The sequence below is a fragment of the Methylococcus capsulatus str. Texas = ATCC 19069 genome (genome assembly GCF_000424685.1).
Lineage (GTDB): Bacteria > Pseudomonadota > Gammaproteobacteria > Methylococcales > Methylococcaceae > Methylococcus > Methylococcus capsulatus.
In genome coordinates this window covers 7,501-62,623 of sequence record NZ_AUKJ01000022.1, presented here as the reverse complement: position 1 = coordinate 62,623, position 55,123 = coordinate 7,501, and the positions used below count along the sequence as shown (strand labels likewise).

Genomic DNA, 55,123 nt, shown 5'->3' with positions numbered 1-55,123 from the left:
TGCGCTCGCGATTCCGCTGGCCGAAGGGGAGGGGGTGTTGCTGGCCAGCTTGTCGCCGGACATCCTGCTCGATGCCATGCGTTTGGTTCCGATGCCCTTCGGTGCCGCGTTGGAGCTCAGGCAGGGCGAGCTTCCCCTGGTTTTCACGGGGGACCGCGCCCGGCGGGCCGGACCGCCAGACGGAGAGGCATCGGTGCTGGGCAGCCGCGGCTGGCGGATCGCTTACTGGCGTCCGCCGCCAGACCAGTCTCCGTTGTGGTGGGCCTTCGCGGCCGCTGGACCGGCGCTGTTGCTGATTCTGGCGGTGCTGCTCCGGGCGGTTTCCGTGCTGGGGAAGGCGATGCAGCACGATATGGAGCTGGTGTCGGCTCGACTTGAAGGGGGGGCGTCGGCAAGCCGACTCACCGGCCGTGCGCGGCTGCGGGAAATGCAGGACCTGCTCGAGCGACTGAGGGTGCCGGGTAGGCCGCCGGAAATCGGGGTGCGGGCGGATGCGCCAGAAGCTGTTCCTTTGCGCTGTCCGGCGCTCACCGATGATCACAACGAGGAGAAGAGTCCCATGGAAATTCAGCCGGTTCCATCCATCGCCCCCACCCTGTTCCGGGCCTACGACATTCGCGGCATCGTCGGCGACACCTTGACGGAGGCTGCGGCCCGAGCGATCGGCCGGGCCGTCGGCAGCGAAGCGCTCGACCGCGGCGAACGGCAGGTCGTCGTTGCCCGCGACGGGCGGTTGAGCAGCCCCGCGCTTGGCGCCGCGCTGGCGGAGGGGCTGCGGATGGCCGGCTGCCAGGTCACCGATCTGGGGCTGGCGCCCACGCCGGTTCTCTATTTCGGCACCCATGTGCTGGCGGGGCGTTCCGGTGTGATGGTGACCGGCAGCCACAATCCCGCGAATTACAATGGCTTCAAGATCGTGCTGGCAGGACAGACGCTGGCCGGCGAGGATATTCAGAGACTGAGGCAGCGCATCGACACGGGGGACTTCCGGACCGGGGAGGGGGAGATCGAGCGTCGGGATCTGCTGTCCGATTACCAACGGCGTATCGTGGACGACGTACAGCTCGGCCGGCCGTTCAAAGTCGTGGTCGATTGCGGCAACGGCGTGGCGGCGGTGGTGGCGCCACAGGTCCTCCGGGCCCTGGATTGCGAAGTGGTCGAATTGTTCTGCACCGTCGACGGCAATTTTCCCCATCACCATCCCGATCCGAGCAAGCCGGAGAACCTGATGGCGCTGATCGAAACGGTCAAGCGGGAAGGCGCGGATCTGGGCGTGGCCTTCGACGGCGACGGCGACCGGCTCGGCGTGGTCGACTCGGCCGGCAACGTCATCTGGCCGGACCGGCAGATGATGCTGTTCGCCGCCGACGTGCTGTCCCGCGAGCCGGGCGCGGACATCATCTACGACGTCAAATGCACCCGTCATCTGGCGGGCTACATCCTGCGTCACGGGGGCCGCCCGCTGATGTGGAAGACCGGCCATTCCCTGATCAAGGCCAAGATGAAGGAAACCGGCGCTCTGCTGGCGGGGGAGATGAGCGGCCACTTCTTCTTCAGGGAGCGCTGGTACGGCTTCGACGACGGCATCTACGCCTGCGCCCGGATGGTGGAAATCCTGTCTGCCGATTCTCGCGCCACCGCGGAAGTGTTCGCGGAACTGCCGGACAGCGTCAACACGCCTGAACTCGGTGTGCGGTTGCAGGAGGGCGAGAACCTCGCCTTCGTCGAAAGAATGCGTGCCCTGGCCGATTTCGATGATGGTCGCATCACGGACATCGACGGCCTGCGGGTCGATTTCGCCGACGGTTGGGGGCTGGTACGCGCCTCCAATACCACGCCTTCCCTGGTGATCCGCTTCGAAGCCGATACCGCCGAAGGGCTGGCCCGCATCCAGCAGCGCTTCCGGGCGCTTCTGCTGAAGGTGCGGCCCGGTCTTGAGCTGCCTTTCTAGACACATCGACGCCTTGGTTCGACCCATGAAACAACAGGAACCCTTGGAAATCTCCTTCGCCAATCGGATCGCCCATGTCCTGACGGAAGCGCTGCCTTACATCCGGCGCTTCAAGGGCAGGACCATCGTCGTCAAATACGGCGGCAATGCCATGATCGACGATCACCTGAAGAACAGCTTCGCCCGCGACGTCGTGTTGTTGAAACTGGTCGGGATCAACCCGGTGGTCGTGCACGGCGGCGGGCCGCAGATCGGCAATCTGCTGCAGCGTCTGGGGAAAACCAGCGAATTCGTGCAGGGCATGCGGGTCACCGACGCCGAAACCATGGACGTGGTGGAGATGGTGCTGGGCGGCTTGGTCAACAAGGAAATCGTCAACCTCATCAACCGTCAGGGCGGCGCCGCCGTGGGTTTGAGCGGGAAGGACGGTGATCTGATCCGGGCGCGCAAGATCCGCATGTCCCAGCCCCTGTCCGACGCCCCGGAAATCATCGATCTCGGCCATGTCGGTGAAGTCGCTAGCATCGATCCGGCGGTGGTGGACATGCTGGTCAACGGTGACTTCATCCCGGTGATCGCCCCGATCGGCGTCGGTGAGGACGGCTGCTCCTACAACATCAATGCCGATCTGGTCGCCGGCAAGATGGCCGAAGTGCTCAAGGCCGAGAAGCTGATCCTGCTGACCAACACCCAGGGTATCCTGGGCCGGGACGGTGCGCTTCTGACCGGCTTGTCGCTCAAGGAGGTCGATGCCCTCATCGAGGACGGCACCATCAGCGGCGGCATGATCCCCAAGGTACGCTGCGCGATGGATGCGCTGCGCGGCGGTGTCAACAGCGCCCACATCATCGACGGCCGCATCGACCACGCCGTGCTGCTGGAGCTGTTCACCGACCAGGGCATCGGCACCCTGCTGCTGCGGCGCTGAGCATCCGGGCGCCTTTCGTCCGCGCAGAAGGAGTTCCGGCGGAATCACGCCGGGCGTTTTATGTGACCTTTGACTCAAGGAGTCGTCTCATGACAATCGGCCGTTCGCGCCACGACAAGTCCTCTCTCGGCCTCATGCTGTTCGCCGGGGCACTGGCGGTGTCTCATGCTCCAACATCCTTTGCAGCTGCCGACCCGGCCCAGGCAAGGACGGCGCTGCATCAGATGGGCGTGGAGTATTCCGAACAGCAGTTCGCCAAATCCGCCGGCGTCGGCGACAAGACGGCCGTCGAGCTCTTCCTCGACGCGGGCATGGATGTGAACGCCGGGGGCGGTGCGGCGATCGGTCTGGCGGCGGGCCGGGGACAGCTCGAAATGGTCAAGCTGTTGCTTGCAAGAGGCGCCAAGCCGACATCCAACGCCTTGCAGTTCGCACGCACGCGGGGCCACACCGAGATCGCAAAGCTCCTGAGCGACGCCGGCGCCAAGGAATGACTCCGTGCGCGAATACGCCAGCGGTTTCGGTGCGCCGCTCGCCGGCGCTCATCCGTGGCTGGCCGACTTCGACCACAGCGTGCAGACCAGGACGCCGGCGATGATGAGTCCCATGCCGGCGATGGCGGGGCGGTCCAGCGCCTGGCCGTGGAGAATCCAGGCGATGAGCGAGACCAGCACGATGCCCAGTGCCGACCAGATCGCATAGGAGATACCCACCGGAATCTTGTCGACGGTGAGCGAGAGGAAATAGAAGGCGACCGCATACGCCGCGATGACGGTCACCGAAGGCCAGAACCGGCTGAAGCCTTCCGTGGACTTCAGCGCCGAGGTGCCCACGACCTCCCCGATTATCGCAATCATCAGATGGATCCAGGGCATGGCTGTTTGCACGGCAGGTGAGAAAGGCGGCAATGATACCGCGCTTGCCGTGGTGGGTCAGTGGATTCCCATAGTGCCGCCATAGTCTACGTAGATCTACTTAGGTAGCAGTTCGTATTGGCGTCTCGATGGTGTCGGGATTAGAAGACTCGAAGAGGACGGACGGCTGACCCCGCCGTTCGTGGGACCCGTGGTTCGTCCCCCGGCAGACATACAGGAGAATCCGAAGATGAACGGTTTGGCGATCGATCGGGTTCTGAGGGGCGAGGCCCTCGCCGGCGAAGGCAACGAACTGGCGCACATCGATATCATCATGGAACGCCGCGGGAGTGATGCGGAGCGGGCATTCCGTATCCCCCTCACCCATCGGAAGCGCGGCGACAACGCCCTGCGGGCGCTGGTTGCGCCCGACCTCATGGCGAAGCCGGCCACGGTGATGTTCAACGAGGTGGAAATCGAGAGCGAAAAGCAGGCGACCCGGTTTCGAGCCGGCGGAGCGCGATGTCGCCAAGGCGGTGGAAGGCAAGCCGGGCGTCGAGGAGGTCATGGCGCAGGAAGAGGTCGTTCACCAACCCCCCGTACCCCATGACCGACGAGAGTGACGATGAAGCGCATCTATTTCCTGGTCCCTTCCATCGAGCTGGCCCATGCGATCGTCGACGAACTGCTGCTGGCGCGGGTCGAGGAGCGGCACATTCATATCCTGGCCAAGGTGGGAACGCCATTGGGCGATCTTCCCGAGGCGTCCCTGTTTCAAAAGAGCGATTTCATTCCGGCGATGGAGCGCGGTCTGGCCATCGGAGGCATCACCGGCACCATGGCGGGTCTGGTGGCGGTCGCTCTGCCGACCGGCATGGTACTCGGAGGTGGTGCGGTGCTGGCCATCGCCTTGGCGGGAGCCGGCATCGGCTCCTGGCTGGCCGGCATGATAGGGCTGGACGTGGAGAATTCCCGGCTCAAGAATTATCAAAGCGCGGTCGAAAAAGGCGAACTCCTGCTGATGGTGGACGTGCCGCGCGAGCGGGTGGAAGAGATTCATCAACGGGTGCAAAAACATCATCCGGAAGCCGAATTTGAGGGCACCGAGCCGACGATTCCGGCATTTCCCTGACGGAGCCGGCCGGCTGTCCGGCGGCAAGGAGGACATATGAAGAAAGCGACATCGGTCGGGCCTGTCGGGCTGGTGGCGTTCGTGTGGCTGCTGGTGGGCTCCACCGCCCAGGCGGCACCCCGTTCCGGCGGCTGCTGGGTGGACATTTACAGGGGGCCGGACTATACGGGGACCAAAGTCCGGGTGTTCGGACCAGTGGAGATGGCGAGCCTGAAGAACCTTGAGGGTGCAGACTGGAACGATGCGATCGAAAGTCTGGAAGTCGGCCCGGGGGCGGAGGTGAGTGTGTACGGGAGCGAAAACTTCGCTGTTCCCTCCGGCCCGGTTTACCATGAACAGGAAATCCGGAGCTGGGGAGGCAAGGACGAGAATTATCGCAGCCAGGTTGCGACTTTCACCGCCGGACACAGGGTGCATCACCTCGGTGAATACGGTTTGCACGACCAGGTCAGCGCCCTGAAGGTCCGCTGCGTGGATTGACGTCTCTGGGCGGTCGATGAAATGAACACCCGGCATGTCGCTCCTGCCGATTGGGTCGGATTCTGCGAGGAACTCAGCCGTCGGCACAGGGGGGTGACGACCAGCCCCGGAGACAAGCCGCCGGCGGCGGATCACGATGTGGCCGCCTGTCGCGGAGGAAGGGGGCGTCGTACGCGAGGTGCGGTTGCGACGCCTGTCGTTCGAGCCGAAGGAAGGCAGTGCGTCGGTATCGCTGGGGGAGGGATCGCGGCACATCACCCGATCGATCGCAGACGTGGCAGCGGTCGGCGTGCGGGAGGCGGAGCGGGACGTTCATGCGGGCCGCCGCATCGATAGCGCAGGTCATGGGGCCAGGATACCGAGGCTCCGTGCGCCGGCTTCGCCCGGTCGTCTGGACGGACTTTTTGCACCGTGGCTCTGACTTTTTTTCGACTGTGGAGTGAGGAGAGCGATCGTGCACAGTTGCAAGTACCTGGTCATCGGCGGCGGCATGACGGCGGATGCAGCGATCCGGGGTATTCGCGAGATCGACGCGCAGGGCTCGATCGGCCTCATCGGCTCGGAACCGCACCTTCCCTATAAGCGCCCGCTCCTGTCCAAGGGGCTCTGGCTGGGCAAATCCTTCGACCAGATATGGTACGGCACGGAGACCTGCGGGATCAGCGCTTTCCTGGGGCGGACCGTGACCCGTCTCGACTTGGCTGAAAAATCCGTCACCGATGACGAAGGCACGAACTACCGGTTCGAGAAGCTGCTGCTGGCCACGGGCGGACGGCCGCGTCGTTTTCCGTTTGGCGGCGACGACATCCTGTACTTCCGTACCGTCGACGATTACTTCCGGCTGCGGACGCTGACCGAGACGCGACGGAAGTTCGCCGTCATCGGCGGTGGCTTCATCGGGTCGGAGATCGCCGCCGCCCTGGCCTCGATCGGCAAGGACGTCGTGATGATCTTTCCGGAGGCATGCATCGGTGCCCGGGTATTTCCGGGAAACCTGTGCCGGTTTCTCGATGGCTATTACCGGGACCAGGGCGTCGAACTGCTGAGCGGCCGCACGGTCACTGGCCTGGTTCGGGAGGGCGACGGACTCCGGCTCGCGCTCGGCGAGACCGGTGAAGAAGTCCTCGTGGTAGACGGCGTCGTCGCCGGCATCGGTATCGAGCCGGAGACTCGGCTTGCCGAAGCGGCCGGGTTGCCGGTAGAGGGGGGCATCGTCGTCAATGACTTTCTGCAGGCCGGGCATCCCGACGTGTACGCCGCTGGCGATGCCGCGTCTTTTTTCAGCCCGGTGCTTGGGCGCCGGATGCACGTGGAGCACGAGGACAATGCCCGTACCATGGGGCGGCTGGCCGGGCGCAACATGGCCGGGGAGGCAAGCCCCTACCGGCATCTTCCCTACTTTTATTCCGATTTGTTCGATCTGGGTTACGAAGCGGTAGGGGAACTGGATTCGAGGTTGGAGACCGTGGAAGATTGGTCCGAGCCCTATCACAAAGGGGTGGTCTACTACCTGGATCAGGGGCGTGTGCGCGGCGTACTACTGTGGAACGTCTGGGATCGGGTGGAAGCCGCTCGTGCGCTGATCGGGGAGCCGGGCCCCTGGGGGGCCGGAGATCTGGCCGGAAGGCTGTGACAAGGAGGAAACGAGGAGGAAATTTTTTTCTGATCCGATGAAGAGGTGAGACACCATGGCAGCAACCGTATTGTCGCGACCCATCAAACCCGTTTCCTGCGACGAGCCGGAGATCGCGCCTCTGCCGCCCGATCCCGACATGCTGCATGCGCTGATCGCGGAAGCGGCGTATTTGCGTGCCGAAAAGCGCGGTTTCGTCGGAGGCAGTGCACTGGAAGACTGGTTGGAGGCGGAGAAGGAGGTGTTGGCGATGCAGGAGAGGTTATCGATCCCCACACCCGATTGAGGCTCAGTCGGTTTCGAGCAGAAGGGCGATTCGCACCAAGTCCGCCAGGGTCTCAGCCTGCATTTTCCGCATCACGTTGGCACGGTAGATTTCGACGGTCCGGTGGCTGATGGCGAGAGATTTCGCCGTGTCCTTGGATGAATAACCCTTGACGGTGCAGTGCAGCACCTGCTTCTCCCGCTTGCTGAGTCGGGCGTACTGCGCTGCGGCTTCCGCCTGTCGGCGCCGGTGTTCCCGGCTCTTCAAGTCCAGGGCGATGGCTTCCCGCAGCCGGCTCATGAAGTTCGCATTTTCGAAGGGTTTTTCGATGAAATCGAAGGCCCCGCTGCGGAAGGCTTCCACCAGCGCCGGCACATCACCCTCGCCCGTGATGAAAATGATTGGAGTTCGTATCCCTTTGTTACTCAGCGTCTTCTGCAGTTCCAGGCCAGAGATTTCCGGGAGTCGCAGGTCCAGCAGAATGCATCCATGGGTATCGGGCGTGCAGTAATCCAGAAAGTCCTTCCCTGTGGCGAAGCAGCGTGCCGGCAGGCCCTCGGATTCGACCAGGACTTTCAGCGCATCGCGCACCGCCGGCTGACCATCGACGATATGGACCAGGGGTTCCGTCCTGCCATGCAAGGAGCTGTTGCGGATGTTCTGGCGGGTGGGCATAAACGGCTCTCCATGGCGGCCGGCAAAGATCGACCGGCCTGCCGCAAAGGCAAAAATACTCCGCCTTCCGGCAATTTTCCAGCATGGCTCACGGGGAAGCGGACCCACGGCCGGGGAAGTGGTAGATGCCCGCTTCGGTAACCGCGGTATCGAGCGGGACGTCCCAGGGTCGGGCCTCCAGCCGTTCGACCTTCTGGCCTTCGAAAGCGAGGCCGATCAGGCGAGGGGAGGCACGCGCAGGTTCTGCGAGCCGGAATGCGAAGGTTCGGTCATAGTAACCGCCGCCCATGCCGAGGCGATGACCCCGCGGGTCGAATGCCACCAGGGGCACGAACACGAGATCGAGCTCCCTGGCGTCGGTGATCATCCGGCCGTCGATGGCGGGTTCCGGGATGCCATAGCGATTGGGACGCAATGCCGCCGGGCCAACGTAGGGACCGAACCAGAGCGTGTGTTTCCGCAGAAGGGGGATGAACGCGGTGCGGCCGCGCTCGCGGAGGTATTCGAACAGCGCCGTCGTATCGACCTCGCCGTCATTGGGTAAATAGGCTGCTATGCGGGCAGCGCCATCGAGCCAGCCCGCATCGATGCAACGGCCGGCTATCAAGAGGCTGGTGCGGCGGACATGGGCAGGAGACTGGGCACGTCGCCACTCACGGATGCGGGTCCGGATATCGGCAAGCGTGTTCATGGAAGGCGGGTGGCAAAGAGTATTCCCCGTTTGCGCCGTAGCATGCTTTCGCCCTTGAACCAAACGGTTCAGGTGGGACCAGAGGATGCCGAATCAGGCTTTCCGCTCGGAGCGGACTTGCGCACATCGAACACCCGGAAGTCCCGGGGTTTTAGATTAGGCTCAAAGAGTAACCCAGCATGCTTCGAGCGTTACAGGGAATACTGGCGGTCATTGTACCCGAACCAATGGCGCACGTGAGAGACTTGACACGTTAGAAAAACCATGTTCCCGGGGTCAGCCGTTCCAGCCGCCGCCCGATCCGAGTGAACCCATGGCATGCTGACTGGCGAGGCTCTGGTTCAGCAGCCGGATTTCTTGCTGAGCCTGGACCAGTTCGTGGGCAATATTCAAGGCCGCCATGATGGCGATGCGTTCGGTGCCGATCACCCGGCCGGTCTCTCGGATTTTGCGCATTCTCTCGTCGAGGAAACGGGCGGCGATCAGCAGATCGTGCTGCTCATCTTCGGCGCAGCCGATGGGATATTCCTTGCCGAGAAGCTGCACTTTGATGGGGCGATGTTCGCTCATGGCGCGTATTTCCTGGAGCTGGGGAGAAATCTTGAAGGTTGCGGGATGGCCGTCCGGGCTTGGGTACCGACTTTGTCCCAAGGGGTGGTAGCATAATGAAACATCCGCAAGTTCGACAAGTCATCTCCATGCACGAGAGTCCTTCCTATGAGGAAATCCAGGCGATATTCCTCAATCATCACGTTCCTGCCAGTGCCGCCGAAGCCCACGGCACGCTGGCGGGCCTTTTGTGCGTCGACGGCCGGCTCGATTGCGGGCAGTGGCTGAACGCCGTGTTCGGTGAAGACAAGGCGGGACTGGCTCCGGACGAGCGGGCGTCTTGCGAAACCCTCTGCAAGCGGACGCGCGAGCAACTGGATGCTTTCGACTTCAGCTTCGAACTGTACCTGCCGGACGATGACCATCCGATGACCGACCGCGCCCGCGCATTGGGGGAATGGTGCCAGGGATTCCTGTACGGTCTGGGCTATAAGCTCGGCGGCAGCGACTGGCCCGGCGAGTGCCGCGAGGTGCTCGACGACATCCTCCAGCTTTCCCGTCTCGACGCCGAACACGCGGATGAAACCGACGAGGAGGCCTATGCGGAGCTGACCGAATTCGTCCGCGCGGGGGTTCAACTCGTCCGCAGCGAGTTCGAGCAGAATGCCTCTCCCCAACTCCACTGAACAGCCCGTGTTGCCTCTGTCCGAATTCCAGCAGCGGCGCCAGCGTCTGCTCGATCGCATGAAGAAGCGGAGCGTCGCCCTGATCGCCGGCGCGCCCGCCGTGGTGCGCAACCGTGACGTGGAGTTTCCCTACCGTCAGGACAGCGACTTCGCTTACCTCACCGGCTTCGCCGAGCCCGAATCGCTGGCGGTGTTCATTCCCGGCCGGAAAGAGGGCGAGTTCGTGCTGTTCTGCCGTGAATTCGACGCCAAGACGGCCGTCTGGGTGGGGCGCAGCGCCGGGCTGGAGGGTGCCCGCGCGGTGTTCGGGGCGGATGAGGCCTATCCGATCACCGAGCTCGATGCGCTGCTGCCCGGCCTTTTGGAAAACCACGAAACCGTGTATTACCCCATCGGGCGTCAGTCCGAATTCGACGCCCAGGTGATGCGGGCGATCAACAACATCCGCAGCCGGGCGCGCAGCGGCGTCGGCGTGCCGGAACGGTTCGTCTCCCTCGACAAGCTCCTGCACGAGCAGCGGCTGTTCAAGTCTGAGCATGAGATTGCCCTGATGCGGCGGGCCGCCGAAGTGTCCGCCGAGGCACACAAACGGGCCATGCGGGTTTGCCGCCCCGGCATGTACGAATACGAGATCGAGGCGGAAATCCTGCACGAATTCACCCGCCACGGCATGCGCTCACCCGCCTATCCCTGCATCGTCGCCGGCGGCAACAATGCCTGCACGCTGCACTACACCGCCAACGACGCGGTGCTGCGCGATGGCGATCTGCTGCTGATCGACGCCGGCGCCGAGCACGACCATTACGCCGCCGACATCACCCGCACCTTCCCGGTCAACGGTCACTTCAGCGAAGCCCAGCGCGCCCTGTACCAACTGGTGCTGGAAGCGCAGCTGGCGGCGATAGCAGAAGTCAGGCCAGGCAGGCGCTGGAACGATCCCCACGATGCCGCGGTGCGAGTGTTGACGAAAGGGCTCGTCGACCTGGGGTTGCTCGAAGGCAAGCCGGCCAGGCTCATCAAGAGCGAGGCCTACAAAAAGTTCTACATGCACCGCACCGGCCACTGGCTGGGAATGGACGTCCACGACGTGGGCGACTACAAGGCCGGCGGCCACTGGCGCAGGCTGGAGCCAGGGATGGTGCTCACCGTCGAGCCGGGGCTCTATGTGCCGGAGGATTGCAAGGAGGCTGATCCGCGGTTCCGGGGCATCGGCATCCGCATCGAGGACGATGTCCTGGTGACCGAAGCGGGTTGTGAGATACTGACTTCCGGCGTGCCCAAGACGGTCGCCGAGATCGAAGCGCTGATGCGGTCATGACGAATTTCGATTACGACGTCCTCATCATCGGCGGCGGACTGGCCGGTGGCTGCCTCGCTTTGGCTTTGGCCGGTTCACCGCTCAAGGTGGCCGTGGTGGAGAGCAGTACGGAGGCCGAGCGCCAGGCGGCTCCCGCCGGCGCGCGCGCGCTGGCACTGGCCCGTGGCACCGCCCGTATCCTGGAGACGCTGGGCGTTTGGGCCGCGGTCGAGCCGAAAGCCACACCGATCCGCCACATCCATGTCTCGGACCGAGGCCATTTCGGCAAGACCCGGCTCAGTGCCGAACGCGAGGGCGTCGCCGCCTTGGGGTATGTGGCCACGGCGCGGGACGTCGAGGATGCCGTCATTGGCGCCCTGCATGCGGGATCGGTCGAGCTGATCCAGCCCGCCCGTCTGATCGGGCTGCGGGCTGGGCCGGACTCGGTCCACGTCAGCCTGAGGCGCGGCGAAGAGGCGCTGACGCTGTCCGCCCGTCTCGTCGTCGGCGCCGACGGCAGCGACTCCACGGTCCGCCGCTTGCTGGAAATTCCCCAGATCGTGCGCGAATACGGACAGACGGCCTTGGTGTTCGAGGTCTCCTGCGAACTCGAACACCGCAACGTCGCTTACGAGCGCTTCACCTCGTCGGGTCCGCTGGCCGTGCTGCCGCTCGGGCGGCGGCGTTGCTCGGTGGTATGGACGCTGGCGCCGTCCGACGCCGAGGAACTGCGCGCCGTGCCCGAAGGAGAATTTCTGGCCCGCCTGCAGGATGCTTTCGGCTACTGGCTGGGGACGCTGGGTCCGGTCGGTCCGCGTCAGAGTTTTCCGCTCAGGCTGATCCGTGGCGGCCGCATGGCCGACGACCGGGTGGTGCTGATCGGCAATGCCATGCATCAGCTCCATCCGGTGGCGGGACAGGGCTTCAACTTGGGCTTGCGCGATGCCGCCCGGCTCGCCGAACGTCTGATCGTGAAACAGGGGTTCGGCGAGGACATCGGCGACCCGGCTTTCCTCCACAGCTATGCCGAGGCTCGTCAGCGTGATCTGGGCAGCACCGTCGCCTTCACCGACAGTCTGATCCGGCTGTTTTCCAGCGATTTCCCGCCGCTCGCGCTCATGCGCAACATCGGATTGCTCACGCTCGATTGCCTGCCGCCGGCCAAGCACCTGCTGGCCCGCCACGCCATGGGGCTGGCCGAGCGTCTGCCCCGCTTCCGCTGATCCTTCCCGTTTTTCTGTCTGGAAAAAGGTTGACCCGGCTCCACTTTGCCGGTATTAAGAGGGCGGGCGCTCGGCGCCCGATTTGCTTTTGTCAATCCAGACTCACGAGATGGGGTGTTTCCTCGGGGTGACGGCGCGCCGCTTGCGGGCGGCTTTCATGCGAGGCCCATCTTCCAACCAGAACAGGGATAAGGAGTGGCTGCATGCGAATTGGAATACCGAAGGAGATATTCCCCGGGGAGCGCCGGGTAGCGACCACACCGGAGGTGGCCGAGAAAATAATGAAGCTTGGATTCGAGGTCGCGGTCGAGTCGGGTGCCGGGGACGCGGCGAATTTCTCCGACGACGCCTTCCGGGAAGCGGGCGTCGCCGTGGTCGAAAACGCCGCCGAGCTCTGGGCGGGGTCCGATATCGTACTCAAGGTACGCGCGCCTTCGTTTGCCGAAATCGAACTGATGCGGGAAGGCGGCTGCCTGATCAGTTTCATCTGGCCGGCCCAGAACCCGGAGCTGATGGACAGGCTGGCCGCCACCGGCGGGACCGTGCTGGCCATGGACAGTGTTCCGCGGATATCCAGGGCGCAGAAACTCGACGCCCTGAGCTCCATGGCGAACATCGCCGGCTACCGTGCAGTGATCGAAGCGGCCCATCATTTCGGCCGTTTTTTTTGCGGCCAGGTGACGGCGGCCGGTAAGGTGCCGCCGGCCAAGGTCTTCGTCATCGGCGCCGGTGTGGCAGGGCTGGCCGCGATCGGGGCCGCCAGCGGTCTGGGCGCCATCGTCCGGGCGAACGACACCCGGCCGGAAGTGAAGGACCAGGTCAAGTCCATGGGCGCCGAGTTCGTGGAAGTGGAATACCAGGAGGAGGGTACCGGCGTCGGCGGTTACGCCAAGGTGATGAGTGAAGGTTATCAGAAGGCCCAGGCCGAGATGATCGCCCGCCAGGCCATGGATGTCGATGTCATCATCACCACCGCTCTCATTCCCGGCAAGCCCGCACCCACGCTGATCACCGCGGGTATGGTCAAGTCGATGAAACCGGGCAGCGTGATCGTCGACATGGCGGCCGAACAGGGGGGCAACTGCGAGCTGACCGTCCCCGGCGAGGTCGTGGTGCGCCACGATGTCACCATCATCGGTTACACCGACCTGCCCAGCCGCTTGGCGCGGCAGTCCAGTACGCTCTACGCCACCAACCTGCAGCGTCTGCTCGAAGAGCTGTGCCCACAGAAGGACGGTACCATCGTGGTGGACATGGACGACGAAGTGATCCGTGGGGCGACGGTGATCAAGGATGGGACCATCACCTGGCCGCCCCCGCCGCCCAAGCTCAGCGCGGCTCCACCTCAGATGGCTACGGCCGCGCCACCCGTCGTGGTGGAAAAGAAGCCGCTACTGCCGGCCTGGGCCAGAACCGGCCTGGGTATCGCCATCGGCGCATCGATCTTCTACCTGATCGGGGCCAATGCCCCTGCCGCCTTCATCGAACATTTCACCGTGTTCGTGCTCGCCTGCTTCGTCGGCTATATGGTGATCTGGAACGTGACGCCGGCATTGCACACCCCCCTGATGAGCGTCACCAACGCCATCTCCAGCATCATCGCGATCGGCGCACTGATCCAGATTTCCTCGCCCGGCACGCTGATCATGACGCTGGCCGGGCTGGCCATCGCTCTGACGGCGGTCAACATGGCGGGTGGATTCTGGGTGACCCAGCGCATGCTACGCATGTTCAGAAGATAGCAAGGACGGGAGAGGATCATGTCTGAAGGTTTGGTTACGGTCGCGTACATCGGCGCGACCATCCTGTTCATCCTCAGTCTGGGCGGGCTGAGCCATCCGGAAACGGCGAGGCGGGGGAATTTCTACGGCATCGCAGGCATGGCCATCGCCATCCTGGCGACCTTGCTGGAGCCGAAAGTCACCAGCTACGTGCCGATCCTGATTGCCATGCTGGTCGGCGGCAGTGTCGGCGTATATGCCGCGATCAAGGTCAAAATGACCGAGATGCCGGAACTGGTCGCGCTCATGCACAGCCTGGTCGGCCTCGCGGCAGCCTTGGTCGGTTTCGCCAACTACTTCGACCCGAGCGCGCACTTCAGCGGCGTTGAGAAGACCATCCACGAAACGGAAATCTACATCGGGATTCTGATCGGCGCCGTGACCTTTTCCGGATCGGTCATCGCCTTCGGCAAGCTGTCCGGCAAGATCACCGGCAGACCCGTCCTGCTGCCGGGACGCCACTGGCTCAACCTGGGGCTGTTGATCGCTGTCATCGTGGTCGGCAAACAGTTTCTCGACGCCGATTCGACTGCGACCGGCATCGTGCCTCTGAGCATCATGACCGGGATCGCGCTGCTGTTCGGCATCCACATGGTCATGGCGATCGGTGGCGCCGACATGCCCGTGGTGGTATCCATGCTCAACAGCTATTCGGGCTGGGCCGCTTCGGCCACGGGTTTCATGCTGTCGAACGATCTCCTGATCGTTACCGGGGCGCTGGTGGGCTCGTCCGGTGCGATTCTGTCCTACATCATGTGCCGCGCCATGAATCGCCACTTCCTCTCGGTCATCGCGGGGGGGTTCGGCACCGAGGGTGGCACCGCCGGCCCAGGTATCCGGCCGGAGGGCGAGGTGCAGCCGATCAGTGCCGAGGAAACCGCGGAGCTGTTGCGCAGCGCCCGCAGTGTGATCCTGGTGCCCGGCTATGGCATGGCGGTGGCGCAGGCCCAGCATACCGTGTATGAAATCACCAAATATCTGCGGGACAAGGGCGTCAATGTGCGTTTCGCCATCCATCCGGTGGCGGGCCGCATGCCCGGACACATGAACGTGCTACTGGCCGAAGCCAAGGTGCCTTACGACATCGTGTTGGAAATGGACGAGATCAACGAGGATTTTCCGGACACCGATGTGGCGATGGTCATTGGCGCCAATGACATCGTCAATCCCGCTGCCCAGGAGGATCCCAACAGCCCCATCGCCGGCATGCCGGTGCTGGAGGTCTGGAAGGCGGGTACTTCCATCGTTATGAAGCGCTCCATGGCATCCGGCTATGCCGGCGTCGACAACCCGCTGTTCTACAAGGAGAACAACCGGATGCTGTTCGGCGATGCCAAGAAGATGCTGGACGAAGTCCTAGCGCACCTGAGGGGATGAGCGGCAATCCGCGGGGCGGTAATTTCCGTCCCGCGCTCCTGACGACGAGGGTCATCGTGTGAACGCCAGTCTCTACGAACGTGATTTTTTCGGCTGGACTCAGCAACAATCCGAACTGCTGAAAGCGGGTCGGTTCTCCGAACTGGATACCGAGCATCTGTGCGAGGAGATCGAGGCCATGGGCCGCAGTGCGCGACTGCAACTGACCCGACGCCTCGAGGTACTGCTGACGCATCTGCTGAAATGGAGGTACCAGCCCGAGTTGCACGGCCAGCGATGGGAGTCGGCCATCCTCGACCAGCGCAGGCGCCTTGCCAAGCTGATCGACGCCAACCCGAGCCTGAAACCCGCTCTCCATGTCTGTTTTCTCGAGACCTATGACAACGCTCGCTTCAGCGCCATGATGGAAACGGGGCTGACCCTGGAAGCCTTCCCGGCTCAGCCGCCTTTCGATCTCGTGGAGGTGCTGGATCCGGATTATCTGCCCGGCTGAGCGCTCGAGGACCATTGCCTCACGGTGTGTTGCGGGTTCCCCCGTCCGGGTCTATAGTCGGGGCGGCCAGAGGTAACCCACACGAGAATTTCCAGTTTCACGCGAAAGGTCGACACCGGCCAAGGGATGCACGAATGCCGGAATCATGAGCCTCAGCCCAGGAGACGCAGCCGTGTTCAAGAAAATCCCGTTCCTCGTCGTTTTCCTTGCACTGTCAGGTTCATTGGCGATGTCTCCGCCGGCCGGCGCCGCCGAGCCGAACGGACTCTACACGCCGCACGGTCCCACGGCCATCAAACTGAACGCTCCGCATGTCGCCAAGGTCTCGCTTACCAGTCCGGACGTCGCCGTTTTGAATGCCTTGCTCAAACTCGGCTTGCCCATGCAGTTCTCCCCGGCGGTCAACGGGCAGGACAACTTCCTGATGACGATCAACAACCCGCTCGACAGCGGTAAGCCCATTCAGCTGCACGGCGTCTGGTCGATGCTGACCTCGTCCAGGTTCCAGGTCGACATCGATTTCCGGGAGCTGATCGCCGCGGTGCAACAGCGCGGCGGCGGCGTGACGGTCACCCGCAATTCATTTGCGGGTAAGGTCCTGGACAACGGCAACCTCAAGGGTGCCTACGATTTGGGCCTGATCATTTCTCTCTCCGGGACCAGCATGAATCTGAGAGCTGCCGGCACCTACGTCGCAACCCCGCTGCTGCTGGCGGCCACGCGGGCGGAAGGGCCGGAGGCGGTCACACAGGATTCCACGGCTTCCGCCAACGCCATCACTCTGGAGCGGTTCGTCCTCAATGTCCTTGAAGAAGGTCCGCAATAGAGCGGCCGTCGAGAAAGCATCCTCCCGCCTATCCCGGCCTGGTCCGCACCATTGGTTTTTTTGATCCGGACCGGGCCTGACTTCCTCGCCTGTTTCGTGCAAGTCCGAACGTGATGAAAATACCGGCCTCGCTTCGGCGGGGGTTGCTGTCGTCCCTGGTCGCATCGGTTGCGGGTTGCACGACGATCGTCGACCGGTTCAGCGGGCGCAGCGAGTCCTGCGAGATTCTGCGCGACGGCAGTCCCGCAACCGCCCGGATCGTCGGCCTCGCGGATACCGGCATCACCATCAACCAGAATCCGGTGGCCGAATTCGTGCTGGAAGTCCAGCCGGACCGAGGTCCGCCGTTCGAGGCGAAAACCGAGGCACTCATCCCCCGCCTGGAGGTACCCTTGATCCAGCCGGGCCGCACGGTTCCGGTCAAATACGATCCGCAGCGGCACGACCGGGTAGCGCTGGATCTGTGGGAGTGCGACTGAACGCGGGAGCTGTGGTGGGTCGAGTCCGGCGGGCGTCATCATCGGCCGGAGGATGCCCGAATTTCTCGGCTTTTTGAAATCTTGAGGAGAGTAAATGGTGCGCCGTATTTCCCTTATGGCTCTGGTTTGTTTGAGTGTAGCGGTCGGCGGTTGCGGAGCGGATCGCAGCCGTAAGCTTCTGGGCGGTGTAGATGTCCGCAACGAACAGCTCGGCGCGGTCAGGCCCGGCGAAGGGCCGAGGACGGTATATGTCGCCGATTTCACGCTGGATGCCGAAAACATCCAGAGCGATCCCGGCGTCAAGGGATTGCTGCCGGGGCAGTCCCAATCCCAGCGCCCGGGCCTGCTGGGCGGGCTCGGCCAGCGCTTGAGGGGTACCTTGGGTGCAGGAAGTCCCGGCGACCGGGCCCGTGAAATCGTCGACGCCATGGCCGCCGCGCTGGTGAAGAGCCTGTCGGACAAGGGCGTTCCGGCGCGACGCATCGCTTCCACGACCGGGGCCTTGCCGCGCGACGGCTGGCTGGTGCAGGGCATGTTCACCGAGGTCGATGAAGGCAGCCGGCTCAAGCGCGCGGTAATCGGTTTCGGAGCCGGGGCGACTTCCATGGACGTGCAGGTCGGCGTGAGCGATCTCGCCGGCAAGGACCCGCGCCAGCCCTTCATCATGTTCGGCACGGTGAAGGACCCGAGCAAGATGCCGGGCGCGGTGGTGACCATGAATCCCTATGTCGCCGCCGCCAAGTTCGTGATGGAGAAGAATGCGACCGGTAAAGACATCGAAAAGACCGCGGAACAGATCGTCGACGAAATCCTGAAATACCGGCAGAAGTTCGAAGACGAGGCGCGGGCCAACCGGACCGCGCCCTAAAAGTCCTTCTCCGCCCGTCAGTCGAGTCCGCAGGCTCCGGCGCCACAGCAGGGCGCGCCGCTCTGGCAGGGAGGCGCTTCCGGGTTCTTGAGGGCACCGGAGCGGACGATGCCGCCGCCGGTGATCAGTTTCCTGACCGGGGTATCGAGCGGGGTATCGCCCACGGCCAGCCCGGCGCGCTCGCACACTTCTCCCCAGGTCGTCAGGCGATCGTTCATCGGATGACTGACTTCCACGACACTGTCGTTCGCTTCACAAAAATAATCGTATCTCGGCACGGCGTTTTCCTTCCTGCATTTCAAGGATGCGGCATTTATAGGGGCGGACGTCGGAAAACTCAATCCGTCCGCTTTCGCTCCGGCGTATCATCTCGTCATCGTGAAGGAGTGGCTGAAATGAACACCAAGACTTACGCCTACCGTCTTTCGCCGGGTGATGCCTTGATCGTGGTCCACGTGCAGAACGACTTTCTGCCGGGCGGCAGTCTTGCCGTCCCCGGTGGGGACGAGGTGATTCCGGTCCTGAATCGGCACATCGCACGCTTCGTCCAGGAAGGGTTGCCCATCATCGCCACGCGCGACTGGCATCCGCCGGACCATTGCTCGTTCCATGCCCAGGGCGGACCCTGGCCGCCGCACTGCGTGGCCGGCAGCGCGGGAGCGGAGTTCGCGCCCGGTCTCGCGCTACCCGAGGACGTTCCCGTCGTGTCCCAGGCGACGTGGCCGGACAGGGAAGCCTACTCCAGTTTCGAAGGCACGGATCTGGCCTACCTTCTGCAGGAAATCGGCGTTCGCCGGTTGTTCATCGGGGGCCTGGCGACCGACTATTGCGTGTTGCGTACCGTGCTCGATGCCCGGCGTCTGGGCTTCGACGTCGTCGTTCTCGAAGACGCGGTGCGCGCCGTCGACGCGGAGCCGGAAGACGGTCGCCGCGCGTTGGCCCGGATGAGGGAGGAAGGTGCGGAATTCGCCGACTGCAAGGATTTCGAATGAGCCTGCCGATCGACAGCGTCCTGCTCACCGACCTCTATCAGTTGACGATGCTGCAGGGCTATCATGCCCAACGCATGAACGGGACTGCGGTGTTCGAATTCTTCGTCCGCAAGCTTCCCGGTGGGGACGAGCCCAAACGCAACTTCCTGGTCGCGGCCGGGCTGGAACAGGCCCTGGATTTCCTGGAAGGCATGCGGTTCCGGCCCGACGAGATCGAGTGGCTGCGCGCCAGCGGACGGTTCACGCCGGATTTCGTCGACGCCTTGGCCGCGCTGCGCTTCAGCGGCGACGTCGATGCCATGCCGGAAGGCACGGTGTTCTTTCCCGGCGAGCCGATATTGCGGGTGACGGCGCCCCTTCCCGAGGCCCAGCTGGCCGAAACCCGGCTCATCAACCTGCTGCATTTCCAGACCCTCATCGCCTCCAAGGCGGCGCGCATGACCTTGGCCGCGCCGGGCAAACTGCTGGTGGATTTCGGTCTGCGCCGCGCCCACGGCGCCGAGGCGGGACTCCTGGCGTCCCGCGCCGCCTGCCTCGCCGGGTTCGCTGGCACTTCCGACGTACTCGCCGGCCGGCTTTGGGACTTCCCGCTGTACGGCACCATGGCCCATTCCTTCATCCAGGCCCACGACGACGAACTCGCCGCCTTCGAGCATTTCGCCCTCGCCCAGCCGGACAACCTGGTGCTGCTGATCGACACCTACGACACCGAAGCCGCGGCGGAAAAGCTCATCCCCCTGGCCGAACGCCTGGCTGCCAAAGGAATCCGCATCCAGGGCGTGCGTCTGGACAGCGGCGACCTGGCCGAGCACGCCCGCCGGGTCCGGCGTATCCTCGACCGCGGCGGTCTCGGCCAGGTCAGCATCTTCGCCAGCGGCAGCCTCGACGAATACCTCCTGGCCGCGCACACCGCGGAAGCCGTGCCGATCGACGGCTACGGCATCGGCACCCGTATGGATACCTCGTCCGACGCACCCTATCTCGACTGCGCCTACAAACTCCAGGAATACGCAGGCATCCCCCGGCGCAAGCGTTCGGAAGGCAAGGCGACCTGGCCTGGCCGGAAACAGGTTTACCGGTATTACGACGCCGAGGGGAAATTGCAGCGGGACAGCCTGACGTTGGTCGACGACGCGCAGCCCGGTGAACCGCTGCTGCGCCCGGTGATGCGCAACGGCCGCCGACTCGCAGCAAGCCCGCCTTTGCAGACCCTTCGATCCCATGCGATGGAACAGCTCGGTCGCCTGCCGGAAGCGTTACGCCGCCTGTCACCGGCGCCGGCTCATCCGGTAGAGATCGCGGGACGATTGAAGTCCCTGGTTCAAGCGATGGATGGCCATAGCTGACGGGGCCGTTGGAAAGCCGGTCATGTCGAGCGGGCAGGGGCCCGAAGCGGAATAATCGAACCCCGTCAAGGCAGACCCGCCCGTATCCCTCCATACACCGCGGCGCCGGGGACGCCGAGGATGTAGGTATCGGAGGTCTGGTTGTTGGTGATGTTTTCGCCGCGGACGTAGAGGGTGAGGCGGGGATCGACGATGTAGTTCAGTGTCATGTTGAAGCACAGGGCGTCGCCCATGCGGATGTTGCGGCCGTGTGCCGCGACTTCGACATGGCGCACGGTTCGAGTCCTTACGCCGCTGCGGCCTTCGGTCCCGAAGGCACGCTCTACGGCACCGCCTGGAACGGCGGCGGCTCCAACATCGGTACGGTGTACCGGATCGACCCGGCCCAGGGGTTCGGCGTGCTGCACGATTTCGGGCAGAGGTCCGGTATTTGTCCCGGCCTCGCCGCGCTTTTCGGGCTGTAGGGCGATGCCGAAGGCGGTCCGCCAGCGGCGTCCGGATGAGGTGCGCGCTTTTTCGGAGAGAAGGAACAGCAGAAAAAGCAGTGTGATGGGTTCCGGTTCGGATCAGGGGCTGGCCGCCAGCCGTGCGTCGTGATCCCGGCTTCCGGCGTGCCCTGCTGCGTTGTCGGACGTCGCTATCCAGATTTTCGCCTGGTCGTCCCATTCGGCCCGAACGAGGATCTTGCGCATGTTTTGCTCCTGTTCGGCAGATCGGCCGCTGGTTCATGCTGGGCCGGGAGTCTCCCCATGGAGTCGATCGCAAGGAAATCGTTTCAACCGGCCCAGATGCTCCGTCTGCGCCAGCAACGCCGGCAGCACGATCATGCTGCACAAGAGCGTGGCGAGGATGCCGATGCTCAGCATGATCCCCATGCTGGCCATGCCGAGATGGGGCGACACCGCGAGGTTGCCGAAGCCGCTGATGTTGGTGAGCGCGCTCAGCACGACGGCCAGGGCGGTGCTGGTGTGCAGGAGGATGCCGTCCTTCGGCGGCGCGGTGCGGAAGCGGTGGACCATGTGGATGCAGTTGTCCACCCCCATGCCGAACACCAGCGGCAGGGCGATGATGTTGGCGAAGTTGAAGGGGATTCTCGCCAGCGCCATGGCCGCTCCCGTCAGCAGGGAGGCCAGCAGCAGCGGGAGCAGGACCAGCGCCACGTCGATCTTTTTCTCCATGGTCAGGAACAGGATCACGGTGATCGCCACGATGGCGTAGGCGAAAGCCTGCAGGAAGGCCGTCACCACGGCGTCGCCGGATTCCAGGAACAGCACCGGCACCCCCGTGGCATGCGGCACCACCTGCCGGACCTGGTCCACGAAACGGCGCATGGCTTGCGGGTCGTGCAGGTCCTCTTTCGGCCGGATTTCGACCCGCCGTATGCCATCCTTGGTGATCCAGCGGGAGCGGAAGTCGTCCGGCAGGTCGCCGATATCGACCCGGCGGGCCTTCAGGGCGTCCGCCAGCCGGTCCAACTGGCCGTCGAGCCCGTCCACCAGGATCTGGGATATCCGCGCCACGGTTTCGGTTCGGGCCTCGCCCTGTGTGGACTGGATGCGTTCGGCCAGCCGGGCCTGTTCCGCCGCGAGGCGGAAGCCGGCCGGCGCGTCGGCGGCGTCGGGGTGGGCCGAGAGGTGAGCCGTGAGGGTCGCCAGGAACCGGCGCACGGCCGCGGCCTCCTCGTCGGGCGCGGGCCGCGGCTTGGTGGCGCCCGATGCCGGCTGCGGCCCCAGGGTCAGCGCCATCTGGTCGATCAGGTCCAGTTTTTGGTCCTGGTCTTCCGGCACGAAATCCTCGAGCGTCAGAACCTTGTCCACCACCGGCAGCCTTTCCAGCCGCTGCTTCATGGCCGCCGCTTCTCCGCCATCCTTGGCCAGCGCCGCCAGGAACCAGGGTGAATTGGAGCCGTCGGCCAGCAGTTCGCGGAAGGTCCGGACCGATTCGGCGGAGGGGTCCTGGAGGTTGAGCGGGTTCTGGTCGAAGCGGGCCGACTTCAGTGGCACGAAGGCGAGGGCGGCGACGATGGCCGCGGCGACCAGAACGCCCCGCGAATGGCGCAGCGGAAAAGTCAGGAGACTCCGCTGCCAGTGCGGCGGTTCCTCATGCCCCGCATGGGGGCCGAGGTAACGTGAAGGGCGTCGGAGGCCGAGGAAAGCCGGGAGGATGGCGAGTGTCACGAACAGGCTGATGAACATGCCGGCGCCGGAAATGATCCCCAGCTCGGCGACCCCCCGGTAGCTGGTGGGTACGAAGCAGAAGAAGCCGACGGCGGTGGTCAGGGTGCCGATTTCCAGCGATCCGCCGACGTGGCGGACGGCGCGTTTCAGGGCGCTGCGATGGTTGTGCGAGCGGCAGGCCAGCTCGCGGTAGCGCAGGCTCAGATAAATGGCGTAATCGGCGCCGATGCCGATGTACATCACGGAGAAGGCGACCGAGATCAGATTGAGCTGGCCGAGCGCCAGGGCGGCGAAGGCAGCGGTGAAGATCAGTCCGAGCACCAGGCCGATCTGCACCGCCAGCACCAGCCACAGCGACCGCAACCCGATCAGCATGACCAGGCTTACCCCCAGGAACGAACCGAGGCTCGCCATCTGGGCGCCGATGCTGGCGCTCTTGAGTTCGTCCACGGACAGGGCGGCGGCACCGGTGAGCCGCATAGCGACGCCGCTTTCTTCCAGGCGCAGTTCCTTGCCGGTCTGGCGGATCGCCGCCATGAGATTTTCGCCGGGCGCCAGCGAGCTGTATTCGATCCGCGGCATGACCTCCAGCAGCACGCGCCTGTCGGCGGGCTTGGCGTCCTCGCCGGCCATCAGTTCGATCCAGGACAGGGGCGTTCCGGAGCCGTCCAGATAGCCGCGGAGCGCCGCGGCGAGGCGGCCGAACACGGCGGCGAAATCGATGTCCTTGTCCTCGCCGGTGCGCAGGGCCCGCTCCAGGAGCGAGAACACCCCGCGGAGGCTCCGGTCGGTGGACACCTCCGCCAGGAATGGCTGTACCCTGGCCAGGTGATCGGACATTTTTTCCAGGTCCGCGGCGTCGTCGAACAGCAGGCCGTTCTCGCGGAAGAACCCGCTTTCCGGTGGATAGAACACCCATTCGAACTGGGCGGAATCCTCGCGCAGCCGGTGATAGAGCCTGGCCGCCGCATCCCGCGCCTGGTCCGGCGTCGGAGCGTCGAGGACGATGACGATGGAATCGCGGAACTGCGGGAAGGCCCTTTCGTAGGCCAGTTTGTCCTGACGCCACGGCAGTTCGTCCGACAGCACATTGCCGGGATAGGTGTTGATGCGGAGGTTGTGGATCGTGTAGTTTACCGCGGCTATGGCGGCGAGGATCGAAAAGGCGATCACCGCCACGGCGTGGCGCATCGAAAAATAGAACCAGACGGACAACAGGCGGTCGATGCGGGTCCGCAGGCGTATTTTTCGCGTGATCAAAACGTGCCTCCTTTTTGAGCTATCCCGTTAGGCCGCGCCGAGCATCGCAGCTTTCGGCGAGGACAGCCCGAAGGGGAGCCGCAAGGAAGCGGCTCGTCCATGGAGGGGCAGGAGCCCCTTCGATGGACCCTCGTCGAAAGCGAGAAGCGCAGGAAGCTTTCGCGGCCTCCGGGCGGTTGTTCTTTGCGTACTTTCTTTTGGCCGTCCAAAAGAAAGTACGTCGGCCGTGGGTCCGAAAACCCACATCTAATAGGCTTCGCGCGCGTTTCATATTCAAATTCTTTTAGCGTGTTTGTTCCGCCGTCGATTGAAATGGTATTCCAGCCGTCAGGAAAGACGGTGCCAGATTCTGCCTTTTCCTCTCATCTTCCGTGCCCCAAACTCTTCCGATACAGCCTGAGCTTCTGATCCGCGGCCTGACCATGGCTTCCCTGGGAGGGCTGCTGCTGGCGGTCGGTCTGCGGCTCGAAGTCGCAGCCGTCATGTCGGCGATTCGAGGCTGCCGTTGGTCCGTCGTACTGCCGCTCAATTTCATCGCGGTTCCCCTCCTGGCTTATGGTCTGGCGCGTGGCTTCGCTCTTCCGCCGGAATATGCGGCCGGGATGCTCTTGCTGGCCGCCGCACCCTTCGCTCCGGTGGTGCCGGTCTTCGTGAAGATGGCGCGGGGCGATCTGGCGCTGGCGGCCGGTTTGACCGCGATTTTTCCCGTGTTCGCCATTGTCCTCACGCCGCTGGCTTTCGATGCCGGTTTCGCGGCCCTGGGCGGTGGCGCCACGCTCAGGTTCAATTATCCGAATCTTCTGGCGGTGCTGTTCTGCACCGTCAGCATGCCGCTCATCGCAGGCATGGCGCTCAGGTTCGGACTGCCTGGGTTGGCCGGCCGCCTGGTCCGGCCTCTGGATATCCTGGCGGAGGCGGCGGGAGCCGTGTCCCTGGCATTCGTGACCTGGATCGAATCCGGGACCCTCCTCGCGACCGGGTGGAAACCCCTGCTGGCCTTCGTTCTGGCGGGAGAACTGTCGTTCTGGCTGGGCTACGCCTTCGGCGGGCCGGACTCACAGGGCAGGCGAGTGATCGCATTCGGCACAGCCAACCGCAACATCGCCCTGGCCATCATCGTCGCCGTCGAGAGCTTCGCCGGCACGCAGGCGGTGGCGGTGGTGGTGGCCGACGGGCTCGCCCTGATCCTCCTGGGGCTCCTGCATGCCGCGTATTACCGCTTGCTGGCCGAACGCCGAGGATCGCCGGTGCCCGCCTGGAACAAGCGTCTGCCCTAGGCTTTCCGTCTGCGGCTTCTGGCTGGAGGTCTTCTCTCCGTCCAGGCCGTGGCTTTCGATCACCGGCCCCAGCTCCTGGCGTATCCACTGTTTCGACAGCCCGAATTCCTCCAGCGAATAGCGATGGGTGCTCTGGAAGGTGCGCTGCCGCTCGGTGAAGTCCTGCAGCACCGCCCGGTAGGATCCGGTCACGTTCCAGCCGAAGTGGCGGTAAAGGGCGGCGACCGTGCGGCCCGGATCGGCCCGGAGATCGCGGTAGTCGATGCAGTAATAATTGGCGGGCTCCACCCGCGCGCGGAACCGGTCCAGATGCCGGTACCATTCGACTGCCAGGGCGGCGTAGGCTTTCGACTCGGCCCCGTCCTTTTCGATTTCCGGCGAATGGGTCTGCCAGACCGGAACGAACAGGCTGACGTGGGACGGGATGGCTTCGTCCGGGTGGCGAACGATGGTGATGAATCGGGCATCCGGAAACTCCTCTGCGATCGACTCGATGGCGCCCGAAGCGTGGGTCGACTTGACCAGCAGGGTGCGCCCGCCGCCGTTGGCGTAGACATGGCGCTGCATGCAGGAGCGGTAATAGGCCATCAGCTTGCGGCGGGATGCCGGCGGAAGGGCATCGGGAAAACCCACTTCCCAAAGCGGCTCCACGAAAGGAAACAGCATGAAGATCGCCTCGGAAGCGAATGCGTAGAGGAACAGCGCCTGGTCTTCCTCCGGCTGGTCCAGGCGCATCCGGTGCATCTCGTCCCAGCCGCCGAACCACTTCCGCTCACAGCCTTGCATCAGGCGCCGGATCACGCCGCCGCACTTGGCGTCGATCCAGGCCAGACCGTTGAAGACGGCCTGAAAACAGATGCTCGGAAAAATGGTCTGGTACATCTTCCAGTGCACGAAGCGCTGCTCGTCCGCGCAGAGCACACGCTGCAGGAAGGAGGTCCCGCTCCGGGGCGGGGCGATCACGAATACCGGCCGTTCGACGCTGGTTTTTCTGAAGCCGGGGAAAAAGACGTGATCCAGCAGGCGGCCGAGTGCCACGAAAGCCACGAAGGCGAGGTACAAGGCGGAAAAAAGCAGCACGTAGAACCAGCGTCTGAGCCGGAAGGGCCGCTGGAACAACGCCAGGCGCAGGGCTTTCAGAAAGCCGCGGTAATTGAAGAACATGGGGCTGCCACTGAGAGGTTTCGGTGGGCGCACGCCTGGCTTCGCGGGCCATCCGGTCCGCGTGATCTATGCCAGTGGGCGTGTCCGCATCCCCTTGGACATGGCCCGGGACCGGCAGTCGCTGGTTTCACTCGGCGCCGCAACGGTCCGGGCGGAAGGGACGAGAAGGGGTGCTGTATGGCGGGTGTTTGAGCGGTTCCATTATTCTTTTCTTTGGTCGGCAGGTTTCATTCCGCGGGCGTTTGACCGGCCCGGTCCGCGATCAGCCATGCGTGGCGAGAGTAATTTACTAGAACTTCGATTGTTTTTCGCTCTCAAATGATCTCGATCCGAACGATGGAGTCGTCGGCTTCGCCGCGCCGGGGTTTTTTTCAGGCCGTCAGGCCGGCGAACAGCATGGGCAGCCGTTCGGGCAGGCGCTGGACGTGGTCCACGACCGTATAGCGGTTGGGGCCGAAAATCCGGGAGACGTAAGCGTCGGCATCCGGGTCCAGCGTCAGGCAGTAGGTCATGATGCCCGAGGAGGCCAGTTCCTCGACTGCCTTCTTGGTGTCGAGGCGGAGATACTGCGGGTCGCGCTCGTCGATGTCGGCCGGTTCGCCGTCGCTGACCAGGAGCAGCAATTTCCTCTGCTGGGGCCGATGTCGCAGATGGTGCGCGGCATGACGCATGGCGGCGCCCATCCGGGTGGACAGCCCGCCCTTCATCCCGGCGATACGGGACTTGGCCTGGTCGTCGAAAGGCTGGTCGAAATCCTTGAAGCGGTAGTACTGCACGTCGTGGCGGCCGTCGGAGGCGAAGCCGTGGATGGCGAAGGGATCGCCGATGCCGTCGATGGCCCAGGCCAGCAGGGTGCAGGCCTCGCGTGCCAGCTGAATGATTGGCCGATCGCTGCCGGGCAAGGTTTCGTTGGTGGATTCCGACAAGTCGAGCAGCAGCAGTACCGCGAGGTCGCGGGTCTTGCGGATCGTGCGGATGTTGATGCGGGGGTCGGGCATCTCGCCCATGCGGATGTCGATCATGGCCCGGATGGCGGCGTTCAGGTCGATCTCGTCGCCGTCTTCCCGCCGCCGTTGGCGGATCACGCCCTGCGGCTGCAGGGCGTCGATGATGTGCTTGAGGCGGCTGGCGACGGGCTTGTATTCGAGCAGGATCCGTTCGACGAGAGCCGGGTCGTCCTTGGCCTGGCGCCGCTCCAGCACGGTGGCCCAGTTGGGGCGGTGCAACTGGACCTGGTAGTCCCATTCCGGATAGTGGTAAGGGTCGCTGACCGGTTCCTTGCCTTCCAGTTCGTTGATGGTGCAGCCTTCCTGATCGAGGTAGAACGGCGTTTCCAGGGTCCAGACTTCCTGGGCGTCGTCCCCGGCCAGTTCGCAATCGATCTCGTCGATCATCTCCATCAAGGATACCTTCCTGCGTACCTGGCGCTGGCTGGCGGCGATGTGGTCGGCCTCGGCCCATTCGGTCTCGCCGAAGGTCCAGAGGAAGCGGTTGTCGTCCCGGTACGGCACGCCGAAGCTTTCCAGGACGCGCAGCGAGGGCAGGCCCCACCGGTCCTTGATGCGGTTGGAGAGGGTGACGCCCAGGTCCCAGCTCAGCCGGTTGTCGGCCGGATCCTTGGCCAGCGCGGCATGGAAGGATTCGCGCAGCTCGGCCACGATCGGATCGTCGGCTCCTATCCGTTCATCGAGCAGAGCGTGAGCCAGCCGCTCCAGCCAGAGTACCATCGGGTCGGCGTTGCGGTCGCTGCCGAGGGCGGCTTCGAACAAAGGCGCCCAGAGCTGTTTGAGCCCGGGGAATTCGCGGATTGCCAGCGCCTCGACGCGGGCGTCCTCGAACAGACCGATCAGGAACATCTGCACCGGCGTCAGTTGCTCCGCGGACAGCGGGCGGATGGTGTAAGCCAGGTGGGCGGCGGCATGGGCGGCGGTTGCCCGGTAGAGTTCCTTGCCCGATACCGGGCCGAAGTCGTCGTACGCATCGGGCACGAAGATCACCCCGTGTTCGATGTACGGTTTGTAGCCTTCGCGCGTCTCGAAATCGCCAGAGGTGGGGCGCAGGTAGAAATCCCTGCCCCACAGCGCGCGCAGGTAGAAGTTGAGCTTGCGCTGGGTGTCGACGAACAGGGTGCCGCGCCGCTCCTGCTGCAGCACCGCCAGGCTGTCGGCAGTCTCCAGGGCGAAGTATTTTGCCAGGGTCTCGAAGTCGCGGGCATGGGCCTGAGCGCCCCACAATGCCCAGCGCCGCAGTCCCCCCAGGGTCAGTTTGTCGAACAGCGGGTCGAGGTGGTCCAGCATCGGTCGCAGGCCCCGCGGTGCCTTGGCGGAAAGCTGGTGGATCAGGCCGAGGTACTGCCGCAAAAGCTCGCCGTCGCCCAGCCGCCGGGCTGCGGTGGGAAGGCTGTCGAACAGCCGCTCGATCACCGCCCCGCTGACCATGGACGCCAGTTTCATCACGCCGCTGACGACGTCCGCGATCACCTCGTCGCCGACCTCCTTGCACACCAGCGGCATCTGCTGGACATAGGCCAGCACCAGCTCTGCGCCGCGCCCGAGTTCCGACAAGGCCCGGGCGCCCTCGATGTAGTTCTTGAGGGCGCCCGGCGACATGACCCGTGCGGCTTCGTGGAAGCTCGCCTCCAGCGTGTCCTTGACGCGAGGATCGAGTCGTTCGAGATGTTCTTGGTAGTCGCTCAAGTTCAAGCTCATGGGGGCCTCACTGGTCTCGGATACCATTGTCAGGCAGCTTACTGGAAAGGGCGAGGACAGCAAAGGCTCCAAGGGGCGTCGTCGCCTCGTATTTCCGTGCCGCGCGTGCCTTCAATGACATCGCTCTTCTTGATGGGGCCATGGGAGAGCAGCGAGATCACGCCAACCGCTCTCGGCGAGCGGCCCACTCCCGATGCTCCAGGGCCCTGCTCGAAACGGCTCAGTGGCATCCGAGCAGGCGGTTGACCGAATCCAGGGCATCCGGGTTGTATTCGGTATTCAGTTTGGCCAGATGGCAGGCATCGAGGATGATGTTGGAGCCGGCCGGAAACTGCACCGCTGCCGCCGGTTCTTCCTTGCGCAAAAGGGACTGGGCCAGGGTGGCCGCCTGGCGGCCTATGGTGGGAATGTCCGGGGCCGCCACCAGGCTGGCGCCGAAGCCGATGAATACCTCGCTGTAGGCGTAGACCGGCTTGCCGGCTTCGTCCGCTGCCTGGAAGATGCCTTCCACCCTGTCCCGGTCCGTCAAGATGCCGGGATCGGAAACGAGCCAGAGGATGTCGATCTGCGGCAGGAGCTCCAGCAAGGCGTCGTCCACCTCGTCGTTGACCGGGTTGTCGATGGACTTCTCCACCAGCGTCAATCCCACATCCTTGGAATAGGCCTTGGCTTCGGCGATCCGTTCGCGGTTGAATTTCGGGTCGAACAGGACGCCGACCCGGACCGCCTTCGGCAACAGATAGCGCAGCAGCGACAGTTCCTGGGACAGCGACAGCTCGTTGGCGATGCCGTAAACGCCGGCCCGCTGCGGGAACCGTTGCCAGTTGATGACGGATGAGAACAGTTGCGGCGCGCCGCCCGCGGCGGCGCCGGCCAGGTGGAAGGCCTGGGAGCCGATGCTGTAAACCAAGTCGGGGTGTTCGCGCGCTATCAGGTCGTTCAGGCCCGCCGCATCGAGATCCGACTCCTCCAGGTTGACGTCGATGATGGTCTGCCCTCCCATCTGCCGGCGGAACTCCTCCTCGGTCAGACGGTAGCGGTCGACCGAACGGGCCGTGTTGAGCACGACGATCTTGCCGGCGGGCTCCTGCCCTGTTACGGCGGCAGGCGTCAGCAGAGCCCCCAGCAGCAAACCCCATTTCGTTAGCGGGTGTCGTCGGCACATGGCGGTCACGGCGCGCGCAATTGGGTGGAATAAGGCGCTTCCAGCGTTTCGACGCGCTTCCAGCCGTCCAGTCCGAGGAGCTTGAGGTTGGTGACGCCCTCGGGCTTTTTGTCCATGTCTTCCAATATCTCGACCAGGGGCGCGCCTTCCTGCCGGAACGAGCGGGGAACCGTGGCGATCAGCAGGAAGGCCTTCTCGCTCTGTGCCAAGGGTTTCAGCTGGCTGTGCTGCTTGGGATTGATCGCGGCCAGCTTCTGCAGGCTGGCTTCGGAGGAAATCGCGGCCTGTGCCATGCCGAAGCTCACGGCCATGAGCGCGTCGATGTCCTTGGGCACGCTCAGTACCTTGAAGCTGTCGACCAGGGCGTGACGCTCCGGCCCCAGCGTCTGCTTCAGCAGGGTTCGCAGGTAGTCCTCGCTGCCGGTCCCGGCGACGGTCACGCCTTTAAGGGCAGACACGTCGGCCACGTCCTTGGCGGAAAGAATCTTGCGCTGCAGGAACGCGCCCTTGGAGACCCCGACCAGCACGGCGTCCAGGGATTGGCGGCCCTTGATCTCGCCGTAATGCCAGCCGGAGAGCATGTAGACGCCGCGCGAATTCTGCGCCAATGCCTGCTCGAAAGTCGCCCGGACGTTGAAGGGCTGGAATACGTAGGGGCCGAGCGGGGCGAGGTAGGTGTCGAACGCGGTCTTGAGCGTGGCATAGCTGTCGATGCTGCTCTCGGGATTGAAAAAAAACACCGCGTCTTCGGCCGGCGCGGTCGCCGCGGCACAGCACAATGCAGCCGCCGTCCACGCGCGCCGCCGGAGCCATCGGGTACGGTGCTTGGATTCGGCCGCCATGACTAGAACCGCAGACTCATGTGGCCGTAAAAGGTCCGGCCCGGCACCGAGAAGTCGCCGGGATCGGCGTATTGCTTGCCGAGCAGGTTGTAGACGGTCAGGCCCATGTCCAGGCCGTTGACGAGCTGGCCCTGGTTGAGGACGCTGAGGTTGAGCAGCGCGTAGCTGCCGAGATCCGGCGAAGCCGGAGACACCGAGGAATCGCCCGCGACCGCGCCGTTGTAAAGCAGGTTGGCGAAGCCGTTCCAGTGGCGGTCGAAGCGCCAGTTGGCGATGAGGTTCACCCGGCTGTGCGGCACGTCCGGCGCAGTCTGCCCGTTCAGCAGCGGGTTCTGGTAGGTGTAATTGGCCAGCAGATAGCTGCCGTGATCGGCTCCCTGGAAATCGTAGCGCCCCTCCCATTCCACCCCGTCGGTGACGAGCGTGCCCTGGTTTTCGTACCGCTTGAAGTTGGGGAAGACCTCGCTCTTGGGACAGGCGCCGGGCGCCGGACAGTACCGTACCGCGTCGATCATGTCGGCGATGCGGCTGTGGAAATACACCGCCTGGGTGGTGAGCCCGCGCAAGGGGTGCGCCACGAGGCCGGTTTCGAAGGTTTGCTCCCGTTCCGGGTCCAGGTTGGGATTGCCGATGGCCAGAACGTTGGTGTAGGGGTCCATTTCTCCCAGCACCGGCGCGCGGTAGGCGGTGCCGTAGGAGAACTTCAGGGAGTAATCGCGGACGAACTCCCAGTTGAAGCCCATGCGCGGGTTGAAGGTGCCGCCGAAGTCGCTGTAGTGATCGTAGCGCGCGCCCAGACTCAGGTGCAGGCTGTGCCAGACCTCCCACATGTCCTGCAGATAGACGCTCCAGCGCGTGCGCGACACGTCGGAACTGGTGGCCTTGATATTGAAATCGGGATTGTAGGGTACCGTTTGGCGATAGGACGGATTGTCGTACGCTTCCCGAGCCAGCGCGACGCCGCCGATCAGGCTGTTGTTGCGGGAAACCCGGTAATTGGCCTGCACCTCGCCCCCGGTGCGGGAATCGTTCGAGCCGCCGCCCCAGGAAGCGATCAGCGGATTGAGACGCGAGCCGGCACCGGCGGTGCCCGTGTAGCTGCTGTCGAAGGAATCGTAATAGAGCTGGGTGCTGAGGCTCAAGTCCTCGCGCACGGTCCAGTCCCGGCTGAGGCGTAGAAAGTAGTTGTCGTACTGGCTGTTCTGGGTGACCGCGTTCAGATCGAACGGGCTGACGTAAGGGTCGAGCCGTTTGCCGATATAGCGGCCGTCCAGCTTGAAACCCTCATACCCCAGCTGCCATTCCAGGTCGTAGCGTTTTTCCGGCCCTGTCACCGCCCGTTGGGTTCCTCCCGCGTTGCGCGGCAGGCCGTTGGTACCCCGGTAGTTGAAGTGCACCACGGCCTCGCCGTTGTCGAACCGCTGGCCGGCCGAAAGGCGGTACTGCTGGGTGTCGTAGTTGCCGTAACCCGCCGAGGCACGGACGCCGTGGGTGTCCTTGGCGTCCTGGGTGATGATGTTGATGACCGCCATCATGGCGTTGGCGCCGTAGAGGGCGGAAGCCGAACCGCGCACTACCTCGATGCGCTTGATGGTGTCGACGGCCAGGTCGTCATAGACCCAGGTGCTGCCGGGATTGGCCATGTCCTGGTCCAGGGGATGGCCGTTCAGCAGCATCAGCACCTTGTCGGAAAAGGAGGTACGCACCCCGCGCACGTCGATGGCGCCGATGCCGAATTCGGTCTGGGTGATGCCGATGCCTGGCACGATGCGCAAGGCGTCGGACAGCGTCCTGGCGCCCATGCGCCTGATCTGGTCTTGAGTGATGACGGTGCTGGTGGCGATGGATTCGTCGGTACGCTCCTTGGTGCGTGAAGCCGTGACCAAGGTGTCGCGCTCGGCCTCGAGAAACTTGAGTTCGCCTTCCATATCGGCATCGCCCGGCGCTTGTTCTGCCCGCCCTGCGGACACCGCTCCAGCAGCGGCCAGCCACAGCGCCGCCGCCCATGCCAGACGCCGGTTCCTGTGGTCGCTATGGTGCATCCACCCGCCTCAAACGGTCACGCCGGCAGACGGAGCCCGGCGCACTGCGATCAGTGTGATGTCGTCGGATTGCTCGGCGGTGCCGGCGTGGGCGCGCACCCGAGAAATGACCGCGTCGACGAGTTCACTGGCATCCTCGCGTGTCCTGCCTCGCAGCGCGGCCAGCAGGCGCGAATCGCCAAATAATTCGCTTTCGCCATTCATGGCCTCGTTCACTCCGTCGGTATACATCACCAGGGCAGCGCCCGGCTGCAGCACCCGTTCCTGTTCGCTGAACTCGATGTCGTCGAAAACGCCCAGGGCGACGGCGGTGTCGCCCGTCAGCATCTCCACGCTGCCGTCCCGCCCCAACAGAACCGGCCGGTTGTGGCCGCCATAGCTGTACACCAGCCGACCCGTTTCCACATCCAGGGTGGCCAGGAATACCGTGACGAACATGCCGACGTCGTTTTCCCTGCATAGCTCGGGGTTCACAGCCTGCAGGATCTCGCGGGGTGAGCCGTGGGCGGAAGTGACGGCCCGGATCATCGTCTTGACCTTGACCATGAACAAGGCCGCGGCCATCCCCTTGCCGGAGACGTCGCCGATGGCGATCAGCAGGGTACGGCCGTCCAGATACAGGAAATCGTAGAAATCCCCACCGACCTCGCGCGCGGGGTCGACCATGGCGTACAAGTCCACGGGGCTGCCCTTGGCGAAGCGGGGGAAGGCCGTGGACATCATGCCCATCTGGATGTCCCGCGCCAGCCGCAGGGATTCCTGCAGGATTTCGTTCTCCAGCTCCTTTTGCTTGCGATAGGCCTCCACCAGTTCCTCGGTGCGGACTCGGACCTTATCTTCCAGTGTGCGGTTGTATTCCTCCAGCTGTTCATGGGAGCGGCGTATCTCGCCGGCCATCTGGACGAACGAACCGGCGAGGATGCCGATCTCGTCGGTGGGCGCCGCATGTCCCATACGCTGCGGCAGCTCGGTTTCCAGCAGGTGGGCGGCGTCGTCGTAGTTGCCGCGCGCGAGGGCGCGCACGGAGCGGGTCAGCCGGATCAGCGGACGCGACAGTGCATTGGAAACCAGCACGACGATGCCCGAGCCAATGACTATGAAAATGCCGGCGATGCCGGTGCCGAGCAGAACGACACGCCGGGTCGCTGCTTCGATCTCCGCCCTGGAGTTGGCGATTTCCTGCCGCAGCGTTTCGAGCGAGAACCCCAGCCGCAGCACGCCCCACGGCTTGGCTCCGAAATGGATGGGCAGGATGAATTCGATGGCGTTCTGGTCCGGATATTCCCGGTGGGTCAGGCCAGTCTGCCGCAGGGCGTAACGGTCGGCCTCGCCCTGGAGTTTTTCCTGCTGCAGATCGGGGGAGCGGGTGTGGACGAAGGCGACGCCTTCGGTGTTGGTGAGGATCGCGTAGTCCAGCTGTGGGGAGTGACTCAGGACTTCCTGTATGTGGGAGAAGTTGAACGCCGCGACGTCGTTTTCGACTTCGTTTTCGACGAGCTTGGAAAACGCCGTCCCGCGTTCCAGCAGATTGGCCCGCATCAACTCGACGCGCTTGGCCAATTCACTCTCCAGCGACTGCTTCTGCAGGATCAGTCCCACCACGGTGAGCGTGAAAACCCCGCTCACCAGGAGTCCCAGCATGGTGAAAAGCAGCCTCCGGCGGATGCCGCCTTTTACCCGCGCGAAATCCGCCGGTTCGTCACCGGCCGGACCCAACGCTGTCGTCGCCGTCGTTTTCAATGCTGATTTCCGAATCGCAGCCGAAAGTCCGGAGTGCGGGAGAGGCATACGGAAATTCCTCCCCCGGGTGAAAACGGACCATTCTACATTCCTTTGCTGACTTGCCGGCCAGCCTCATTGGGCGGAGGCATGCGGGCCGCAGCCGGAAACCTCGATCGGCGTTCAGCGGTCTTCGCTCGGCGGAATTTCAAGGCCGGCGACGGAGAACAGGGCGTCCGGCTTGGGTCATGACGCCGCAAATGAAAAGGGAGAGCGGATTTTCGTCCGCTCCCCCTGGGACATCGTTTCAACCGTGGCTGGCCGTTACAGGCCCAGGTCGCCGATGAAGCGGTTGGTGTAACCCCAGGCCGGCACGCCGGGGACCGAACTGCAGGTCGGCGAGGCCGAGGTCTGGCTGCACGGCGTGTCGCGGTCGGCCGACCAGAAGTGGAGGCCGGCGATGCCGTTGGCGAGCGCCCATTGCACCATGGTGTCGGTGTCCTGCAGCGAGAACAGCTCGTCGGAAACGTCGTTCACGCCGATCATCGGGGTCAGCTCGATCCGCTCGTAAGGAATGCCGTACCTGGCCTTCAGGTTCTTGGCCGCCTGGATGGCGGTCTGACCCATGTCGCACTTGCCGTTCACGACCACGCAGTTGCCGGCGTTGGCGGCGCCGTAGTCCATCACCATCAGGTTGATCGTGTAGTTGGCGATGCCATACTGCTGCACCGCCTTGACCACGTTGTACCCCGTGACGTTCAGGTCGCCGTAGGGGTTCGACGTGACGGTTCCGTTGGACGATCCCAAGGTGGCCACGGTGAAGCTGAAGCGCAGGTTGGGGTAGTCCGACTGCACTGCGGCCACCTGCCGGACCAGGCTGGCGATGGCGGCCTGGCTCTGGCCGGCTTCGATGTCGAAATCGATGCCCACCAGGCGGCTCGATGCGTAGCGGTCGATGAAGGCCCGCATGCCGGCTTCGCTGGAACAGGTGAAAGCGCCCTCCGCGCCGCCGGTCGAGACGACGTAGTCGATGCCGGCATCGACGAAGGACTGCACATTGGCCTGGACCAGGACATCGGGCTGGATGCCGGCCCAGTTCTCCTTGCCGCACTCGCCGGTCGCGAAGGCCCAGGTCACTGCGGGTACCTTGGCCGGCAGCACGCTCAGGAGCGGCGACGGCGTGCCGGTCACCGCGGTCGACATGACGTTGCTGTTCCAGTTCATCGAGATGGTGACATCCTTGTAGGGACTGAACAGCAGCCCGCCGGCGCCTCCGGTCGGCGGGGTGGTCGGCACCGGTGTCGGGGCCGGGGTGGCCGTCGGATTCGGGGTCGGCGTCGGGTTCGAATTCGGCACCGAGGGTGCGAACAGCACCGTCACCGTGGAATCCGCAGCGGCTGCCTTCTGCAGATTGGCCGGCGACCCGCCGTTGAAGCCGCTTGCCGCCACATCGCCGGGTGCCAGGGCCGCCGCCCAGGATTTCGGCTTGAGCGTTGCTGTACCGTCGCCGGCGATGTTGACAGAAAAGTTCCAAGGTCCACTCTTGAACACGTCCTGGGCAGTGGCTGCATCGGGAAATTTCAGCGGGGCCTGCCAGCCGTCGGCTCCGGCCTTCAAAGTCTTCGAGGACAGGTTCTTGACTGCGACGTTGCCGCTGTAGCCGCCATCCCACGAGCTGCTGATGGAAAACAGCACTTCCAGTTTCGGGCTTGCGACCGGAACCGGTGTTGCAGACGGGGACGGTGTCGCCGAAGGTGCGGGTGTCGGCGTGGCCGATCCACCGCCCTGGTAGCCGGCTTTCAGGTTGGCCAGGGTCTGCTGGGCCGACTGGGACGTCATGGCCGAGATCACACAGGGCTGGCCGTTGAATTTGCAGTTGGCCAGATCGACAGAAGTGTCGAACGCGCCACTGGCGTTGAAGCCGACGTCAAGGACGCTGTTTGCCGCCACGTCGCCGCCCCAGGAAGGCGACGTGAGGGTGAACGTGTTGGTGACAGGGTCGAAAACGGCGTTGGCGTTCCAGAAGGAAGAGGCCTGTGCCTGCCGGCCGAGGCCGGCCGACTGGAACGTCAGGGTCCAGCCGCCGCTGACCGCGTCGGGCACCCAGATTTGCAGGGCGCCGGTGTATCCGGCCCAGGAATCGCTCGCGGTGCCCCAGGAGGAAGACGCGCTGACGATCGCGTTGGGTACCGGCGCGGGCAGGGTGGCGGCCTGCGCCGTGGTTCCCTCCCCCAAGGCGGCCAGCAGGACCAGCCCGGATAGGGGGGCAAGAAATCTTGTGTTCATTTGCTCGACTCCTTCTTGGACTCACCAAGTTCGATGACGCCGGGTGACCGTCCTGGCGACGGTGGTAGAGCTGGAACAGGCAAATACATCCTGTAGTGGAGAGGGGGTACGTGACATCGGCCACACCCGTATGACATGTGTCAGGCCGAGTGGTTGCACCCTAGGCCGGTTTTCTACCGTGTCGCCGAGGAAATGTCGTGGAAAGCGGCGCGTCGAGCGACTCCGCCGTTGGGCGGCGGCACGGATTTTTTGGCGGCGGACGCCGTCTGCCGGGGTCAGAAAAACGTCGCTACGGCGGCGTCGAGGGTATCGCGCATATCCGGGTCGTCGGTGAGAGGGCGAACGAGCGTCATCATGCAGGCCGCTCTGGGCTCGATACCCTTGGCGATGAGGTGGCCGGCATAGACCAGCAAGCGGGTCGAGATGCCTTCGTCCAGGCCGTGGCCCTTGAGGTTCCGGGCGCGGTGGGCGATCTGCACCAGCTTTTCGGCGATCTTGGGATCGATGCCGGTCTCATGTGACACCACATCGACCTCGACAGCCGTCTCGGGATAGCCGAAATCCAGCGCGCCGAAGCGCTGCTTGGTCGATTGCTTGAGGTCCTTCAGCAGGTTCTGGTAGCCGGGATTGTAGGAAATCACCAACTGGAAATCCGGGTGGGCATGCACCAGCTCGCCTTTCTTGTCCAGCGGCAGGGTGCGACGGTGATCGGTCAGGGGGTGGATGACCACGGTGGTGTCCTGGCGGGCCTCCACGACCTCGTCGAGATAGCAGATGGCGCCGATGCGGGCGGCCAGGGTGAGGGGGCCGTCCTGCCAGCGGGTGCCGCTGGCGTCGAGCAGGAAGCGGCCGACCAGGTCCGAGGCCGTCATGTCTTCGTTGCAGGCCACCGTGATCAGCGGGCGCTTCAGCTTCCAGGCCATGTATTCCACGAACCGGGTCTTGCCGCAGCCGGTCGGGCCCTTGAGCATCACCGGCATGCGCGCGGCATAGGCGGCCTCGAACAGCTCCACTTCGTCGGCGGTGGGGCGGTAATAGGGTCGTTCTTGAATCAGGTATTGCTCGGTGCTGGACATCGAAGAACCTCCTCGCAACGAAGGTGCGGACTGAATGCTTCTGGATGTTGTCCATGAAGAAGCCCCGATCCGCCGGGCGGACAGGGGCTTCCAGGCGTTCCCGGGGTTACCGCAGAGTCAGACCGACGGCCCCCGATAGATCACCATGGCGGTGCCCTGGGTCTGCCTGAAGTTGTCGTAGCCGACCAGTCGGACGTGGTTGTTGGGGTGCGCCTTGTGGCAGGCCTCGGCCTCGGCCAGGATCGCATCGACGTCGGTCTCGCCGAACATCGGCAGTTTCCACATGTACCAGTAGTGGTCGAAGGCGTTTTCCGGCTCGGTATGTTCGATGGCCGGATTCCAGCCGCGGCTGACGATGTATTCCACCTGCCGGCGGATCTTCTCCGGGTCCATCGGCGGCAGGTAGGAGAAAGTCTCGAACTTGCGCGAGCCGCTGTCGGACAGGCTGGATTTGTAGTCTTGCATATCGCTCATGGTATTTCCCGAATCCTCTTGAGGCTTACCGGTGGGCCACGTCGAGCTTGTCGACGGTGTCGAACTCGAATTTGATTTCCTTCCAGGTCTCCATTGCGGCCTTGAGTTCCGGGCTGCTCTTGGCGGCTTCGGTCAGGATTTCCTTGCCTTCCTTCTCGAGCTGGCGGCCTTCGTTGCGGGCCTCCACGCAGGCTTCCAGCGCCACGCGGTTGGCAGCGGCGCCGGCCGCGTTGCCCCAGGGATGGCCCAGGGTGCCGCCACCGAACTGGAACACCGCGTCGTCGCCGAAGATCGAAAGCAGTGCCGGCATGTGCCAGACGTGGATGCCGCCGGAGGCGACCGCGAACACGCCGGGCATGGCGCCCCATTCCTGGTCGAAGAAGATGCCGCGGCTGCGGTCTTCCTTGATGCTGCGTTCGCGCAGCAGGTCGATCCACCCCAGGGTGGCCTGGCGGTCGCCTTCCAGCTTGCCGACCACGGTGCCGGTGTGCAGATGGTCGCCGCCGGAAAGGCGCAGCATCTTGGTGAAGACGCGGAAGTGGATGCCGTGGTTGGGATTGCGGTCCATCACGGCGTGCATGGCGCGGTGGATGTGCAGCAGCATGCCGTTGTTGCGGCACCAGTTGGCGAGACCCGTGTTGGCGCAGAAGCCCCCGGTGATGAAGTCGTGCATGATGATGGGCGCGCCGATTTCCTTGGCGTACTCGGCACGTTTGTACATCTCTTCCGGAGTCGGGGCGGTCACGTTGAGGTAGTGGCCCTTGCGCTCGCCGGTTTCGGCCTCGGCCTTCTCGATCGCCTCCATCACGAAGTCGAAGCGCTGGCGCCAGCGCATGAACGGCTGGCTGTTGACGTTCTCATCGTCCTTGGTGAAGTCGAGACCGCCCCGCAGGCATTCATACACGGCGCGGCCGTAGTTCTTCGCGGACAGGCCCAGCTTCGGCTTGATGGTGCAGCCGAGCAACGGACGGCCGTACTTGTTCATGATGTCGCGCTCCACCTGGATGCCGTGGGGCGGGCCGCCGCAGGTCATCACGTAGGCGAGGGGGAAGCGCACGTCTTCCAGACGCAGGCCGCGCACGGCCTTGAAGCCGAACACGTTGCCCACCAGCGAGGTGAACACGTTGACGACGGAGCCTTCCTCGAACAGGTCGATGGGATAGGCGATGAAGGCGTAGAACTGTTCGTCCTGGCCGGGCACGTCCTCGATCCGGTAGGCGCGGCCCTTGTAATAGTCGAGGTCGGTCAGCAGGTCGGTCCAGACGGTGGTCCAGGTGCCGGTCGACGATTCCGCGGCCACGGCGGCGGCGGCTTCTTCGCGCGGCACACCCGGCTGCGGGGTGATCTTGAAGACCGCCAGCAGATCGGTGTCGGCGGGAGTGTAGTTCGGGTCCCAGTAGGTTTCGCGGTATTCCTTGACGCCCGCGTTGTATGTTTTGACAGCCATGGTTTTCTCCTACTCGTTTTGCAACAGCGCTATGGCAATGAACCGCCGTTCCCTAGCCGGCATCGGGGCGATCCCTTTTCGCGAGGCACTATAAGCGCTGATATCCATAAACGGAACTAAATTGTCATAATAGCGACAATAAGCGCGCATTATACTGATATGCCTGCTTGCTACCGCCGGATGAGGGGCGATTAGCATAATCCAAGGGGGCCCCCGCTCCAAACCGGGGTTCGCGGTCTACGCTGTGGGCAGAAATCCCGGCCGCGGCGGATCAGTCGCCGGCGGGGTCGTTCCGGTTGGAGTCACCGATGTGTTTCCAGCGGTGGATCGCCAGCCCCGAACCGATGGCCAACAGTCCGCCGACCAGCATGGATTCATACTGGCGCAGATCCTCGATCATGCCGGCGACGGCTTTGCCGAACACCAATCCCAGTCCCGTGGTCATCACCGTCCACACCACCACCGCGAGGACGTTTACCGTGAGATAACGGACCGGCGAGAAGCGGCTCATGCCGATCAGAATCGGCGTCACCACCCGCAGGCCGTAAAAAAAGCGAAAGCCGAAGATGAAATAGGAGTGATAGCGATGGAACAGGGTCGATGCCCTCTCCACTGCCGGCGTCAGCGACGGGAAACGACGCAGCAGCGCGTCTCCGTGTTTGTAGCCCAGCCAGAAATACCCCTGATCCGCCGCGAGTGTCACGGCGAAAGCCAGCATCACGATGTGGAGGAAAGAAAAATAACCGCGGCCGACCAGGAAGCCGGCGACAAGCAGGACGGTCTCGCCCTCCAGGAGCAGCCCGACGATGAGTGCCGGGAAGCCGTACTCGGTGATCAGCGATTCCAAAGACATACGGGCGTATCCGCCGGTGGCCGAAGCGCGTGGATTCTAGACTGCCAAGGTTAAGGCTGCGTGTCATGGGGTACGTTGAATGCGCGGCCACCGACAAGATTTATAATGTCCGCCCCGATCGAACAGCCAGCCTGGACCAAACGCATGAATGCCAATCCGCAATCACAGGCGGCGCCGGTGTCTGCCGCGCAGCAGGATCTACAGCGCCTCAGGACTCATCTCAACACCCAGATCATCGGCCAGAGCGATTTGGTCGACGCCATGCTCATCGCCTTGTTGGCCGACGGCCACATGCTGGTGGAAGGTGCGCCGGGGCTGGCGAAGACCCGGGCGATCCATGTCCTGAGCCGCGGCGTGGAAGCCGATTTCCAGCGGATCCAGTTCACCCCCGACCTGCTGCCGGCGGATCTGACCGGTACCGAAGTCTACCGGCCTCAGGACGGCTCGTTCCATTTCCAGCCGGGTCCGCTGTTCCACAATCTGGTGCTGGCCGACGAGATCAACCGTTCTCCGGCCAAGGTGCAATCCGCACTGCTCGAAGCCATGGCGGAACGGCAGATCACCGTGGGCCGCAAGACCTATCCGCTGCCGGCCTTGTTCCTGGTAATGGCCACCCAGAATCCGATCGAGCAGGAAGGCACCTATCCCCTGCCTGAAGCACAGCTCGACCGTTTCTTGATGTACGTGCGCATAGGCTATCCTGGCGCCGAGCAGGAAAAGGCGATCCTCCGCCTGGTCCGCGGGGAGGCCGGCCGGCCGGAGTGCAGGGCCGCGGAAGCGATGGAGCCGGTGAGCCAGCAGACGCTGTTCGCCGCCCGGGAGGAAGTGCTCGGCGTCTACCTGGCCGAGGCGCTGGAGGACTACCTGCTGCAGCTCATCCTGGCCACGCGCGAGCCGGCTCGCTACGGCGATTCGCTGGCGCGCTGGATACTCTATGGCGTCAGCCCGCGCGCCACGCTGGCCCTGGACCGCTGCGCCCGCGCCAGGGCCTGGCTCGATGGCCGCGACTACGTGACGCCCGACGACATCCAGGCCCTGGCGCCGGCCATCCTGCGCCACCGGCTGATTCTGAGCTATGAGGCGGAGGCCGAAGGGGTCTCCAGTGACCAGGTCGTGAAGGACCTGCTGCGGCGGATCGCCGTACCTTGATTTCGAGTTTCCGTGTTCGTTTCATGCAGACGTACCAGAAAGACTTCATCGACTTCGTCATCGGCTGTGAAGTGCTCCGCTTCGGCGAGTTCACCCTCAAATCCGGCCGCCAGAGCCCTTACTTTTTCAACGCCGGCCTGTTCAACACGGGCGCCCGGCTCGGCAGGCTGGGCGAGTTCTACGCCCAGACCCTGACCTCGGGCGGTATCCGGGCCGACGTGCTGTATGGCCCGGCCTACAAAGGCATCCCCCTGGTCGCCGCCACCGCCATCGCTCTGGCCAGGGTCAGCGGAGAAGAAATCCCCTACGCATTCAACCGCAAGGAAGCCAAGGACCACGGCGAAGGCGGCACCCTGGTGGGTGCGCCGCTGCAGGGCGAAGTGCTGATCGTCGACGACGTGATCACCGCCGGTACCTCGGTGCGAGAGTCGATCGAGATCATTCGCGGGGCCGGCGCCAAGCCCTGCGGCGTGCTGATCGCGCTGGATCGCGAAGAGATCGGTCAGTCCGGAAAGTCCGCCGTAGAGGAGGTCCAGGACAGCTTGGGAATTCCGGTCCACGCCATCGTCGGCTTCCGTCACCTGATCGATTACCTGCGCGGCTCGGGTCGGGTCCGGGAGCTGGCAGCGCTCGAGGATTACCGCAGCCGTTACGGCACCGCCTGAAACCATGGCGGCTTCGGCGCATCCACCCGCCTGCGTCGGAACGGTGTCTCCCGTGCGGGTGACGGCTCTGGCGCTGTGCGTTTGGCTCGCCCTGGCCGGGGCCGTGCCGGCGGCCACCTATAAATGGGTGGATGAAGCGGGGCGTGTCCACTATTCGGACAGAATTCCTCCCGAACAGAGCCGGCAGAAGCGTTCCCTGCTCGACAGCCAGGGACGTCAGGTGGAGGTCATCGAAGGCGCCAAGAGCCCGGCGGCGCTCGAGCGGGAACGGGCGCTCCGGCATTTCAGGGAAGAAACGGCGCGTCTCATCGAAGAGCAGCGCAATCTGGACGGCGCGCTGCTGCGAACTTACGCCAGTGAAGAAGACATGCGGTTGGTCCTGAATGACCAGATCCTCCAGAGTGACGCTTCCATCCATATTCTGGAAAAATACCGGTCTCGTCACATGGACATCCTCCGGACTCAGGAAAAACGTGCTGCCGACATGGAACGCCAGGGGCAGGCCGTTACGCCGCAACTCCTGAAGGCGATCGAGGACGAGCGCCGACGGATCGCCGATTACGAAGAAAAAATCCGCATCCTGGAAGACAAGAAACGCAGCATCGCCGACCGTTTCGGCCGCGACATCCAGCGTTTCCGTTCGCTCAAGGCCGAACGGGCGCGCACCGGCCAGGGTGCTCTCGGCGAGGTGTTCGCGGGCGACGACGACGGTGTACTCAGTGCAGTGGTCTGTTCGTCCGCTGCCGTCTGTGCCAAGACCTGGGCGCTGGCGCGCGCCTATGCGATCGGCAGGGCCGATACGCCAGTGGCGATCGACACCGACCGTCTGGTGTACACCTCGGTGCCGCTGTCGGACCAGGAAATCGCCCTGACCTTGGCTCGCATCACCGGACCGGACGAAGAAACGATATTTCTCGACGTCCGCTGCCGCCGGTCCAGCCTCGGCCTGGAACTGTGCGCAAGTTCCCGGGTGCGGGACATCCGCGCCGGCTTTCGTGCCCATGTCGAGTCGGGAATGGGGGCCGGTCCCTGAAGGAGGCAAGGGCAGTTCTGGACCGGCTTTCGATCGCTTGGCAAACTTGCCGTCCGGAAGCGGACGGTCCGAGTGCGGCGCTCGTTGGGATCGCCGCGGTTCACAAAAAAGTCTATCGGAGGATCGCTCAATGGCAAGACCACTCATTCAGCTGGCTCTGGATTCCTTGGACCGTGACCGGACGCTCGAACTCGCCCGCGTCACGGCGCCTTATGTCGACATCTTCGAGATCGGCACGCCCTGTATCAAATACAACGGCATCGAAATCGTCCGCGAGCTCAAGCGCCGGCACCCGGATCGGCTCGTCCTGGTCGACCTCAAGACCATGGATGCCGGCGAATACGAGGCCGCGCCGTTTTATGCCGCCGGCGCTGACATCTGCACCGTGCTCGGGGTGTCGGGGCCGGCGACCATCGCCGGGGTCGTTAAAGCGGCCCAGGCGCACAATGCCGAAGTCCAGGTGGATCTGATCAACGTGCCGGACAAGGCTGCCTGCGCGCGCGAGGCGGCCCGGCTCGGCGCCCAGATCATCGGTGTGCACACCGGTCTGGATGCCCAGGCCCAGGGTCAGACGCCGTTCGCCGATCTCGAAAGCATCGCCCGCCTGAAGCTGCCGGTCCGAATCTCAGTGGCTGGGGGGATCAACCAGAACACCGCCTCACGGGTCGCCAAGGCGGGGGCCGACATCGTCGTCATCGGTGCGGCGATCTACGGCGCGCCCTGTCCCGCCACCGCGGCCCGCACGATTCGCGAGCTGCTGGAAGGGGCTCATCACAAGTTCATCGTGTCGAAGATCGGCGGCGTGCTTGCCGCCACTGACAAGAGCTACGAGGCGCGTCTGACCGGTTTGCTCGAACGTGCCCGCCGTATTTTCGTCGCCGGCGCCGGGCGTTCGGGCCTGGTCGGCCGCTTTTTCGCCATGCGCCTGATGCACGGCGGCTATCAGGCTTATATTGTGGGCGAGATCGTGACGCCCAGCATCCGTCAAGGCGATCTTCTGATCGTGATTTCCGGTTCGGGCGAAACCGAAACCATGATCGCTTACGCCAAGAAAGCCAAGGAACAGGGGGCCAGCATCGCGCTGATCACCACCCGCGACAAGTCCACGATCGGTGACATGGCAGACGTGGTGTTCCGGATCGGCACTCCCGAGCAGTACGGCAAGGTGGTCGGTATGCCGATGGGCACCACCTTCGAGCTGTCCACCCTGGTGTTGCTCGAAGCCACGATTTCCCACATCATCCATACCAAGAAGATCCCCGAGGAGCAGATGCGGACCCGCCACGCCAATCTGGAATAGGCGTTCTCGCCCGTCCGCTTGCGATTCGAAAGGGCCGGCTGTCATGCCGGCCCTTTTTTCGTGGCTGCGAGTGTCGTCATCGCCGGCGGAGGATGCTAACGTGTAGCCGGCTTTTCTTTTTCCCGACGTGTTGACGAGGAGGTACGCCATGAATTCCGAAGCTGATCCGATCGTCGGCAACTGGTACCGGCATCTGGACAAAGGGCAGGCGTTCACCGTGGTCGCCATCGACGACGATGCCAGCACCGTCGAAATCCAGCATTTCGACGGCAATCTGGAGGAGATCGATCTAGATACCTGGTCTCTGCTGCCGATCGAACCCATCGAAGAGCCCGAAAACTGGAGTGGTCCCATGGACGTCGCCGAGCTGGACGATCTCGGCGGTACCGAGATTACCGACACGCTTCCCGAAGACTGGTCGGAACCGCTGGAAGAAATCATCAAACAGGAGGAGCGGCCGGCAGAAGAGATTTCGGAAGAGGCCGAGGAAGAAGACGCCCTGTTCGAGGAAGAAGCGCCCGAGACGATACCGCTGGAGACCGAGCTTTCGGCGGAGGCATCCGAAAAAACCGAGGAGGAGGAGCGGGCGAAGGGAGGCGGAACCGCCTATTCGGAAGACGAATAGCCTGCGGCTTTCCAACCTGGGCTCGATCGGGCTTTCATTCCCTCGCCGACAGGAACCGAACTCGAAAAACATCGCCGTGAAACCGGTCTTCCATCCCGCCCTGGTCAACGGTCCCTGGGGAGATCCTGCGGTGTACGTGGAGTTTCTGTTCGAGAAGCGCGCCGTGTTGTTCGATCTCGGCGATGTTCGCACGCTGCCGGTGCGCAAGATTCTGCGCCTGAGCGACGTGTTCGTCTCCCATGCCCACATGGATCACTTCTTCGGCTTCGACTGGCTGTTGCGGCTGTGTCTGGGGCGCGACCTGCGCATCCGCCTGTTCGGCCCGGCGGGTTTCCTGGATCAGGTCGAGCACAAGCTCTCGGCCTACACCTGGAATCTGGTGAGGGGCTACCCCACCGATTTCACTCTCGAAGTCACCGAGGTGTCGTCCGAGACCGTCGGTCGCCGTGCCTCGTTCCGCTGCCGCACCGCCTTTCGGCGGGAGGGCGAAACCGAATTTCCGATCGAAGATCGCCGGCTTTTGGACGAACCGAATCTCGCAGTCGAATTCGCGATTCTGGACCACGCGACGCCCTGTCTAGCATTCGCCCTGCGGGAGAAGCAGCATCTCAACGTCTGGAAAAACCGGCTGGTGGAACTCGGTCTGGCGCCGGGCGCCTGGGTGCAGGACCTCAAGCACGCCCTGCTGACCGGGCGGGACGAAGATACGCCGGTCCGTGCACTGAAGCGTGACGGAGCTCGTTTCAGGGAGGCGACGTATCGATTGGGGGAACTGGCTGACTTCCTCGTACATGTCTCGGAAGGGCAGAAAGTCGCCTACGTTACCGATGCCGTCTACCACGAAGCGAACGCGGAAAGGATCGCGACGCTGGCAGCGGGCGCCGACCAGTTTTTCATCGAGGCGGTATTCGGCGATGAGCTCGAGGAGCGCGCGGCCCGGAAATACCACCTCACCGCCCGTCAGGCAGGCACCATCGCGCGTCGGGCCGGCGTCAAATTCCCCACGCCTTTTCATTTCTCACCGATCTATCAGGGACGGGGGGAGGCGCTGGATCGTGAGTTTCGGCAGGCATTCCTCGCGAGCGGGCCAAAGTAAGGCTACGACGAAATCGACCGGGGCGCACGCAGTGCGCCGGGTGCAGGTTTGGCCATGCCGTCGGGGCGTGGACGACCCGCACCCGGGCGACGTCCATCGAGGCAGTCCAGCCGAACGCCCGACCGCCGGGGCGGATTCACGTCGGCTGGATCCGGGTGTCGGGACCAACGGTCACGGCGTCTCCCTCTCCCCCGATGATGAAAGACATTGGGGGAAAGGGATGTCTAGAAGTGGGACTGGTTGATCAGGAAATGGGCACCGATGCTGGCGAAATAGCCCAGCAGGATCACCGGTCCCCATTTCAGGTGGGCGCCGAAGGAATAGTAACCCTTGGTCTGGCCGAGCAGGCCGACGCCGGCGGCCGAACCGATGGCGAGGAGGCTGCCCCCTACGCCGGCCGTGAGGGTCACCAGCAGCCATTGGCCCTCCGAGATCTTCGGGTCCATGGTCAGGACCGCCAGCATGATGGTGCCGTTGTCGATGAAGGCCGAGGCGATCCCGACGAGGATGTTGGCAAAGGTGGTCCGCTCCGGATCGGCGTAGAGGAACCGGGAGATGCGTTCCAGATAGCCGATGAAACTCAGTCCCCCCATGCTCAACATGATGCCGTAAAAAAACAGCAGCGTATCCCATTCCAGGCGCGAGACTTTCTTGAAGATATCGAATGTCTCGGCGTCTCCGATCGGTTCGTTCGGCGGGACGACCTCGTCGGGGTCGGGAGAGCGGCTGGCGGTTTTCTTCTGCAGGTAGAAGCTGTAGAACTTCAGGTAAGTCAGCCCGGCCATCATGCCGGCCGCGGGTGGCAAGCTCAGGAAGTTCTCGAAGCACACCGCGGTGATGATGGTCAGGAGGAACAGCACGATGACGGGGCGTCCGCCGGTTTTGATCGGAATCCGTTTGTCCACCGCCGTCGGGTGATGGCGGGGGAGAAACAGGAACATGCAGGTCGCCGGGAGAGCAAAATTGATGATCGAGGGGATCAGTAGGTTGAAGAAATCCACGAAAGGGACTTTGCCCTTCTGCCAGATCAGCAGGGTGGTGATGTCGCCGAAAGGGCTGAACGACCCGCCGGCATTGGCGGCGACCACGATGTTGATGCAAGACAGCGTGACGAAGCGCGGACAGTCTTTGCCCAGGGCCATGACGACCGCGCCCATCAGGAGGGCGGTGGTCAGGTTGTTGCACACCGAGGAAATCATGAAGGCCAGGATGCCGGTCAGCCAGAACAGTTGCCGGTAACTGTATCCCCTCCCCAGCAGCCAGCAGCCCAGAGCCTCGAACACGTCGAGATCTTCCATGGCGTTGAGGTAGGTCATCGACACCAGGATGAACAGCAAGAGTTCCGCATAGGTCAGCAGGGAGGCGCGGAACGCCATGCCAGCCTGCTCCGGCATTCCGCCGCCCACATAAACCGCCGCGATCAGGCCCCAGATCACGCTGGCGGCGAACACCATCGGCTTGGACTTCCGTAGTTCCGTCACCTCCTCGGCCATGGCGAGGAAATAGGCGAGGAAGAAAATCAGCACGGCAAGATAGCCGGCCCAATGCCGGGTCAGGTCCAAGGGGCCCACTGGACCGTGTTCGCCCGCGAGACAAAGCTCCGGCACGCCGACGAAAAGGGCGCATGCCGCCAGAATGGTAAACAGCAGGCGCATCGGGGGAAGCTCACGCCAATGGTGCAGTCGGAACAGGGGGAGCGGCAGCATTCGGATTCCTGTTTGAAAGGCAGGGGGCGCCTAGATGCCTGCGCCCGCGGTATGAAGACATCGATGGATTCACGAGGCGGAAAACCAGGAACGGCGGTTGCTTAGGGGGCTGGGCTGGCGTCTGCTTTCCGCGTCAGAAGTGCTTTTCGTAAGGGGTATCGCCCTGTTTCAACATGACCTTCGCCCGGAACAGCGCGGCGAGCAGGGTTCCGACCAGCACCGCGGAAAGGTCCATCCCCAGACCCAATAGGAAGCTATGATGGCGGAAGGAGTCTCCCAGCAGGGGTTTCAGGACCAGATAGAGCCAGACCACGAAGCCGGCGTAATAGACGATCACGCCGCCCGCGGCCCAAGGGAGGGGGGGCAGTTTCACTCGAACGGCGGTACGGTAGAACCAGTAGGCAACGAAAAGGACGGCTATGGCGCCGATCATATCGAGGGTTTCTCTGTCGCGTTAGGGAGTGTTGCATCTTACCTCAGACTGACAGGCGGGGGCAGGTCTCATCTGCCGCCGTTCCCTGATTCCACAGCGGTGGTATTTCCTGCAGGCTGGCGACCCGCAGCCGAGCCAAACCGCGTTCACGGGGAGATGCTTTCCGCCGTCCATTGACCAGGATTGCGAAGGTCCCGGCGCTGGCAGCGGATTCGATGCCGGTTTCGGAATCCTCCAGGGCGAGGCATTGGTCGGGCTCCACGCCCAGACGGCGGGCGGCTTCGAGGTACAGGTCAGGAGCGGGCTTGCCCTCGGCAACCTGGTCACGGGTGACGATGAGCGGAAACCAGCGCGTCAGGCCGGAGCGGTCCAGGCAGATGGCAGCGAAGCGGGCCTCGCTGTTGGTCGCCAGCGCATAAGGCAGATTCCGTTCGCGGAAAAACCTCAACAAATTCTCCAGGCCGGGCATCGCCGCAATGCCATGGGTTTCGACGTGCCGGCGCCAGATCCGGGTGGCGAGCGCGTCGAAGCGCCGAAGGTCGAAGCCGGGTCCGGCACAGTCGCCGATCCGTCGTTTGACCGCTTCGGCGTGGCAGCCGAACAGCGACTGGCAGAAGGCTTCGTCGAGTTCGAATCCGAGGGCGGCGGCAGCGCCGCGCCAGGCGGCGACATAGGTCGCTTCGGTGTCGATGGCGAGGCCGTCCATGTCCAGGATGGCCGCCTTGAGGCCGGTGAGGGGAGAGTCAGTCCGTCTCATCGTGCAGGACCCGGATGTATTCGCCGGGCGCTTCCCGACTGCTGCCGACGATCAGGCGCTCGCTGCCGTCGGGGAGCGCTTCGACCTGCCCCGAAGCCTCGATCTTCTCCCCGGTCCGCGCCTGTCCGACATAGGTATGGGTGAAGCTCAGGACTTGGCCGACACGCGGGTGATCGGTCAGGTAGCGGGCGGGGGATTCGAAAGCCCCGCGGTCGTCCGTCACACGGGTACGCAGAATCAAGGAACCGCGTTTCTCGGCGGCCTGGAAAGAGTCCCAAGAGCCGGGAAGCACCAGCGTCAGATCGAATTTGGTGCCTTCGATGAAGCCCGTATTGAATTTCCGCCGCTCGTGCCAGAGATAGTCCTCGAAGGCGAGGGTGCAGCCGCGGCGCTCATAAGCTTTCCGCCAGTCTGCCTCGGTCGGGGTGTCCAGCCGGCCGTCCGCCGTGGCTTCGGCGACCACGGTGCGCGCCGCATCGAAGGTGGCCGGGGCGTAGACGACCAGGTCGATGTCGGAGGCCAGGGTCTGGGTGCCGAGCAGCAGCGAGCCGGTTACGCCGAATTCCTTCAAGTCCAGTCCTTCCCCGGCGAAGACGCCGAGCAGTCGGCGGGCCTTGGCTTCGATGGCGTCGCGGCTTGTGCCCGCCAACAGGGTTCGAACCCGGTCGCGGGGGCGCAAATGCCCCGCTATGCATTCGAGGGGCACTGCCGGCAATACCGCGTCCAGTCGCCGGGAACGGCGCAGATAAGCGGGACGGTGCTCCTGCAGGAAATCCATGGCTTCCGCCGTGCTCAGCTTGCGCAGGCCGCCTGCCAAGGGGACGTAGCGCAAGGTGCAGAGCAGCCGGCCGTCTTCGGGACGGCCGTCGACGACGGCGAAACGAAGTCCTTCCGCCGTCTGGATGAAATCCTTCGGCAGAAATCCGGGCTCAGAATCCATCGGGATACAGAGCGGAGGAGCCGTCCAGGTCGCCGGTGTCGCGGTAGCCCAGGGGCTCGCCGTCGGGGGAGTTGAGCCTGCCGGCGCAGACGCGTCCACTGGCCAGCACATGATCGCCGCAGGTCAGCGTTCCGGCAAGCCGGCACTGGAACCAGGCGATCGCGCCGCCCAGCAGAGGAACCCCGCCTTCACCGGCCGTCCAGTCGATGCCGGCGAGTTTGTCGCTGCCTGCCGGGCGGGCGAAATGCATTACCCAATCGACCCGGTCTCTGGGTATCACGTTGATGCTGAAAAGACCGCTGGCCATCAGTTTCCGGTAAGACAGGCAGTACGGGTTGATGCTGAGCGCCAGCATGGGCGGATCGAACGAGGTCTGCATCACCCAGGCCGCGGTGAAGGCATTGGGGCCTTCGGCATCGGCGACACCCACGACATAGACGCCATGAGTGATGGTCCGGAACAGTCGGGCCATTTCGAGGTTCATTGCGTTCGCCCCGCCCGTGGCTGAGGCATTAGAATACGCCTTTCTTTTCCCGCACGGAGCCGAACGTGCCCGAGCTGACCCATTTCAATACCGCCGGCGATGCCCACATGGTGGACGTCGGCGGTAAGCCCAGCACTACCCGGATGGCGGTGGCCGAGGGGTACATCGCCATGTTGCCCGAGACCTTGCGGCTGATCATGGCCGGCGGGCACGAGAAAGGCGACGTGCTGGGCATCGCCCGCATCGCGGGGATCATGGGTGCCAAACGGACCGCGGACCTGATTCCGCTCTGTCACCCCATCCCTATTACCCATGTCGATCTCGCGTTGGAGCCGCAGCCGGAGGCCAGCCGCATCCGCTGTCGGACCACCGTCCAGACCGTCGGCCAGACCGGCGTGGAGATGGAGGCGCTGACTGCCACCCAGATCGCCCTGCTGACCATCTACGACATGTGCAAGGCCGTCGACCGTGGCATGAGCATCGAGTCGGTGCGCCTGTTGGAGAAGATTGGTGGCAAATCCGGTCATTGGCAGCGCGCCTCCGGCGAGGCGCGCTCCAGCACCAGATAGCTGTAGGGCCAGGGGAAATCGGGATCGTTCCGGACGTCTTCGCGGCTGATTTCGCGCCAATCCGCGGCCGCGAACTCCGGGAAGTAGGTGTCACCGGGGTAGTCGTGATCGATCAGGGTCAGATAGAGCCGCTTGGCCCGCGGCAGCAGGGCTTCGTAAACGGCGCTGCCGCCGATGACCATGAGTTCCGGCGCCCCGGAGCAGACGGTCGCCAGTTCGCCGAGATCATGCACGATGGTGCAGCCGGGGGCGTGGAAATCCGGCGAGCGGGTCAGGATGATGTTCTGGCGTCCAGGCAATACGCGGCCGATGGATTCGTGGGTCTTGCGGCCCATGAGCACCGGTTTCCCCAGGGTCAGGGCGCGGAACCGCTTGAGATCGGCGGACAGATGCCAGGGCATGGCGTTGTCGGCGCCGATGACGCGGTTCCGCGCCATCGCGACGATGAGGGAGATGTACGGCGGCCTGGTCACACCGCCACCGCCGCTTTGATGTGTGGATGCGCCTGGTAGTCCTCGACCACGAAATCCTCGTAGCGGTAATCGAACAGGCTCCCGGGCTTGCGGGCGAGTTTCAGCGTGGGCGGCGGATAGGGTTCGCGCGTGAGTTGCAGGCGCGCCTGCTCCAGGTGGTTGAGGTACAGATGCACGTCACCGCCGCACCATATCAACTCCCCCGGTTCGTATCCGGTCTGTTGCGCAAGCATATGGGTGAGCAGGGCATAGCCGGCGATATTGAACGGCAGTCCCAGGAACACGTCCGCCGAACGCATCTGGAACATGAGCGACAGCCTTCCATCCGCCACATGGCACTGAAAGGCATAGTGGCAGGGCGGCAGCGCCATGGCATCCAGATCGGAGGGGTTCCATGCGCTCACCAGCAGGCGGCGGGAGCCCGGATTCCGGCGCAGTTGCTCGACCAGTCCGGCAAGCTGATCGATGGCGCCGTTCCAATTCCGCCATTGGCGTCCATACACGGGGCCTAACTCACCATTGTCATCCGCCCACTCGTCCCAGATCGTGACGCCGTGCCGTTGCAGATCACGCACGTTGGTGCTGCCGGAGACGAACCAGAGTAGTTCATGGATGATTGAGGGCAGATGCAGTTTCTTGGTGGTGACGAGGGGAAGCCCCCGCGACAGGTCGAACCGCATCATGCGGCCGAACACGCTCAGGGTCCCGGTGCCGGTCCGGTCCCCTTTGGGGCAGCCATGATCGAGGATGTCGCGCAGCAGGTCGAGATAAGGGCGCATTCAGGCGGATCGACGGGCGTAGGCGGCGGCCAGCAGGACGATACCGAACAGGATCATCGGCAGACACAGGATCTGACCCATGGTCAGCCAGCCGAAAGCGAGATAGCCGAGCTGCACATCCGGCAGCCGGACGAACTCCACCGCGAAGCGGAACACACCATAGCCCAGGAGAAACAGGCCACTCACCGCCATACGTGGCGGCGAGCGTCGGCTGAACCATTGGAGAATGATCAGAAGGACCAGCCCTTCCAGAAACGCTTCATAAAGCTGTGAAGGATGGCGCGGTACGTCCCCGGCATGGGGGAAGATCATCGCCCAAGGCAGGTCACTGGGTTTGCCCCACAGTTCGCCGTTGATGAAGTTGCCGATACGTCCGGCGAGGAGGCCGATGGGCACATAAGGAGCAAGGAAGTCGGCGACGTCGAAGAACCGGATACCCTGCGACCGGCCGTAGGCGTACATGGCGATCAGCACACCGATGAGTCCGCCGTGGAACGCCATGCCGCCTTCCCAGATGCGGAACAGCATCGCCGGATCGTGAAGGAAGCCGGAGAAATTGTAGAACAGCGCATAGCCGAGCCGTCCGCCGACCACCACGCCGATGGCGGCATAGAACACCAGGTCTTCGACCTGGGCGGGGGTGAACAACGGATTCGCGCTGCGCTGCACCCGTCGCCGCGCCAATATCCAGGTGGCGGCGATGCCGATGACGTACATCAGTCCGTACCAGTGGACCTTGAGCGGCCCGAATGAGACGGCAACGGGATCAATGGCGGGATAGGTCAGCATGACGCGTTCGGAGCTATCGGTGTTGATTGGCCCACGGCAGAACACATCATTATGCCACCATCTCAGTCATAGTGAATGAGCTCGCGGGGAAGCGAAGGTTCCCCTCCCGCGGCGAGATCGCTGAGGAATGCCCATATCACATCGGCCGACGGCGGGCAGCCGGGCAGGGAATAGTCGACTCTCACGACCTCATGGATCGGGTGCACCTTGTCAAGGAGCAGTGGGAGCTCGACATCGTCGGGTATTTGCGGGTTTTCGACCCCGATGCCATCCCGATAGGCTTCTTGCAGACATTCCTCCAGCGCGATGGGGTTGCGGAGTGTGGGCAGTCCGCCGTTGATGGCGCAGGCGCCGACGGCGACCAGGATCCGGCAGTGCCTGCGGAATTCGCGCAGGGTGTGGACGTTCTCCGCGTTACAGACGCCGCCTTCGACCAGCCCCAGATCCACCCGGTCCCGGCAGTGCTTGATGTCGGTGAGCGGTGAGCGGTCGAAGCGGGCGACCTCCGCCAGCGCCAAAATGCGTTCGTCGATATCGAGGAACGACATGTGGCAGCCGAAGCAGCCGGCTAGGGAAGTCGTGGCGATGGTGAGTTTCTCAGCCATGACGGGCCTCCACGATCGGTTCCTCCCGTTCCAGGCTTTCTTCGGCGATGGTGTGCCGGTCGTAGACGCGCTCCCCGATGGGTACCTCGAAGCCATGCCGTTTTATCAGGATGGCCCCGACCGGACAGACCCGGGTCGCTTTGTCGGTCGCGGCGATCGGGGTATCCGCGAGCCTGCCCGAGGGCGAGTTCACGATCAGCCGCGAGTCGATGCCGCGTCCGCCGATGGCGAACACGTTTTTGCCGTCCACGTCCCGGCTGGCACGCACGCACAAGGCGCAGAAGATGCAGCGGTCGCGGTCGAGCAGGATGTCGGGGTGGGAAGCGTCCAGTTCCCTTCGGGGGTAGAAGAATGGGAAATGGGCATCGGTCATGCCGAGGAAGTAGGCTGCCGCCTGTAGCTGACAGTTGCCGCTTTTTTCGCAGGACGGGCACAGATGGTTGCCTTCCACGAACAGCATCTGGGTGATGGTGCGCCGCAGCTCGTTCAATTCGGCGGTATCGTTGAGCACTTCCTGGCCATCTGCCGCCGGGAAGGTGCAGGCCGAGCAGTTGCGGCCATTCACCTTGACCGTGCACAGTTTGCAGCTGCCATGCGGCTCGAATTCCGGGTTGTGGCACAGATGAGGGATGTAGACTCCTGCCGCGGTGGCCGCTTCCATGATGGTCTGTCCTTCTGTGAAGGTGACCGGTTTGCCGTCGATC

General features: G+C 64.0%; 57 protein-coding genes, 1 other RNA gene and 1 pseudogene (2 of these 59 running past the window's edge). 29 read left to right on the top strand and 30 right to left on the bottom strand.

Features of this window, described 5'->3' with window-relative positions:
• The 3 genes from H156_RS17660 to H156_RS0110620 all read left to right on the top strand — a co-directional run.
• Window positions 1–1,951: the 3' portion of a phosphomannomutase/phosphoglucomutase gene (locus tag H156_RS17660; RefSeq protein ID WP_017365554.1), read on the top strand. Its footprint begins 455 nt before the window's first position; 1,951 of the gene's 2,406 nt are visible here — the last part of the coding sequence; its start codon lies beyond the left edge, outside the window; the stop codon is at window positions 1,949–1,951.
• A 25-nt stretch (window positions 1,952–1,976) separates the two neighbouring features.
• On the top strand, window positions 1,977–2,879 hold the full coding sequence (argB, locus tag H156_RS0110625) for an acetylglutamate kinase (RefSeq protein WP_017365553.1): 903 nt from the start codon (window positions 1,977–1,979) through the stop codon (window positions 2,877–2,879).
• Between the two features lie 89 nt (window positions 2,880–2,968).
• Window positions 2,969–3,373, top strand: a complete 405-nt coding sequence (locus tag H156_RS0110620; RefSeq protein ID WP_017365552.1) for an ankyrin repeat domain-containing protein — start codon at window positions 2,969–2,971, stop codon at window positions 3,371–3,373.
• 48 nt (window positions 3,374–3,421) lie between these two features.
• Here the strand turns inward: H156_RS0110620 and H156_RS0110615 are convergent, their stop codons facing one another.
• Window positions 3,422–3,754, bottom strand: a complete 333-nt coding sequence (locus H156_RS0110615) for an SMR family transporter (RefSeq protein WP_017365551.1) — start codon at window positions 3,752–3,754, stop codon at window positions 3,422–3,424.
• A 229-nt stretch (window positions 3,755–3,983) separates the two neighbouring features.
• On the opposite strand from H156_RS0110615, the gene H156_RS16065 reads away from it, so the two are divergent.
• From H156_RS16065 to H156_RS16055, 6 genes are all read left to right on the top strand, one after another.
• Window positions 3,984–4,343 (top strand): formaldehyde-activating enzyme, encoded by a 360-nt coding sequence (locus tag H156_RS16065; RefSeq protein ID WP_050998195.1) that lies wholly within the window; start codon window positions 3,984–3,986, stop codon window positions 4,341–4,343.
• Window positions 4,344–4,358: 15 nt separating this feature from the next.
• Complete coding sequence (locus H156_RS0110605) at window positions 4,359–4,865, top strand: hypothetical protein (RefSeq protein ID WP_017365550.1); 507 nt, start codon at window positions 4,359–4,361, stop codon at window positions 4,863–4,865.
• Window positions 4,866–4,901: 36 nt separating this feature from the next.
• On the top strand, window positions 4,902–5,345 hold the full coding sequence (locus H156_RS16460; RefSeq protein ID WP_017365549.1) for a beta/gamma crystallin domain-containing protein: 444 nt from the start codon (window positions 4,902–4,904) through the stop codon (window positions 5,343–5,345).
• Window positions 5,346–5,481: 136 nt separating this feature from the next.
• The gene (locus H156_RS17050; RefSeq protein WP_017365548.1) at window positions 5,482–5,766 is read left to right on the top strand and encodes a hypothetical protein; all 285 of its coding nucleotides are present in this window, start codon (window positions 5,482–5,484) and stop codon (window positions 5,764–5,766) included.
• A 33-nt stretch (window positions 5,767–5,799) separates the two neighbouring features.
• Window positions 5,800–6,978 carry an NAD(P)/FAD-dependent oxidoreductase gene (locus H156_RS0110595; protein WP_017365547.1) on the top strand — a complete coding sequence of 393 codons (1,179 nt, stop codon included), beginning with the start codon at window positions 5,800–5,802 and terminating at the stop codon, window positions 6,976–6,978.
• Between the two features lie 55 nt (window positions 6,979–7,033).
• Complete coding sequence (locus tag H156_RS16055) at window positions 7,034–7,264, top strand: DUF2934 domain-containing protein (RefSeq protein WP_017365546.1); 231 nt, start codon at window positions 7,034–7,036, stop codon at window positions 7,262–7,264.
• 3 nt (window positions 7,265–7,267) lie between these two features.
• Here the strand turns inward: H156_RS16055 and H156_RS0110585 are convergent, their stop codons facing one another.
• From H156_RS0110585 to H156_RS0110575, 4 genes are all read right to left on the bottom strand, one after another.
• On the bottom strand, window positions 7,268–7,918 hold the full coding sequence (locus H156_RS0110585) for a response regulator transcription factor (protein ID WP_017365545.1): 651 nt from the start codon (window positions 7,916–7,918) through the stop codon (window positions 7,268–7,270).
• 88 nt (window positions 7,919–8,006) lie between these two features.
• On the bottom strand, window positions 8,007–8,609 hold the full coding sequence (locus H156_RS0110580) for a 5-formyltetrahydrofolate cyclo-ligase (RefSeq protein WP_017365544.1): 603 nt from the start codon (window positions 8,607–8,609) through the stop codon (window positions 8,007–8,009).
• Window positions 8,610–8,628: 19 nt separating this feature from the next.
• Window positions 8,629–8,812, bottom strand: a non-coding RNA gene (gene ssrS / locus H156_RS16760) — 6S RNA.
• Window positions 8,813–8,885: 73 nt separating this feature from the next.
• Window positions 8,886–9,179, bottom strand: coding sequence for a cell division protein ZapA (locus H156_RS0110575; RefSeq protein WP_010961975.1), 294 nt, complete (start codon window positions 9,177–9,179; stop codon window positions 8,886–8,888).
• Between the two features lie 128 nt (window positions 9,180–9,307).
• Here H156_RS0110575 and H156_RS0110570 point away from each other — a divergent pair, with 128 nt between their 5' ends.
• From H156_RS0110570 to H156_RS0110530, 9 genes are all read left to right on the top strand, one after another.
• Entirely contained in the window at window positions 9,308–9,844 is a 537-nt protein-coding gene (locus H156_RS0110570) for a YecA/YgfB family protein (RefSeq protein ID WP_010961974.1), read from the top strand.
• The gene (gene pepP / locus H156_RS0110565; RefSeq protein ID WP_017365543.1) at window positions 9,822–11,162 is read left to right on the top strand and encodes a Xaa-Pro aminopeptidase; all 1,341 of its coding nucleotides are present in this window, start codon (window positions 9,822–9,824) and stop codon (window positions 11,160–11,162) included. The genes H156_RS0110570 and pepP overlap by 23 nt, the downstream gene beginning before the upstream one ends.
• On the top strand, window positions 11,159–12,364 hold the full coding sequence (gene ubiH / locus H156_RS0110560; protein WP_017365542.1) for a 2-octaprenyl-6-methoxyphenyl hydroxylase: 1,206 nt from the start codon (window positions 11,159–11,161) through the stop codon (window positions 12,362–12,364). The genes pepP and ubiH overlap by 4 nt, the downstream gene beginning before the upstream one ends.
• Window positions 12,365–12,567: 203 nt before the next feature.
• Complete coding sequence (locus tag H156_RS0110555) at window positions 12,568–14,106, top strand: Re/Si-specific NAD(P)(+) transhydrogenase subunit alpha (RefSeq protein WP_017365541.1); 1,539 nt, start codon at window positions 12,568–12,570, stop codon at window positions 14,104–14,106.
• An 18-nt stretch (window positions 14,107–14,124) separates the two neighbouring features.
• A complete protein-coding gene (gene pntB / locus H156_RS0110550; RefSeq protein ID WP_017365540.1) occupies window positions 14,125–15,522 on the top strand; it encodes a Re/Si-specific NAD(P)(+) transhydrogenase subunit beta in 1,398 nt (465 codons plus the stop codon).
• A 58-nt stretch (window positions 15,523–15,580) separates the two neighbouring features.
• Window positions 15,581–16,015 (top strand): DUF29 domain-containing protein, encoded by a 435-nt coding sequence (locus tag H156_RS0110545; protein ID WP_010961969.1) that lies wholly within the window; start codon window positions 15,581–15,583, stop codon window positions 16,013–16,015.
• Between the two features lie 172 nt (window positions 16,016–16,187).
• Window positions 16,188–16,841: a hypothetical protein gene (locus H156_RS0110540; protein WP_017365539.1), complete on the top strand. Its 654-nt coding sequence runs from the start codon at window positions 16,188–16,190 to the stop codon at window positions 16,839–16,841.
• Between the two features lie 113 nt (window positions 16,842–16,954).
• Window positions 16,955–17,320: a hypothetical protein gene (locus H156_RS0110535; protein ID WP_169570114.1), complete on the top strand. Its 366-nt coding sequence runs from the start codon at window positions 16,955–16,957 to the stop codon at window positions 17,318–17,320.
• Between the two features lie 94 nt (window positions 17,321–17,414).
• Window positions 17,415–18,188, top strand: coding sequence for a DUF4410 domain-containing protein (locus tag H156_RS0110530; protein WP_010961966.1), 774 nt, complete (start codon window positions 17,415–17,417; stop codon window positions 18,186–18,188).
• A 17-nt stretch (window positions 18,189–18,205) separates the two neighbouring features.
• Here H156_RS0110530 and H156_RS0110525 read toward each other — a convergent pair whose 3' ends face one another.
• A complete protein-coding gene (locus H156_RS0110525; RefSeq protein ID WP_010961965.1) occupies window positions 18,206–18,466 on the bottom strand; it encodes an FmdB family zinc ribbon protein in 261 nt (86 codons plus the stop codon).
• Between the two features lie 117 nt (window positions 18,467–18,583).
• Here H156_RS0110525 and H156_RS0110520 point away from each other — a divergent pair, with 117 nt between their 5' ends.
• Entirely contained in the window at window positions 18,584–19,180 is a 597-nt protein-coding gene (locus H156_RS0110520; RefSeq protein WP_017365536.1) for a nicotinamidase, read from the top strand.
• The gene (locus tag H156_RS0110515; protein WP_017365535.1) at window positions 19,177–20,526 is read left to right on the top strand and encodes a nicotinate phosphoribosyltransferase; all 1,350 of its coding nucleotides are present in this window, start codon (window positions 19,177–19,179) and stop codon (window positions 20,524–20,526) included. Before H156_RS0110520 ends, H156_RS0110515 begins: the two co-directional genes overlap by 4 nt.
• A gap of 65 nt (window positions 20,527–20,591) precedes the next feature.
• On the opposite strand, the gene H156_RS0110510 is transcribed toward H156_RS0110515, so the two are convergent.
• The gene (locus tag H156_RS0110510) at window positions 20,592–20,801 is read right to left on the bottom strand and encodes a hypothetical protein (RefSeq protein WP_017365534.1); all 210 of its coding nucleotides are present in this window, start codon (window positions 20,799–20,801) and stop codon (window positions 20,592–20,594) included.
• Between H156_RS0110510 and H156_RS0110505 the strand changes: the two genes are divergently transcribed.
• Window positions 20,793–20,990, top strand: coding sequence for a choice-of-anchor tandem repeat GloVer-containing protein (locus H156_RS0110505; protein WP_017365533.1), 198 nt, complete (start codon window positions 20,793–20,795; stop codon window positions 20,988–20,990). The genes H156_RS0110510 and H156_RS0110505 overlap by 9 nt on opposite strands.
• 102 nt (window positions 20,991–21,092) lie before the next feature.
• Here the strand turns inward: H156_RS0110505 and H156_RS16755 are convergent, their stop codons facing one another.
• Window positions 21,093–21,218 (bottom strand): DUF1902 domain-containing protein, encoded by a 126-nt coding sequence (locus H156_RS16755; RefSeq protein ID WP_017365532.1) that lies wholly within the window; start codon window positions 21,216–21,218, stop codon window positions 21,093–21,095.
• A gap of 33 nt (window positions 21,219–21,251) precedes the next feature.
• Window positions 21,252–23,963 carry an MMPL family transporter gene (locus H156_RS0110500; protein ID WP_017365531.1) on the bottom strand — a complete coding sequence of 904 codons (2,712 nt, stop codon included), beginning with the start codon at window positions 23,961–23,963 and terminating at the stop codon, window positions 21,252–21,254.
• 371 nt (window positions 23,964–24,334) lie between these two features.
• Here H156_RS0110500 and H156_RS17520 point away from each other — a divergent pair.
• Window positions 24,335–24,907 (top strand): annotated as a pseudogene (locus tag H156_RS17520) (bile acid:sodium symporter); the annotation flags it as partial.
• A 111-nt stretch (window positions 24,908–25,018) separates the two neighbouring features.
• Here H156_RS17520 and H156_RS0110490 read toward each other — a convergent pair.
• The 11 genes from H156_RS0110490 to H156_RS0110435 form a co-directional block, all read right to left on the bottom strand.
• Window positions 25,019–26,404: a sulfotransferase family protein gene (locus H156_RS0110490; RefSeq protein ID WP_017365529.1), complete on the bottom strand. Its 1,386-nt coding sequence runs from the start codon at window positions 26,402–26,404 to the stop codon at window positions 25,019–25,021.
• 371 nt (window positions 26,405–26,775) lie between these two features.
• A complete protein-coding gene (locus H156_RS0110485) occupies window positions 26,776–29,100 on the bottom strand; it encodes a nitric oxide reductase activation protein NorD (RefSeq protein WP_238536871.1) in 2,325 nt (774 codons plus the stop codon).
• A gap of 232 nt (window positions 29,101–29,332) precedes the next feature.
• Window positions 29,333–30,277, bottom strand: coding sequence for an ABC transporter substrate-binding protein (locus H156_RS0110480; protein WP_238536870.1), 945 nt, complete (start codon window positions 30,275–30,277; stop codon window positions 29,333–29,335).
• A gap of 5 nt (window positions 30,278–30,282) precedes the next feature.
• Window positions 30,283–31,119, bottom strand: coding sequence for a PhnD/SsuA/transferrin family substrate-binding protein (locus tag H156_RS0110475; protein WP_017365526.1), 837 nt, complete (start codon window positions 31,117–31,119; stop codon window positions 30,283–30,285).
• Window positions 31,120–31,121: 2 nt separating this feature from the next.
• Window positions 31,122–33,161, bottom strand: a complete 2,040-nt coding sequence (locus tag H156_RS0110470) for a TonB-dependent receptor plug domain-containing protein (protein ID WP_238536869.1) — start codon at window positions 33,159–33,161, stop codon at window positions 31,122–31,124.
• 9 nt (window positions 33,162–33,170) lie between these two features.
• A complete protein-coding gene (locus H156_RS0110465) occupies window positions 33,171–34,901 on the bottom strand; it encodes a PP2C family protein-serine/threonine phosphatase (protein ID WP_161625741.1) in 1,731 nt (576 codons plus the stop codon).
• Between the two features lie 303 nt (window positions 34,902–35,204).
• On the bottom strand, window positions 35,205–37,166 hold the full coding sequence (locus tag H156_RS0110455) for a cellulose binding domain-containing protein (RefSeq protein WP_017365522.1): 1,962 nt from the start codon (window positions 37,164–37,166) through the stop codon (window positions 35,205–35,207).
• A 275-nt stretch (window positions 37,167–37,441) separates the two neighbouring features.
• Complete coding sequence (locus tag H156_RS0110450) at window positions 37,442–38,242, bottom strand: CbbQ/NirQ/NorQ/GpvN family protein (protein ID WP_017365521.1); 801 nt, start codon at window positions 38,240–38,242, stop codon at window positions 37,442–37,444.
• Between the two features lie 117 nt (window positions 38,243–38,359).
• Entirely contained in the window at window positions 38,360–38,716 is a 357-nt protein-coding gene (locus H156_RS0110445) for a ribulose bisphosphate carboxylase small subunit (protein ID WP_017365520.1), read from the bottom strand.
• 25 nt (window positions 38,717–38,741) lie between these two features.
• Window positions 38,742–40,163 (bottom strand): form I ribulose bisphosphate carboxylase large subunit, encoded by a 1,422-nt coding sequence (locus H156_RS0110440; protein WP_010961949.1) that lies wholly within the window; start codon window positions 40,161–40,163, stop codon window positions 38,742–38,744.
• A gap of 271 nt (window positions 40,164–40,434) precedes the next feature.
• The gene (locus H156_RS0110435) at window positions 40,435–41,016 is read right to left on the bottom strand and encodes a DedA family protein (RefSeq protein WP_010961948.1); all 582 of its coding nucleotides are present in this window, start codon (window positions 41,014–41,016) and stop codon (window positions 40,435–40,437) included.
• Window positions 41,017–41,121: 105 nt separating this feature from the next.
• Between H156_RS0110435 and H156_RS0110430 the strand changes: the two genes are divergently transcribed.
• From H156_RS0110430 to H156_RS0110405, 6 genes are all read left to right on the top strand, one after another.
• Complete coding sequence (locus H156_RS0110430; protein WP_017365519.1) at window positions 41,122–42,165, top strand: AAA family ATPase; 1,044 nt, start codon at window positions 41,122–41,124, stop codon at window positions 42,163–42,165.
• Between the two features lie 23 nt (window positions 42,166–42,188).
• Window positions 42,189–42,830 carry an orotate phosphoribosyltransferase gene (gene pyrE, locus H156_RS0110425; RefSeq protein WP_017365518.1) on the top strand — a complete coding sequence of 214 codons (642 nt, stop codon included), beginning with the start codon at window positions 42,189–42,191 and terminating at the stop codon, window positions 42,828–42,830.
• A 4-nt stretch (window positions 42,831–42,834) separates the two neighbouring features.
• Window positions 42,835–43,863 carry a DUF4124 domain-containing protein gene (locus H156_RS0110420; protein ID WP_017365517.1) on the top strand — a complete coding sequence of 343 codons (1,029 nt, stop codon included), beginning with the start codon at window positions 42,835–42,837 and terminating at the stop codon, window positions 43,861–43,863.
• A gap of 130 nt (window positions 43,864–43,993) precedes the next feature.
• On the top strand, window positions 43,994–45,163 hold the full coding sequence (gene hxlAB / locus H156_RS0110415) for a bifunctional 3-hexulose-6-phosphate synthase/6-phospho-3-hexuloisomerase (protein ID WP_017365516.1): 1,170 nt from the start codon (window positions 43,994–43,996) through the stop codon (window positions 45,161–45,163).
• A gap of 148 nt (window positions 45,164–45,311) precedes the next feature.
• Window positions 45,312–45,788 (top strand): DUF6763 family protein, encoded by a 477-nt coding sequence (locus tag H156_RS0110410; RefSeq protein ID WP_017365515.1) that lies wholly within the window; start codon window positions 45,312–45,314, stop codon window positions 45,786–45,788.
• 76 nt (window positions 45,789–45,864) lie between these two features.
• A complete protein-coding gene (locus H156_RS0110405) occupies window positions 45,865–46,884 on the top strand; it encodes a ribonuclease Z (protein ID WP_017365514.1) in 1,020 nt (339 codons plus the stop codon).
• Between the two features lie 224 nt (window positions 46,885–47,108).
• Here H156_RS0110405 and nhaD read toward each other — a convergent pair whose 3' ends face one another.
• From nhaD to H156_RS0110380, 5 genes are all read right to left on the bottom strand, one after another.
• Window positions 47,109–48,590 (bottom strand): sodium:proton antiporter NhaD, encoded by a 1,482-nt coding sequence (gene nhaD / locus H156_RS0110400; RefSeq protein ID WP_017365513.1) that lies wholly within the window; start codon window positions 48,588–48,590, stop codon window positions 47,109–47,111.
• A gap of 133 nt (window positions 48,591–48,723) precedes the next feature.
• Window positions 48,724–49,023: a hypothetical protein gene (locus tag H156_RS0110395; protein WP_010961940.1), complete on the bottom strand. Its 300-nt coding sequence runs from the start codon at window positions 49,021–49,023 to the stop codon at window positions 48,724–48,726.
• A gap of 43 nt (window positions 49,024–49,066) precedes the next feature.
• On the bottom strand, window positions 49,067–49,780 hold the full coding sequence (locus H156_RS0110390; protein WP_017365512.1) for an HAD family hydrolase: 714 nt from the start codon (window positions 49,778–49,780) through the stop codon (window positions 49,067–49,069).
• On the bottom strand, window positions 49,767–50,720 hold the full coding sequence (locus H156_RS0110385; RefSeq protein WP_017365511.1) for a nucleotidyltransferase domain-containing protein: 954 nt from the start codon (window positions 50,718–50,720) through the stop codon (window positions 49,767–49,769). The genes H156_RS0110390 and H156_RS0110385 overlap by 14 nt, the downstream gene beginning before the upstream one ends.
• Window positions 50,710–51,204 (bottom strand): flavin reductase family protein, encoded by a 495-nt coding sequence (locus H156_RS0110380; RefSeq protein ID WP_010961937.1) that lies wholly within the window; start codon window positions 51,202–51,204, stop codon window positions 50,710–50,712. The genes H156_RS0110385 and H156_RS0110380 overlap by 11 nt, the downstream gene beginning before the upstream one ends.
• A 65-nt stretch (window positions 51,205–51,269) precedes the next feature.
• Between H156_RS0110380 and moaC the strand changes: the two genes are divergently transcribed.
• Window positions 51,270–51,773, top strand: a complete 504-nt coding sequence (gene moaC, locus H156_RS0110375) for a cyclic pyranopterin monophosphate synthase MoaC (protein ID WP_010961936.1) — start codon at window positions 51,270–51,272, stop codon at window positions 51,771–51,773.
• On the opposite strand, the gene H156_RS0110370 is transcribed toward moaC, so the two are convergent.
• The 5 genes from H156_RS0110370 to H156_RS0110350 all read right to left on the bottom strand — a co-directional run.
• Window positions 51,728–52,246 (bottom strand): dihydrofolate reductase, encoded by a 519-nt coding sequence (locus H156_RS0110370; RefSeq protein WP_017365510.1) that lies wholly within the window; start codon window positions 52,244–52,246, stop codon window positions 51,728–51,730. The two genes, moaC and H156_RS0110370, sit on opposite strands and share 46 nt — an antisense overlap.
• Complete coding sequence (locus H156_RS0110365; RefSeq protein WP_010961934.1) at window positions 52,243–53,025, bottom strand: thymidylate synthase; 783 nt, start codon at window positions 53,023–53,025, stop codon at window positions 52,243–52,245. Before H156_RS0110365 ends, H156_RS0110370 begins: the two co-directional genes overlap by 4 nt.
• On the bottom strand, window positions 53,026–53,814 hold the full coding sequence (gene lgt, locus H156_RS0110360) for a prolipoprotein diacylglyceryl transferase (RefSeq protein WP_010961933.1): 789 nt from the start codon (window positions 53,812–53,814) through the stop codon (window positions 53,026–53,028).
• A 62-nt stretch (window positions 53,815–53,876) separates the two neighbouring features.
• Window positions 53,877–54,419, bottom strand: a complete 543-nt coding sequence (locus tag H156_RS0110355; RefSeq protein WP_017365509.1) for an NADH-quinone oxidoreductase subunit B family protein — start codon at window positions 54,417–54,419, stop codon at window positions 53,877–53,879.
• Window positions 54,412–55,123, bottom strand: partial view of a 2Fe-2S iron-sulfur cluster-binding protein gene (locus tag H156_RS0110350; protein WP_050998193.1) — the 3' portion only. The gene runs 59 nt beyond the window's last position; 712 of the gene's 771 nt are visible here — the last part of the coding sequence; the start codon falls outside the window, past its right edge; its stop codon occupies window positions 54,412–54,414. Before H156_RS0110350 ends, H156_RS0110355 begins: the two co-directional genes overlap by 8 nt.

Excerpts from the sequence above, each read along its gene's own strand:
- argB (WP_017365553.1), top strand. The coding sequence starts at position 1,977 with ATGAAACAACAGGAACCCTTGGAAATCTCCTTCGCCAATCGGATCGCC.
- H156_RS0110620 (WP_017365552.1), top strand. The coding sequence starts at position 2,969 with ATGACAATCGGCCGTTCGCGCCACGACAAGTCCTCTCTCGGCCTCATG.
- H156_RS0110615 (WP_017365551.1), bottom strand. The coding sequence starts at position 3,754 with ATGCCCTGGATCCATCTGATGATTGCGATAATCGGGGAGGTCGTGGGC.
- H156_RS16065 (WP_050998195.1), top strand. The coding sequence starts at position 3,984 with ATGAACGGTTTGGCGATCGATCGGGTTCTGAGGGGCGAGGCCCTCGCC.
- H156_RS0110605 (WP_017365550.1), top strand. The coding sequence starts at position 4,359 with ATGAAGCGCATCTATTTCCTGGTCCCTTCCATCGAGCTGGCCCATGCG.
- H156_RS16460 (WP_017365549.1), top strand. The coding sequence starts at position 4,902 with ATGAAGAAAGCGACATCGGTCGGGCCTGTCGGGCTGGTGGCGTTCGTG.
- H156_RS17050 (WP_017365548.1), top strand. The coding sequence starts at position 5,482 with ATGTGGCCGCCTGTCGCGGAGGAAGGGGGCGTCGTACGCGAGGTGCGG.
- H156_RS16055 (WP_017365546.1), top strand. The coding sequence starts at position 7,034 with ATGGCAGCAACCGTATTGTCGCGACCCATCAAACCCGTTTCCTGCGAC.
- H156_RS0110585 (WP_017365545.1), bottom strand. The coding sequence starts at position 7,918 with ATGCCCACCCGCCAGAACATCCGCAACAGCTCCTTGCATGGCAGGACG.
- H156_RS0110580 (WP_017365544.1), bottom strand. The coding sequence starts at position 8,609 with ATGAACACGCTTGCCGATATCCGGACCCGCATCCGTGAGTGGCGACGT.
- H156_RS0110575 (WP_010961975.1), bottom strand. The coding sequence starts at position 9,179 with ATGAGCGAACATCGCCCCATCAAAGTGCAGCTTCTCGGCAAGGAATAT.
- H156_RS0110570 (WP_010961974.1), top strand. The coding sequence starts at position 9,308 with ATGCACGAGAGTCCTTCCTATGAGGAAATCCAGGCGATATTCCTCAAT.
- pepP (WP_017365543.1), top strand. The coding sequence starts at position 9,822 with ATGCCTCTCCCCAACTCCACTGAACAGCCCGTGTTGCCTCTGTCCGAA.
- ubiH (WP_017365542.1), top strand. The coding sequence starts at position 11,159 with ATGACGAATTTCGATTACGACGTCCTCATCATCGGCGGCGGACTGGCC.
- H156_RS0110555 (WP_017365541.1), top strand. The coding sequence starts at position 12,568 with ATGCGAATTGGAATACCGAAGGAGATATTCCCCGGGGAGCGCCGGGTA.
- pntB (WP_017365540.1), top strand. The coding sequence starts at position 14,125 with ATGTCTGAAGGTTTGGTTACGGTCGCGTACATCGGCGCGACCATCCTG.
- H156_RS0110535 (WP_169570114.1), top strand. The coding sequence starts at position 16,955 with ATGAAAATACCGGCCTCGCTTCGGCGGGGGTTGCTGTCGTCCCTGGTC.
- H156_RS0110530 (WP_010961966.1), top strand. The coding sequence starts at position 17,415 with ATGGTGCGCCGTATTTCCCTTATGGCTCTGGTTTGTTTGAGTGTAGCG.
- H156_RS0110520 (WP_017365536.1), top strand. The coding sequence starts at position 18,584 with ATGAACACCAAGACTTACGCCTACCGTCTTTCGCCGGGTGATGCCTTG.
- H156_RS0110515 (WP_017365535.1), top strand. The coding sequence starts at position 19,177 with ATGAGCCTGCCGATCGACAGCGTCCTGCTCACCGACCTCTATCAGTTG.
- H156_RS0110505 (WP_017365533.1), top strand. The coding sequence starts at position 20,793 with ATGGCGCACGGTTCGAGTCCTTACGCCGCTGCGGCCTTCGGTCCCGAA.
- H156_RS16755 (WP_017365532.1), bottom strand. The coding sequence starts at position 21,218 with ATGCGCAAGATCCTCGTTCGGGCCGAATGGGACGACCAGGCGAAAATC.
- H156_RS0110490 (WP_017365529.1), bottom strand. The coding sequence starts at position 26,404 with ATGTTCTTCAATTACCGCGGCTTTCTGAAAGCCCTGCGCCTGGCGTTG.
- H156_RS0110480 (WP_238536870.1), bottom strand. The coding sequence starts at position 30,277 with ATGTGCCGACGACACCCGCTAACGAAATGGGGTTTGCTGCTGGGGGCT.
- H156_RS0110475 (WP_017365526.1), bottom strand. The coding sequence starts at position 31,119 with ATGGCGGCCGAATCCAAGCACCGTACCCGATGGCTCCGGCGGCGCGCG.
- H156_RS0110470 (WP_238536869.1), bottom strand. The coding sequence starts at position 33,161 with ATGCACCATAGCGACCACAGGAACCGGCGTCTGGCATGGGCGGCGGCG.
- H156_RS0110455 (WP_017365522.1), bottom strand. The coding sequence starts at position 37,166 with ATGAACACAAGATTTCTTGCCCCCCTATCCGGGCTGGTCCTGCTGGCC.
- H156_RS0110450 (WP_017365521.1), bottom strand. The coding sequence starts at position 38,242 with ATGTCCAGCACCGAGCAATACCTGATTCAAGAACGACCCTATTACCGC.
- H156_RS0110445 (WP_017365520.1), bottom strand. The coding sequence starts at position 38,716 with ATGAGCGATATGCAAGACTACAAATCCAGCCTGTCCGACAGCGGCTCG.
- H156_RS0110440 (WP_010961949.1), bottom strand. The coding sequence starts at position 40,163 with ATGGCTGTCAAAACATACAACGCGGGCGTCAAGGAATACCGCGAAACC.
- H156_RS0110435 (WP_010961948.1), bottom strand. The coding sequence starts at position 41,016 with ATGTCTTTGGAATCGCTGATCACCGAGTACGGCTTCCCGGCACTCATC.
- H156_RS0110430 (WP_017365519.1), top strand. The coding sequence starts at position 41,122 with ATGTCCGCCCCGATCGAACAGCCAGCCTGGACCAAACGCATGAATGCC.
- pyrE (WP_017365518.1), top strand. The coding sequence starts at position 42,189 with ATGCAGACGTACCAGAAAGACTTCATCGACTTCGTCATCGGCTGTGAA.
- H156_RS0110420 (WP_017365517.1), top strand. The coding sequence starts at position 42,835 with ATGGCGGCTTCGGCGCATCCACCCGCCTGCGTCGGAACGGTGTCTCCC.
- hxlAB (WP_017365516.1), top strand. The coding sequence starts at position 43,994 with ATGGCAAGACCACTCATTCAGCTGGCTCTGGATTCCTTGGACCGTGAC.
- H156_RS0110410 (WP_017365515.1), top strand. The coding sequence starts at position 45,312 with ATGAATTCCGAAGCTGATCCGATCGTCGGCAACTGGTACCGGCATCTG.
- nhaD (WP_017365513.1), bottom strand. The coding sequence starts at position 48,590 with ATGCTGCCGCTCCCCCTGTTCCGACTGCACCATTGGCGTGAGCTTCCC.
- H156_RS0110395 (WP_010961940.1), bottom strand. The coding sequence starts at position 49,023 with ATGATCGGCGCCATAGCCGTCCTTTTCGTTGCCTACTGGTTCTACCGT.
- H156_RS0110390 (WP_017365512.1), bottom strand. The coding sequence starts at position 49,780 with ATGAGACGGACTGACTCTCCCCTCACCGGCCTCAAGGCGGCCATCCTG.
- H156_RS0110385 (WP_017365511.1), bottom strand. The coding sequence starts at position 50,720 with ATGGATTCTGAGCCCGGATTTCTGCCGAAGGATTTCATCCAGACGGCG.
- H156_RS0110380 (WP_010961937.1), bottom strand. The coding sequence starts at position 51,204 with ATGAACCTCGAAATGGCCCGACTGTTCCGGACCATCACTCATGGCGTC.
- H156_RS0110365 (WP_010961934.1), bottom strand. The coding sequence starts at position 53,025 with ATGCGCCCTTATCTCGACCTGCTGCGCGACATCCTCGATCATGGCTGC.
- lgt (WP_010961933.1), bottom strand. The coding sequence starts at position 53,814 with ATGCTGACCTATCCCGCCATTGATCCCGTTGCCGTCTCATTCGGGCCG.
- H156_RS0110355 (WP_017365509.1), bottom strand. The coding sequence starts at position 54,419 with ATGGCTGAGAAACTCACCATCGCCACGACTTCCCTAGCCGGCTGCTTC.